The organism is Streptomyces sp. NPDC048352, from assembly GCF_040651895.1.
Classification (GTDB): domain Bacteria; phylum Actinomycetota; class Actinomycetes; order Streptomycetales; family Streptomycetaceae; genus Streptomyces.
Genome location: NZ_JBEZKZ010000048.1, coordinates 1 through 56225, shown reverse-complemented (window position 1 = coordinate 56225; position 56225 = coordinate 1). Strand labels below are relative to the sequence as shown.

The following is a 56225-nucleotide window of genomic DNA, read 5'->3' as shown; positions in this document are numbered from 1 at the left end:
TGGGCGTCCGCGTCCTGGCTGCCACCACGCTCCGCCCGCCCTCCTTCGGCGCGGCCCTGCGCCGCTGGCTGGTGTACGCCTTCCTCGGGCTGCCGGGCGGCCTCGGGTGCCTGGTGGACCGCCCGCGCCGGCGGGCCTGGCACGACCGGGCGGCCGGGACGTACGTGGCGCGCTGAGCGGCGCCGGGCGGCGGCCCGGGGGCCCGTGCCCCGGACGGACGCGGCCGCGTTGCGGGGCGGGCGGACCCGGGTTCGACTCGGGCCATGAGTACCGATCAGCCGCCGCCGGACCCGCCGCCCGAGGACGACCCGTTCCTCAAGAAGCCCCAGGAACCGACGCCTCCGTCGGGCGGTTCGCCGTACGGCTCACCGCCGCCCGGGGGCGGCGGCTACCCCCCGCCCCCGGGCGGCGGCGCCGGGGGCCAGCCCCCGCCGCCCCCGCCTCCGTACGGTGGTGGCGGCCCGGGGGACCCGTACGGCGGCGGAGGCGGCGGCTACGGCATGCCCGACCCGCTCGCCGGGATGCCCCCGCTCGCGGACTTCGGCAAGCGGCTCGCCGCCCGCGTCATCGACGTGCTGATCGTCGGCATCCCGCTGTTCCTCATCCAACTGCCGTTCGGCACCAAGCGGTACGTGGTGGACACGAGCAAGGGGGAGGACGTCACCGAGGTCATCACGAAGTCGTACGGCGGTACGGGCCTGCTGTGGACGCTGGTCACGATCGTCGCGTACATCGGCTACGACTGGTGGTTCACGCACAAGAGCGGCCGGACGCCGGGCAAGAAGGCCATGGGCCTGCGCGTGGCGATGCTCAACGACGGCAGCGTGCCCCCCTCCGGCGCGGCCCTCGGCCGTGCCGTCGTGCTCTGGCTGCCCACGCTGGTGTGCTGCTTCTGCCTGTGGCCGCTCGCGCTGATCGTGTCGATGCTCGTCGACAAGCCGTACCGCCAGGCGCTCCACGACAAGGCCGCCAAGACGGTGGTGGTCAGCTCCGCCTGACGCCCGTACGAGGACCCGCACGGGCGGCCGCCCCGGCCAGGGGCGGCCGCCCGCGCCCGTGTCCGGTCAGTGGTGGACGGGGTGGTCCGCGGAGGCCGTGCGGTGCCCCGGTACGCGGGAGGCGTCCCCACCTGCCGCCGGCTCGCCCTGCGCGGCGCCTCGCACCGCGCCCCGCCCCGCCCCGCGCGCCGCCGCGTGGCGCCCGCGGCGGCGCGGGATCGGCACGGTGAGGGCGACCAGCAGCCCGAGGGCGAGCGCGGCGGCGGCGATGACCGCGACCCCGATGCCCGTGCTCGTCTGCGAGAGCAGCAGCATGGCTATCGTCGACACGACGACGGTGGCGGAACCGTAGGCGAGCTGTGCGGCAGTCGGACGCGGCATGGCGGTTTCCGTCCTCGAGGCGTGGAGGGGGGAGTCGCCTCAACCCATCGCGCGCGTCAAGTGACTCCCGTAGGGCTTGCCCGGACGGAGCGACAGGTAAGCGTGACCTTACCCACGGTGCCGGTGCACGGAGGGGCGCACGGCGTCGCACGGCCGGTCGCAACGGCTGGGGGACGGGCCGACGAAGACCCCGAAATCGGGGCGCCGCCGGAGGGCTTCGCCCCGGATGAGCCCGTATGGCGAGGGAACGTCCGAATAGCGGAACTCGCTGACCGCATAGTGCAGTTGTAAGGAAGAAGTCAAGGTCTGTCTTTTCTTTAGACTCTCCGGTCAAATGTCGTCACTTGAGACGCGCGCCGCGCGGAACCCCCCGCTCCTATGGAGACGTTCCGACCTACGTTGCGGCCGCGGGAGGGGAACGACATCAAGTGACCGCACACTCCACCAGGCGTCGCGCGCTGCGCGCCGCCGCCGTCGGCGTGACCATGGCCGCTACCGCGGCCTCGGGCGCCTTCTTCACCACGGCCCAGGCCACCACCGCCTGGGGCAACGCTCCGGCCGCGGACAAGCAGGACCCGAGCTCCCCCGCGAAGGAGCAGGTCCAGCACAACCTCGAGACGCCGTTCAGCAAGCAGCAGGCGCAGGCCCGCGAGGCGGCCCTCGACCAGGTGCTGGCGGGCAAGAAGAACGTCGAGCAGCGCGGCGCCTCGAAGGTCGTCAAGCTCGACGACAAGAAGTACGTCGAGCTGGGCCGCGAGAAGACCGACAAGATCTTCACGATCCTCGTCGAGTTCGGCGACCAGGTCGACAGCTCGACCATGTTCGATCCGGACGGCCCCGACGGCCCGAAGCCCGCCGAGCCGAAGTACGGCGGCACCCCCGGTCCGCTGCACAACACGATCGAGCAGCCCGACCGTGCGGTGAACAACAGCACCGCCTGGCGCAAGGACTTCAGCCGCGACTACTTCCAGGACCTGTACTTCGGTACGGGCCAGGGCAAGGACTCGCTGAAGACCTACTACGAGAAGACCTCCTCGGGTCGCTACTCGGTCGAAGGCGAGGTCGCCGACTGGGTCAAGGTCCCGTACAACGAGGCCCGTTACGGCTCGAACTACTGCGGCCAGACCAACTGCTCCAACGTGTGGGACACCGTCCGCGACGGCGTCACCGCGTGGACGGAGGCCCAGAAGAAGGCCGGCAAGACCGACGCCCAGATCAAGGCCCAGCTGGCGCAGTACGACCAGTGGGACCGCAACGACTTCGACGGCGACGGCAACTTCAACGAGCCCGACGGTTACATCGACCACTTCCAGATCGTCCACGCGGGCGAGGACGAGTCGGCCGGCGGCGGCGTGCAGGGCAAGACCGCCCTGTGGGCGCACCGTTGGTACGCCTACGGCACCGACGTCGGCAAGACCGGCCCGGCGAACAACAAGGCCGGCGGCACCCAGATCGGCGACACGGGCATCTGGGTCGGCGACTACACCATGCAGCCGGAGAACGGCGGCCTCGGCGTCTTCGCGCACGAGTACGGCCACGACCTCGGCCTGCCGGACCTCTACGACACCTCCGGTGGCGGCGAGAACTCGGTCGGCTTCTGGTCCCTGATGTCGGCGGGTTCCTGGCTCGGCCAGGGCAAGGACTCCATAGGCGACATGCCGGGCGACATGACCGCCTGGGACAAGCTCCAGCTGGGCTGGCTGAACTACGACCAGGCCAAGGCCGCGACGAAGTCCACCCACAAGCTGGGCGTGTCGGAGTACAACACCAAGGACAAGCAGGCGCTGGTCGTCGAGCTGCCGAAGAAGCAGGTCAAGACCGACATCGTCGCTCCCGCCGAGGGTTCCTCGCAGTGGTGGAGCCAGATGGGTGACGACCTCAAGAACACCCTGACCCGCTCCGTCGACCTGACGGGCAAGAAGTCCGCCGCCCTCTCGCTCAAGGGCTGGTGGGACATCGAGGCCGACTACGACTTCCTCTACACCGAGGTGTCCACGGACGGCGGCGCCACCTGGACCGCCCTGGCCGGCACCGCCGACGGTGCGGCGATCCCCGCCGACGCCTCCGGCAGCCCGTCGCTGACCGGTACCTCCGGCGCCTGGAAGTCCCTGAACTTCCCGCTGGACGCCTACGCGGGCAAGAAGGTCGACCTCCGCTTCCGCTACCAGACGGACGGCGGCGCGGGCGGCAAGGGCTTCACGGCCGACGCCGTCACCCTCACCGCGGACGGCACCGCGCTGTTCACCGACGGCGCCGAGAACGGCGACAACGGCTGGACCGGCAAGGGCTTCGAGCGGATCGGCGCGGGCTTCACCAAGGAGTACGCGCAGTACTACATCGCGGAGAACCGCCGCTACGTCTCGTACGACTCCACCCTCAAGGTGGGCCCGTACAACTTCGGCTGGTCCACCACCAAGCCTGGCTGGGTGGAGCACTACCCGTACCAGGACGGCCTGCTGATCTGGCTGTGGGACAAGTCCCAGAAGGACAACAACACCAGCCAGCACCCCGGCCAGGGCCTGATCCTGCCGATCGACGCCAACGCCAAGCCGATGAAGTGGTCGGACGGCAGCCTGCTGCGGAACAAGATCCAGCCGTACGACGCCACCTTCAGCGCGTACTCGACGGACGCGTTCACCCTGCACAACAAGGGCGAGTCGCTCTTCGTCAAGCCGAAGCCCGCGAACCTGGTCTTCGACGACCACAAGGGCAAGTACTACTACGACGAGAACCCGACCGGTTCGGTGAAGGTCGCTGACACCAACACCAAGATCAAGATCGCGAAGGAGACCTACGACGGCCTCCAGATGACGATCGAGGTCGGCCCCGCCGCCAAGTAGTCCGGTAAAACCGCAGGTCAAAGCATGATCGGCCGTCGCCCTCTAGCGGGCGGCGGCCGATCGCGTTTAGATGCACGGGCGACTGTTCTTATTGACGGGGGAGCTGAAGATCATGCCAGGTGGAGGTTTCGTCAGACTGCCGGGCGGCAGCGTGGTGGTCGCGCTGACGCTGCCGCGGCCGCCGTCCGGCGAGGGCGGCACCGACGGAAACGTCCGCGTGCTGGTACACGCCGCGAACCGGGCCCGCGCCCTGACCAGGCTGCGGAACCTCGGCATGCGGGCCGTGTACCTGCGCGGCAACGCGCAGCCCCCCACCCCGGACGAGGTCACCGCTGTCCTCCACCACCCGGACGGCCTGCTGTGGCGCTGCGCCCCGGACCGCGCGGAGGAACTCTGGCACCCGATCCGCGCCCTCCTGGGGCGCTGAAGACCTAACCGCCGACGAGGGTGACGCCGGCCGTCCGGAGCTCCTCCAGCGCCTTCTCGGTGGTGTGGGGGGCCACGGCGGCCGTCAGGTCGAGCAGGACGCGGGTGGTGAAGCCGGCGCGGGCGGCGTCGAGGGCGGTGGCCCGCACGCAGTGGTCGGTGGCGATGCCGACCACGTCCACCTCGCTCACGTGCCGCTCGCGCAGCCACTCGGCCAGGCCGCGGCCGTTCTCGTCGGCGCCCTCGAAGCCGCTGTACGCGGCCTCGTAGGCGCCCTTGTCGAAGACGGCGGCGACGGCCCCGGAGGCGACGGCGGGGGCGAAGTTCGGGTGGAACCCGACGCCCTCGGTCCCGGCGACGCAGTGCACGGGCCAGGACGTCTCGTAGTCCGGCTCGGCCGGGGGCCGCGCGAAGTGGGGCCCGGGGTCGACGTGGTGGTCGCGGGTCGCCACGACGTGCCGGTAGCCGGCCGTGGTCTGCCCGATCAGCTCGGTGATCGCGGCGGCGACGTCGGCCCCGCCGGCGACCGCGAGGCTGCCGCCTTCGCAGAAGTCGTTCTGTACGTCGACGACGATCAGTGCGCGGTGCATGTCGCGTGTCCTTCGGCTTGGTGTGGATGGTCGTGCGCTTCGGCGGGCCCTGCGGGGGCTCTTCCCCCACCCCGCCCCTTCCCGAAACGGCTCCCCGCACCCCCACCCGCCCACCGCCCCGCAAGCGGCCGGCGCGGGCGCCGGGGTCCTCCGGCCTCGCCGGCGTGTGGGGCGCGGGTCCGGGCGGAGCCCGGGGAACGGTGGAAGGGCGGGGAGGGGACAGCCGCGCAACGGCACCCCACCCCCGGACGACGACCGGCCCAGGCCCCGGCCCGGCGGACGGAGTCCGCGTCGGGAAGGCGGCCGCGCGTCAGGAAGGCTCCGGCGCGCCGGGAAGGCGGCCGCGCGTCAGGAAGGGGTCTCCGTCGGGATCACGGCCTCGCCCCGCGACAGCTGCGTCGCCGACAGGGGGAGCCCGGCGCGCGCCGAGCGGTGGCGGTCGCGGGCCGCCTCCAGCGGCTCACGGGCCACCACCTCGCCCGCCTTCACCAGCTGCACCAGCAGCTGCGCGTCCGCCAGCGCCGCCGGCACCGGCCCGGTCCCGACGACCTCCGCCTCCGCGACGCCCTCGGCGTCCACCCGCCGCGCCGCCCACTTGCGCCCGCCGACGGACGTCTTGCCGCCCGAGGACTTCTTCGCCACCGGCACCAGGGGAGCCTTCGGGTCGTCCGAAGCCGCCCGCGCGACCAGCTTGTAGACCATCGAGCACGTCGGGTGCCCGCTGCCGGTCACCAGCTGGGTGCCCACCCCGTACGCGTCCACCGGCGCCGCCGCCAGCGAGGCGATGGCGTACTCGTCCAGGTCGGAGGTGACCACGATCCGCGTGCCCGTCGCGCCCAGCTCGTCCAGCTGCTGCCGCACCCGGTGCGCCACCAGCAGCAGGTCACCGGAGTCGATGCGCACCGCGCCCAGCCCGGTCCCGGCGACCTCCACCGCCGTGCGCACCGCCTCCGCGACGTCGTACGTGTCCACCAGCAGGGTGGTCCCGCTGCCCAGCGAGGCCACCTGCGCGGTGAAGGCGTCCCGTTCGCTGTCGTGGACGAGGGTGAAGGCGTGGGCGCTGGTGCCGACGGTGGGGATCCCGTACCGGAAGCCGGCCGCGAGGTCCGAGGTGGAGGTGAAGCCGCCCACGTACGCGGCCCGCGCGGCCGCGACCGCCGCCAGCTCGTGCGTGCGGCGCGCCCCCATCTCGATCAGCGGCCGGTCGCCCGCGGCCGAGGCCATGCGGGAGGCGGCCGCGGCGATGGCGGAGTCGTGGTTGAGGATCGACAGGATCACCGTCTCCAGCAGCACGCACTCGGCGAAACTGCCCTCGACCCGCAGGATCGGCGAGCCGGGGAAGTAGACCTCCCCCTCCGGGTATCCCCAGATGTCACCCGAGAAGCGGTACGACGCCAGCCAGTCCAGCGTCCGCATGTCGATGACGGCCCGCTCCCGCAGGAACTCCAGGACGGCGCCGTCGAACCGGAAGTTCTCCACGGCGTCCAGGACGCGGCCGGTGCCGGCGACCACGCCGTAGCGCCGTCCTTCGGGCAGCCGCCGGGTGAAGACCTCGAAGACCGAGCGGCGGTCGGCGGTGCCGTTCGCCAGGGCGGCCTGCAGCATCGTGAGCTCGTAGTGATCCGTGAAGAGCGCTGTCGACGGCACGTCCACCGGCAGGCCCAGGTCCGCAGGGTTCATGACACGGATGCTAGCGCACATTTCGTCAAAGTGACGAGATGTAGGGGCCCGTTTGTGCGACCGGCCCGTCACAGTGGCAGCATGGGACAAGTGAGTGTTGCTCCCATTGAGATCGAACGCACCGAATCCGCCGAGGAGACCTACGCGGTCCCCGAACCCGACGTCCCGTGGGTGACCCTGGTGCACAACGACCCGGTCAACCTCATGAGCTACGTGACGTACGTGTTCCAGGCGTACTTCGGCTACCCCAAGGACAAGGCGACCAGGCTGATGCTCGACGTCCACCACAAGGGCAGGGCGGTCGTCTCCAGCGGCACCCGCGAGGAGATGGAGCGCGACGTGCAGGCGATGCACGGCTACGGGCTGTGGGCGACCCTCTCCCAGGACCGCGGCTGATGGGCGGCGTGTTCGAGCCCGTGAAGGGCGGCGGGGCCGCCGTGTCCCTGGACGAGATCGAGATCTCGATCCTGCGCTCGCTGGCCGTGCAGCTGCTGGAGCTGATCGGCCCGGGCGAGCCGGAACCCGCCGCGGACGCCGACCCGCTGGCCGTGCTCTTCGCCTCCGACGGTCCCACCGAGCCGCCGTCCGACCCGGCGCTGGCCCGGCTCTTCCCCGACGCCTACGGCGACCCCGGCGCGGACCCCGCCCAGGGCTCGGGCAAGGACGCCGAGGAGCTGCGGGCGCGCTCGGCGGAGTTCCGCCGCTTCACTGAGAACGACCTGCGCACCCGCAAGCGGGAGGACGCGCTGGCCGTCGTGCGCAGCCTGGACTCCCTCACCCCGGCCGGGGACGGGGCGGCGGTGCTGGAGCTGACCGGGGAGCTGCCGCTGCGCTGGCTCGGCGCGCTCAACGACCTGCGGCTGACGATCGCAGCCCGGCTCGACATCACCGAGGACGACGAGAGCGCCGTGCTCTTCCGGCTTCCGGACGACGACCCGCGCAAGCCGATGGTGATGGCGTACCTGTGGCTGGGCGGTCTCCAGGAGACGCTCATCGAGACCCTCTGAACGGCCGCCGGCCGCCGGTGGCGAACGTCAAGCAAAGGTGTTGTTCGCTCAGCGGACGCTCAAATCCGGATAACGATCAGATCACCGCCATGCGGTGATCTGATCCATTTCTCTCACCTATGTCCTGATATTGGCGCGCGGTGCGCCACATGTGCGCTCTTCTCCCACCCGTAAGCACGTGATAAATCTTCACGACCGCCGACGGGACGCCACCCATGTCCCCCGGCCTGCTTGAACCGGCTGACCGCCGGCGTGCAACTCCATCCGTATCCGGGGGGATCGAGGACCCGATCCGCAGCCGTTCCAGGCGCGGGTCGGCGTGGAGAAAGGCGCACCAAGACATGACCTCTGTGCAGGTCGATCAGCACGGCAGGACGCCCGGCGAGGGCACCCAGGGCGAGGGCGACGGGGAGGGCTACCACCGGGCGCTCGGCGCCCGCCAGATCCAGATGATCGCCATCGGCGGGGCCATCGGCACCGGCCTGTTCCTGGGCGCGGGCAAGGCCATCTCGAAGGCCGGACCGAGTCTCATCCTGGCCTACGCCATCGCCGGACTGGTCATCTTCTTCATCATGCGGGCCCTGGGCGAGCTGCTCATGTACCGCCCCGTCTCCGGTTCCTTCTCGGACTACGCCCGCGAGTTCCTGGGCCCGTTCTGGGGGTACGCGACCGGCTGGACGTACTGGCTGTTCTGGGTGGTCACCGGCATCACCGAGGTCACCGCCGCCGCGAAGTACATGTCGTACTGGACGAACGACAGCTTCCCGCAGTGGGCCTACGCGCTGATCTTCACCGTGATCCTCTACGCCGCCAACCTGATCTCCGTGAAGCTCTTCGGCGAGCTGGAGTTCTGGTTCTCCATGGTCAAGGTCACCGCCATCGTCGGCATGATCCTGATCTGCGCCGGCATCCTCACCATCGGCTTCTCCGACGCCGCCGCCACCGCCTCCGTCTCCAACCTGTGGAGCGACCGCGGCTTCTTCCCCAACGGCATCGGCGAGACGCTGATGACCCTGCAGATCGTGATGTTCGCCTTCCTCGCGGTCGAGCTGGTCGGCGTCACCGCCGGCGAGTCCAAGGACCCCGCGAAGACCCTGCCCAAGGCCATCAACACCGTGCCGTGGCGCATCGCCGTCTTCTACGTCGGCGCGCTCATCATGATCATGTCGGTCATCCCGTGGTCGAACTTCAAGGCCGGCGAGAGCCCCTTCGTGCTCGCCTTCGAGAAGATGGGCCTCGGCATCGGCGCCGCGATCGTCAACTTCGTCGTCCTGACCGCGGCCCTGTCCTCCTGCAACTCGGGCATGTACTCCACCGGCCGCATGCTGCGCGACCTCGCGCTCAACGGCCAGGGCCCCAGGTTCTTCACCAAGCTGACGAAGAACGGCACCCCGCTGGTCGGCACCACGTTCTCCGCCGCGCTGATGCTGGTGGGCGTCTGGATCAACTACGTCGCCCCGGGCAAGGCCTTCGACTACGTCGTCTCCTTCGCCACCATCTCCGGCATGTGGGCCTGGGTCATGATCCTGGTCTGCCAGATCCGCTACCGCGCCAAGGCCGACCGCGGCGAGCTGCCCCAGTCCTCCTTCCGCGCCCCCGGCGCCCCCTGGAGCAGCTGGTTCGCCCTGCTGTTCATCGGCATGGTCATCGTGATGATGGGCGTCGACAAGGACTCCCGCGTCTCGCTGTACTGCGCCCCGCTGTGGGGTCTGATCCTCGGCGTGTCCTACCTGGTCCTCAAGGCCCGCAACCCGAGCGGCGCCGCCTTCAACAAGTCCACCAGCGGCTGACACCCTGGGCCGTGTCCACCATTCGGGCCCTCCCGTACCACTCCTCGGTACGGGAGGGCCCGTCTGCTTATCCTGTCGCTCATGCTGACCCTCACCCAGGCCCTGTACGACCAGATCGTCGAGCACGCCCGCAAGGACCACCCGGACGAGGCGTGCGGCGTCGTGGCCGGCCCGGCGGGCACCGGCCGCCCCGAGCGGTTCATCCCGATGCTCAACGCGGCCCGCTCGCCCACGTTCTACGAGTTCGACTCGAAGGATCTGCTCAAGCTCTACCGCGAGCTCGACGACCGGGACGAGGAGCCCGTGATCGTCTACCACTCGCACACCGCCACCGAGGCCTACCCCTCGCGCACGGACGTCACGTACGCGAACGAGCCCGGCGCGCACTACGTGCTGGTCTCCACGGCCGACGAGGACGGACTGGGCGAGTTCCAGTTCCGCTCGTACCGGATCGTCGACGGTGTGATCACGGAGGAAGAAGTGCAGGTCGTGGCAGCCTACTGACCACCATGTGAGCCGACGGCGTCCACAATGCGGGATCACACTCCAAACGGGGGACCGGGAATCGTTAACATGACCGCATGGTTTCCCACGACGTGAGCATCGAGACGCCCGGCAGGCTGCTGCTCGTGGCGCGGCTGCACGTCGACCTGTGCCGCCTCGCCAGCGCCATCTGTCCTGCCGCCTGAGCACCACAGACCCCCCGGCGCGGGGGCGCCCGACCGCGCGCCCTCCCTCCTCTTCACCCCTTCACGACACTGGAGCCTGCTGCCATGGCCATCGAGGTCCGCATCCCGACCATCCTCCGCACCTACACCGACGGCGAGAAGGCCGTGAACGGCGAGGGCGCGACCCTCTCCGAGCTGTTCGCGGACCTGGAGACCCGCCACAAGGGCATCGAGGAGCGCATCGTCGACGGCGGCCAGCTGCGCCGCTTCGTGAACGTCTACCTCAACGACGAGGACGTCCGCTTCCTCGACGGCATCTCCACCGCCCTCAAGGACGGCGACAGCGTCACCATCCTCCCGGCCGTGGCCGGCGGCTCGAAGTAATGCGCTACGACTCCCCCCTCGCGGCGGTCGGCAACACCCCGCTGGTGCGCCTGCCGCGGCTGTCCCCCTCGGCGGACGTCCGGATCTGGGCCAAGCTGGAGGACCGCAACCCGACCGGCTCGATCAAGGACCGCCCCGCGCTCCACATGGTCGAGCAGGCGGAGAAGGACGGCCGCCTGTACCCCGGCTGCACCATCCTGGAACCGACTTCCGGCAACACGGGCATCTCGCTCGCCATGGCCGCGAAGCTCAAGGGCTACCGGATCGTGTGCGTGATGCCGGAGAACACCTCGCAGGAGCGCCGCGACCTTCTCGCGATGTGGGGAGCCGAGATCATCTCGTCGCCGGCCGCGGGCGGTTCGAACACCGCGGTGCGGGTGGCGAAGGAGCTGGCGGAGCAGAACCCCTCCTGGGTGATGCTCTACCAGTACGGCAACCCGGACAACGCGGGCGCCCACTACGCCACCACGGGCCCCGAGATCCTGGCCGACCTCCCCTCGATCACCCACTTCGTGGCGGGCCTGGGCACGACCGGCACCCTGATGGGCGTCGGCCGCTACCTGCGCGAGCACGTGCCCGGCGTGAAGATCGTGGCCGCGGAGCCCCGGTACGACGACCTCGTCTACGGTCTGCGCAACCTCGACGAGGGCTTCGTCCCCGAGCTGTACGACGCCTCCGTGCTCACCACCCGCTTCTCGGTGGGCTCCGCCGACGCGGTCACCCGCACCCGCGAACTCCTCCAGCAAGAGGGCATCTTCGCGGGCGTCTCCACCGGAGCCGCCCTGCACGCGGCGATCGGCGTGGGCCGCAAGGCGGCCGCCGCGGGCGAGAGCGCCGACATCGTCTTCGTCGTCGCCGACGGCGGCTGGAAGTACCTGTCGACCGGCGTCTACACGGCCGCGACGACGGAAGAGGCCATCGAGGTCCTCCAGGGCCAGCTCTGGGCCTAGCCCTCGAACGCCCACCCGGAACGGCTCCCCGGACGCCGCCGGCACCCGCGGCCACGCGGGGCCGGCGGCGTCCGCCGTACCGGCCGCTCAACGCCCCGGGGTCACCCGTTCGGCCCTTCGGGGTCGCCCGCCCCGCCCTGCGCGCGCAGGCTCGGAACCGACCGGTTCCCCGCAGCAGGAAGGTGGCGACATGACCACCACCCCGGGCAGTACCTCCCCCAGGCCGCCCGCCCACGGGCCTGGCCACTCCAGCGCATGGGCCACCGGAGGTGCGACCTTCGCCGGCGTGCTGATGGCCGTCAACGGCGTCTTCAGCGTCTTCGAGGGCATCGCCGCCCTCGCCAAGGACGACGTCTACCTGCCCGTCGGCGACTACACCTTCAGGTTCGACCTCACGGCATGGGGCTGGATCCACCTGATCCTCGGCGTCATCGTCTTCGTCGTCGGCGTCGGGATCCTCAAGGGCGCCCAGTGGGGCCGCGTCGCCGGCATCGCCCTGGCCGCCCTGTCGGTGCTCTTCCACTTCCTGTGGCTGCCCTACCAACCCCTGTGGGCGCTCATCGCGATCGCCATCGGGGTGTTCGTCATCTGGGCGCTGTGCACCGAAAGGCCCCTCGACCACACCACCTGAGCCGCACCGAGCCGGTCCCCGGCTCCCCGCCGCCCCCGCCGCACCCCGCGGCCGGGGCGGCGCCGCCCGCTCACGGCCCGTCACCGGCCAGCAGCCCGGCCAGCACCGAGGCGTGGCTGCGCTCCGGGTCCTTCACCGCCGTCAGCAGCGTCAGCGGCCCCTGGGCCGCGAGGCCCCGCAGCCGCTCCAGCTCCGCCTCCGCCTGCTCCCCGCCGGCCCCCAGCTCCGCCTCGTACCGCTCCCGGAACTCCTCCCACGACCCGGCCCCGGAGTGGTACCACGAGCGCAGCTCCCCGGACGGGGTCACCGCCTTCGGCCACTCGTCCACGCGCGCCGCCTCCTTCGACAGCCCCCGCGGCCACAGCCGGTCCACGAGGACCCGCACGCCGTCCGCCCCCGGCTCGGGGGGATCGTAGACCCGCCGCAGCCTGATCACCGCGCACCGCCTCCCAACCCCTTGGCCTCGTCCCACCACACCGGGTCCAGTGTCCCCAGCAGCGTGCGGAACTCCCACAGCGACACCTCCTCCGGCCGGTCCGCCTCCAGGAAGGCGCCCCGTCCGTGCGCGGCGACCACCCCCGGCGGCAGCGGGATCACCCCCGCCCGCCGGTCGTCGTACTTCCCGGTGATCCACGCGACCCGCACCCGCTCCCGGTGCGCCCGTACCGCCAGCACCAGGCAGGTCCGGCCGTCCGCCAGGCACCACAGCTCGCCGGGCCGCACCCGCGGGGGCGGCCCCAGCCCGTGCGGCGGGGGCGCCGCGGCCACCGCCGTGCCCCGCCGGGGGAGCAGCACCACCACCGCCACGGCGACCGCCGCCAGCACGGCGGGCCACCACGACGTGTCCATGTATCCGACCGTAGCGGCGGCCGGGCCCCCCGGCGCGGCAGCGGCGCGGCCACGGCGGCGGCAACGCCTGTGCCCCTCGTCGCTCCCCTGGGTGACACCACAGGTGATTCCCCCCACAACGGCCTGCCGCGGAGGAGCGACCGGAGGTTTCGCGCCTTACGCTCGACCCACGCACGGCCCGCATTCCGTCCACGGACCGTCCCCGGAGGTTCACGCCCCATGAAGCTCACCGTCGTCGGCTGTTCGGGGTCCTTCCCGGCCGCGGATTCGGCATGTTCGAGCTATCTCGTCGAGGCCGACGGCTTCCGGCTGCTCCTCGACATGGGCAACGGCTCCCTCGGCGCGCTCCAGCGGCACTGCGGTCTCTACGACCTCGACGCGATCTTCCTGAGCCATCTGCACGCCGACCACTGCATCGACATGTGCGCCTACTTCGTGGCCCGCTACTACCGCCACGAGGGCGGCCGCTGCGGGACCATCCCCGTCTACGGCCCCGAGGGCACCGAGCAGCGTCTGACGACGGCGTACGAGGACGTCCCCGACGAGCGCTCGATGAGCGAGGTCTTCGACTTCCGCACCCTGAAGTCGGGCAGCTTCGAGATCGGCCCGTTCACCGTCCGCACGGAGAAGGTCTGCCACCCCGTCGAGTCGTACGGCATCCGCGTCGAGCACGGCGGGCGGGTGCTGGCGTACTCCGGGGACACCGGGGTCTGCCCCGAGCTGGGCCTCCTGGCGGAGGACGCCGACCTGTTCCTGTGCGAGGCCTCCTTCACGCACGGCAAGGAGGACATCCCGGGCCTGCACCTCAACGGCCGCGAGGCCGGCGAGTACGCGCGCGGCGGCCGGGTCGGGCGGCTCGTGCTGACGCACGTCCCGCCGTGGACGGACGCCGCGCAGAACCTGGCGGACGCCCGCGCGGTGTTCGACGGGCGGGTCGACCTCGCGTACGCGGGCGCGGTGTACGAGGTCTGACGCGGCGCGGCCACGCAGAAGCCCCCGCCCTCCCGGAACGCGCCGGGAGGGCGGGGGCTTTCGTACCGCAGCGGGCCCGGGAGGCCCGGTCGGCCGGGGCTACTTGGCCTCGGCCTTCGCCAGCTCGGCGAGCTCCTCGTCGGACTCGCGGCCCGGCGTCGGGAGGTTCCACTTGGTGATCGCGAAGCGGAAGATCACGTAGTAGAGCACCGCGAAGCAGAGGCCGACCAGCGCCAGGCCGGCCGGGTTGGTGGCCTTGCCGAGGTTCAGCAGGTAGTCGATGGCGCCGGCGGAGAAGCCGAAGCCGTCCTTCATGCCGAGCGCCCACGTCAGGGCCATCGAGACACCGGTCAGGACCGCGTGGACGGCGTAGAGCACCGGCGCGATGAACATGAAGGTGAACTCGATCGGCTCGGTCACACCGGTGACGAACGAGGTGAGCGCGAGGGACAGCATCATGCCGCCGACGACCTTGCGGCGCTCGGGGCGGGCGCAGTGGACGATCGCGAGGCAAGCGGCCGGCAGGGCGAACATCATGATCGGGAAGAAGCCGGTCATGAACTGGCCGGCGCTCGGGTCGCCGGCGAGGAAGCGGGCGATGTCGCCGCTCTTGCCGTCGTACTCGCCCGCCTGGAACCAGGGGAAGGAGTTCAGCAGGTGGTGCATGCCGACCGCGATCAGACCGCGGTTGGCGACGCCGAAGATGCCCGCGCCGACGGCGCCGGAGCCGACCAGCCACTCACCGAGGTTGTGCAGACCGGTGCCGAGGACCGGCCAGATCAGACCGAAGACGATGCCGATCAGCAGGCCGGCGAAGGCCGAGAGGATCGGGACCAGGCGGCGGCCGCCGAAGAAGCCCGCCCACTCGGGCAGCTTGGTGCGGAAGAACTTCTGGTAGATCAGGGCGACCACGAGGCCCATCACGACACCGCCGAGCACCTTGGCGTCCACGGGCGCCTCGAGCATGGCGACCTTGCCGTCGACCACCTTGGCGACCTTCGGCAGGTTCGGGTCGGTGAACGTGGCGAGCACGTTCTTGAAGACCAGGTAGCCGGTGACCGCGGCCAGGGCCGTGGAGCCGTCCGACTTCTTCGCGTAGCCGATCGCGATGCCCACGGCGAACAGCAGCGCCATGTTGTCCAGGATCGCGCCGCCGCCCGCGGCCATGTAACCGGCGATCTTGTTGATGAACTCCGGCAGCGAGGCGGAGCCCAGCATGTCCTTGTCGCCGAGACGGACCAGCAGTGCGGCGGCCGGCAGCACGGCGACCGGGAGCATCAGGCTCCGGCCGATGCGCTGCATGACGGCCATCACGCCAGCGCCCTTCTTCTTCTCCGCAGCGGTCGCTGTGGACATGGGTTCCTCCAGAGGACAAGGCGCTGCCTGGGGACATGGAAAAATGGGGGTGGCGGCGTCTCGGAAAAGGGGGACCACGAGCTGCTCGGCAGGCGCATGGTCTACACCATTCGGTGGTGTAGACCAGTTGTAGCACGGTCGGGGTTAGATAAGGAACCTTCGTTTTCCTGTGGCCTGGACCACATGACGACGGGCCCCCGGATCGAAGGATCCGAAGGCCCGCCGACCCCGGGGCGCAAGGCCCCGGGCCCCCTACGCCTTGGTGTTCTCCGCCTGCATCGCAGCGATCTCCTCGTCCGATTCCCGCCCGGGCGTCGGGATGTCGAACGCCGTGATCGCGAACCGGAAGACCGCGTAGTAGACGACGGCGAAACACAGCCCGATCGGGATGATCAGCCACGGCTTGGTCGCCAGGCCCCAGTTGATGACGTAGTCGATCAGGCCCGCGGAGAAACTGAACCCGTCGTGGACCCCCAGCCCCCAGGTCACCGCCATCGACACCCCCGTCAGCACGGCGTGGACCGCGTACAGCGCCGGCGCCACGAACAGGAAGGAGTACTCCAACGGCTCGGTGATCCCCGTGACGAAGGACGTCAGGCCCACCGACAGCATCAGCCCGCCGACCTCCTTGCGCCGCAGCGGCTTCGCGCAGTGCGTGATCGCCAGCGCCGCCGCCGGCAGGGCGAACATCATGATCGGGAAGAACCCGCTCAGGAACAGCCCCGCCTCCGGGTCACCCGCCAGGAACATGTTGATGTCACCGTGCTTGACCTCCCCCGCGGGCGTGGTGAACGTACCGAACTGGAACCACAGCGGCACGTTCAGGAACTGGTGCAGGCCGATCACCAGCAGCGCGCGGTTCGCCACGCCGAACACACCCGCACCCCACGCGCCCAGCCCCTTCAGCCAGTCGGAGAAGCTCTCCAGCGCGTCACCGACCGGCGGCCACACCCACAGGCACAGCGCGGCGAAGGCGATCGCCACGAACGACATGATGATCGGGACCAGCCGCCGGCCGTTGAAGAAGCCGAGCCAGTCCACCAGCCTCACCCGGTGGTAGCGCTGCCAGAACCAGGCCGTGAGCAGCCCCATGACGATCCCGCCGAAGACCCCCGGGTTCTGGTACGTGTACCCCGCGAAGGTGTCCGCCGGGGTCAGGCAGCCGCCCCCGACGTCCTTCGTCCCCGGCGGACAGGCCTTCGGGAAGGCGTGCATCACCCCCCGGTAGACGAGGAACCCCGCCACCGCCGCCAGCGCGGTCGAACCGTCCGCCTTCTTCGCCATGCCGATCGCGACGCCCACGCAGAAGAGGAGCGGCAGACCGAGGTCGGGGTCCAGCAGGGCCCTGCCCGCGCCGTCCATCACCCGGGCGACCACCGTCCAGTCCAGGCCGTCCTTGCCGAACACGTCCGGCTGCCCGAGCCGGTTCAGGATCCCCGCGGCCGGCAGTACGGCGATCGGGAGCTGGAGGCTGCGCCCCATCTTCTGCAGCGCCTGGAACAGGCCGTTCCACCCCTGCTTGCGCGGTGCTGCCGCAGCACTGCTCGCGCTCATGCGCGTCCTCCCTCGGCCGGCCCGTTTTTGGCAGTCGCAGTACGTGCGGCACACTGGTGTAGACCAGTCGTGGGCAGGGTGCTGCTGATCGTCATCCTTCGGCAGGAGCCCGGCGTGCGCTCGCACAGATAGGCCAACCGTGCGCTACGCCAAGCTCCGTGAGCTACCGTGACAAAGCGGACGCAGTCCGCAGCCGGCCACGCACGGCCGCCGAGACCCCTTCTTCGAAACACTCAGGGAGAAACACATGGCCACCAAGGCTGAGAAGATCGTCGCCGGGCTCGGCGGCATCGACAACATCGAAGAGGTCGAAGGCTGCATCACCCGCCTGCGCACCGAGGTCGCCGACCCCAAGCTCGTCGACGAAGCCGCCCTCAAGGCCGCCGGTGCCCACGGCGTCGTCAAGATGGGCACCGCCATCCAGGTCGTCATCGGCACCGACGCCGACCCCATCGCCGGCGAGATCGAAGACATGATGTGAGCTGAGCCCACCGGCTCCCCCACCACGCCCCCCGCCGGGGCAGTACGCGGCCCCGTCCCGGGCACACCGGACGGGGCCCACGCGTACCCGCACACCGACTAGGCTCACAGCCATGTCTCGCATCGACGGCCGCACGCCCGAACAGCTCCGCCCGGTCACCATCGAACGCGGATGGAGCAAGCACGCCGAGGGCTCCGTCCTCATCTCCTTCGGAGACACCAAGGTCTTCTGCACCGCCTCCTTCACCGAAGGCGTCCCGCGCTGGCGCAAGGGCAGCGGCGAAGGCTGGGTCACCTCCGAATACTCGATGCTGCCCCGCTCCACCAACACCCGCGGCGACCGCGAATCCGTCCGCGGCAAGATCGGCGGCCGCACCCACGAGATCTCCCGCCTCATCGGCCGCTCCCTGCGCGCCGTCATCGACTACAAGGCCCTCGGCGAGAACACCATCGTCCTGGACTGCGACGTCCTCCAGGCCGACGGAGGCACCCGCACCGCCGCCATCACCGGCGCCTACGTCGCCCTCGCCGACGCCGTCGCCTGGGGCCAGAAGAAGAAGCTCATCAAGGCCGGCCGCAAGCCGCTCACCGGCACCGTCGCCGCCGTCAGCGTCGGCATCGTCGACGGCGTCCCGCTCCTCGACCTCTGCTACGAGGAGGACGTGCGCGCCGAGACCGACATGAACGTCGTCTGCACCGGCGACGGCCGCTTCGTCGAAGTCCAGGGCACCGCCGAGGGCGAACCCTTCGACCGCAAGGAACTCAACGCCCTCCTCGACCTCGCGGCCGGCGGCTGCGCCGACCTGGAAGCCCTCCAGCTCGGCGCCCTGGACCTCCAGGTCCCGTAGGTCGTGCCGTAGCCGCGGCAACCGCAGGACGCGGGCCCGCGTCCCACCAGGTACGGGCGCACGGTGTCACCACCGCGCGCCCGTCCACGCATCCGAGCCCTCGGGGGGACCCATGAAGCCGAACACGCCGAACACGCCGCGGAAGCCGAAACTGCGCATCGCCGCCGTCGCCCTGGCCGCAGCCCTCGCCGTCCCGGCCCTCACCTCCTGCGACACGATCGCCACCGCCATGGACTGCGCCAACACGGCCGTCGCGATAGCGGACAGCGTGGGCGACCTCCAGCAGGCCGTCTCCAACGCCGGCAACAGCATCCAGGACACCCAGAACGCGCTCGACCAGATCGACGCCAACATGCAGAAGATCAAGGACACGACGGGCAACGCCGACCTCGGCAAGGCCGTCGACTCCCTGAGCACGGCGGTCAAGAACGTCCGCACCGCCGTCGACAACGGCGACGCCACCCCCGACGTCAAGCCCGTCGCGGACGCCGCCGCCGAGATCTCCAAGGTCTGCACCCCGGGATAATGGACGCATGACCCGCCTGATCCTCGCGACCCGCAACGCGGGCAAAGTCACCGAGCTCCGCGCCATCCTGTCCGACGCCGGCCTGCCCCACGAGCTGGTCGGCGCGGACGCGTACCCCGAGATCCCCGACGTCCGGGAAACCGGCGTCACCTTCGCCGAGAACGCCCTCCTCAAGGCCCACGCCCTGGCCCGGGCCACCGGCCTGCCGGCCGTCGCGGACGACTCGGGCCTCTGCGTCGACGTCCTGAACGGCGCCCCCGGCATCTTCTCCGCCCGCTGGGCCGGCGCCCACGGCGACGACAAGGCCAACCTCGACCTCCTGCTGGCCCAGCTGGGCGACATCCCCTCCGAACACCGCGGCGCCCACTTCTTCTGCGCGGCCGCCCTGGCCCTGCCGGACGGCACCGAACGCGTCGTCGAGGGCCGCCTCCCCGGCAGCCTGCGCCACGCCCCGGCGGGCGGCGGCGGCTTCGGCTACGACCCGATCCTCCAGCCCCTCGGCGAAACCCGCACCTGCGCGGAACTGACGGCGGACGAGAAGAACGCGATCTCCCACCGCGGCCAGGCCTTCCGCGCCCTGGTCCCGGTCATCCGCGAGCTCCTGGGCTGAGACCCGGATACGCCGAAGGCCCCGTACGCGGTGCGCGTACGGGGCCTTCGTACCAGTGCGGTTGGGGGGACTCGAACCCCCACGGGTTTTACCCCACTGGGACCTAAACCCAGCGTGACTGCCAATTCCACCACAACCGCGACAGTTCGGCCAATTCGGACATTGGGTCCTGGTGGCCTCGCTCAGTCTACGACCGGGGAGGCCCCGAGGGCCACGAGGCCGTGTCGCCGCCTGCCGCACCAGGTGTCGGTGAGGGCATGGCAAGTGGGGCACGGGTAACGGAGGTTGTCGAGTCAGTCAGCGTTCACCCGGCGACGGTTGACCTCGGGCCGGGTCAGATGCCCAGGTCCTTGATGATCTTGGCGACGTGGCCGGTGGCCTTGACGTTGTAGAAGGCGTGTTCGACCTTGCCCTCCTCGTCCACGACCACCGTGGAGCGGATGACCCCGGTGACCGTCTTGCCGTACAGCTTCTTCTCGCCGAACGCGCCGTACGCCGTCAGGGTCTCCTTCTCCGGGTCCCCGACCAGGGTGACCTTCAGGTGCTCCTGCTCGCGGAACTTCGCGAGCTTCTCCGGCTTGTCCGGGGACACGCCGATGACGTCGTAGCCGGCCGTGGCCAGCGCGTCCAGGTTGTCCGTGAAGTCGCAGGCCTGCTTGGTGCAGCCCGGCGTCAGGGCCGCCGGGTAGAAGTACACGATCACCTTGCGCCCCTTGTGGTCGGCCAGCGAGACCTCGTTGCCGTCCGCGTCGGGCAGGGTGAAGGCGGGGGCGATGTCGCCCGGCTGGAGTCGCTCGCTCATGTCAGTGCTCTCCTCGGGAGGGGATCCGTACGGCATGAGCCTAAGCTGACTGAGCTGACAGACTGTCCATGACGGATCAAGCCCACACACGACGACGGAGGCAGCGCGGTGCCGGAAGCCAGGACCCCCGCACAGATCGAGGCGGACATCGTCCGCCGCCGTGAGCAGCTCGCCGAGACGCTCGACGAGATCGGCGTGCGCATGCACCCCAAGACGATCGTCGGGGACGCGAAGGCCAAGGTCGCCTCGACGGTGGACCACACGGCCGGACGGGCCGTCGTCGCGGTGAACCGGCTCGTCACCGACGTGAAGGACGGCCTGCGCCACGAGGACGGGGCGCCGCGCTTCGAGCGGATCGTGCCGGTCGCGCTGCTCGCGGCCGGGCTGGTCGGGCTGCTCGTGGTCTCCGCCCGCCGCAAGCGGTGAGCACCCTCCGGCTCACGGGGCGGGCCGGGGCAGGTAGGTTCGGGGCGTGAGCGAGAACACCACCCACGACAAGCTGCCCATCCGCATGCTCCACGACCGCGTGCTCGTGAAGTCCGACACGCCCGAGGGCGAGCGGCGCTCGGGCGGCGGCATCCTGATCCCGGCGACGGCCGCGGTGGGCAAGCGGCTCGCCTGGGCCGAGGTCGTCGCGGTCGGGCAGAACGTACGGAGCGTGGAGCCGGGCGACCGCGTGCTGTACGACCCCGAGGACCGTGCGGAGGTCGAGGTGGGCGGGGCGATGTACGTGCTGATGCGCGAGCGGGACCTGCACGCCGTGGCCGCGGAGCGGCTGGAGGGGTCGAAGGACTCCACCGGGCTGTACCTCTGAGACGTCCTGCGGAGACGGGCCGGTGACCGGGGTCACCGGCCCTTTTGCATGCCCCTTGCTACGGTGGAGGAGAACCCCCGACGAGACGCGCCGTACCGGGTAGCAGGACGCAAAGACGACGCACCCCGTTCCGCTCTCGTTCCGGAGGTGCCGTCATGGCCTGGGTTCTGCTCGTCTTCGCCGGTCTGCTGGAGGTCGGCTGGTCCGTCGGCATGAAGTTCACCGAAGGCTTCACCCGGCTGTGGCCGTCCCTGTTCACCGGCGCCGGAATCGTCGCCAGCATGGTGCTGCTGTCGTACGCGGCCAAGTCGCTGCCCATCGGTACGGCGTACGGCGTCTGGGTGGGCATCGGCGCCGCCGGGGCGGCCGTGCTCGGGATGGCGGTGCTGGGGGAGCCCGTCACCGCCGCCCGGATCTTCTTCATCTGCCTGCTGCTGGTCGCGGTGGTGGGGCTGAAGGCCACGTCCGGGCACTGACCCCGCTGCTCGACCCCGCTCATTCGAGGAAGCGGGCGGGCGGGCGGCGCCCCTGGGTGGTGCCGCCCTGGGTCTGGGCGCCGGTGGTCTGGCCGCCCGTGGGCCGGCCGCCGGTGGTTTCGCCGCCGGTGGTCTGGCCGCCGTTCGTCTGCCCGCCCTGGGTCTGGCCGCCGTCGGTCTGGCCCCCGTCGGTCTGGCCCGCGTTCGTGTCGCCGCCGTTGGTCCGGCCGCCGTTGTCCTGGCCGCCCTGCGTCTGGCCGCCGTTGTCCTGCCCGCCCTGCGTCTGGCCGCCGTTCGGCGGGGCCGGCGGGGTGGGCGGGCCCGGCGGGGTCGGCCGGTCGGGGCGCTGCCAGGGCGGGCGGCTGCCCTCGGGCTGCTCGGGGGTGCTGGGCTGGACGGGCGGTGGCGGTGGCGGCGGGGGCTGGGCCGCGCCCGGCTGGAGTTCCAGGTCGAAGTCCTCGGGGTCGGTGGCCTCCAGGGCGGTCTTCGTGTAGGCGGCCCAGATCCGGGCCGGGTAGCCGCCGCCGCCGATGCGGGCCTCGCCCAGCGCTCCGTACAGGGACTGGAGCGTGCCGGTGTCGGGGTCCTGGCCCATGACCGAGACGACCGTGACCAGGTCCGGGGTGTACGCCGCGAACCAGGCCGCGCGGTCCAGCTCGGCGGTGCCCGTCTTGCCGGCCGCGGGGTGGCCGGCCGCGAGGGCCTGCGTGCCGGTGCCGTTGTCCACGACGCTGACCAGCATGGACGTGGTGGTGTCGGCGGCCTCCCGGCTGATGGCCTGGCGCGGGTCGCGGTGCGGGAGGGGGATGGTTTCGTCGTCCTTGGAGATCTTCTCCAGGAAGGTGTAGGGGGTGTACCGGCCGTGGTCGGCCAGTGTGGCGTAGGCCTGGGTCATGTCGAGGACGCTGGCCTGCAGGGTGCCGAGGGCCATGGCGGGGCCGACGACGAAGTTCGGGGTGTTCTCGGGGATGCCGAGGTCGATGGCGGTCCGCTTGACCTTCTCGGTGCCGACGTCGACGACCATCTGGGCGAAGACGGCGTTGACGGAGAGGTCGGTGGCGGTGGTGACGGTGATGTCCCCGTACGACTGCTGCCCCTCGTTCTCGGGGGCGTAGGGGATCCGGGTGCCGGTGACGCGGCGCTTGTTGTCGCCGTTGTAGACCGTGTTCGGGGTGATCCGGCGGCCGTCCTGGGTGCGGGAGTCGTTCTGGACGGCCGAGGCGAAGACGAACGGCTTGAAGGTGGAGGCGACCTGGTAGTCGTGCCGGGTCGCGTTGTTGACGTACTGCTTGGTGTAGTCGATGCCGCCGTAGAGGGCGACGACCTTGCCGGTGGCCGGGTCGATGGAGGCGCCGCCGGCGCGCACCAGGCGGTCCGCGGGGCGTGCGGCCGGGTCGAGGTCGTCGACCAGCTGCTTCTGGACGGCGTCGGTGAAGGCGTTCTGGCGGCGTTTGTCGATGGTGGTGGTGATTCGGTAGCCGCCTTCGGCGAGGGTCCTGTCGTCGAGGATCTTGTGTTCGCTGATGTAGTCCTTGACGGCTTCGACCAGGTAGCCGCGCTGCCCGGAGAGGCCGGCGGCCGGGCGGACCTTGCCCGGTTCGGGGAAGCGCACGGCGGCGCGTTCGCCGGCCGTCATCCACTTCTTCTTGACCATGCCGTCGAGGACGTAGTTCCAGCGGGCGAGGGCCCGGTCGCGGCTGCGGGGGTGGGAGACGACGTCGAAGGCGCTGGGGGAGTTGAGGAGGGTGGCGAGGTAGGCGCCTTCGGCGGTGGTGAGGTTGCTGACGTCCTTGCCGTAGTAGGCCTGGGCGGCGGCCTGGATGCCGTAGGCGTTGCGGCCGAAGTAGCTGGTGTTCAGGTATCCCTCGAGGATGTAGTCCTTCGACTTCTCGCGGCCGAGTTTGATCGCGATGAAGAACTCCTTGACCTTCCGGTTGATCGTCTGTTCCTGGCCCAGGTAGTAGTTCTTGACGTACTGCTGGGTGATGGTCGACCCGGACTGGGTGCCCTTGCCGGTCGCCGTGTTCCAGGCGGCGCGGACCATCGCCTTGGGGTCGACCGCCCGTTCGGAGTAGAAGTCCCGGTCCTCCGCGGCCAGTACGGCTTCCTGGACGCTCCGGGGGATCTGCGACAGGGGGACGTTGACGCGGTTGACCTCGCCGTCGCGGGCGAGCGGGGAGCCGTCGGCGTAGAGGTAGACGTTGGACTGGGCGGTGGCGGCCGCGTTGGCCGGGGGGATGTCGACCAGCAGGTAGCCGGCGACGAGCGCGCCGCCGACCAGCAGTGCGAGCAGCAACAGGGTGCCCAGGACCGTGCGCCAGGGGGGCAGGAAGCGGCGCCATCCGGTGCGGCGGGGCCTGGTGGGCGATCCGGGGCGGGGCGTGTGCGCGCCCGGGGGGTGGTGGCGCGGGGTGTCCGGGTCACGAGGGGTCCAGCCCGGTGGTGGTGACTGGTCGCTCATCGCCGGGGCTCCTCGTGGGCGTGCGAAATATCCACATCCGTACCTCATGGTGTCTACCCGACGGCCGGTGATTCCGCTCCGGACGGGCATAAAACGGTCGCGTGGCTCGCCCCTCCGCACTAAGCTCGCGCGCTTTGGCCGACGTAGGAACGACGTGGGGTTCGGAGGGATACGGTGCGTCAGAGAGGCGACCCGGGGGCGGTATCGGGGGAGGGGCCGGGCGGGGTCCTGGGGGAGGCGTCGCGCGGGGGTCCGGCGTCCGGCAGGTGCCCGCACCGGCACGGCGGCGGCGGACCGCGGCTCTACCTGGCGGTCGCGGCCGGCGGGTTCCGCCGCTACGCCACCTACGGGACGGCGACCGCGGCCGGGGTGTTCACCAACACCGTCTTCGGCTTCATCGTCGCGTACACCTACATCGCGCTCTGGGACGAGCGGCCGGGCCTCGGCGGCTACGACCAGGCCCAGGCAGTCACCTTCGTGTGGGTCAGCCAGTCCCTCCTCGCGGCCGGCGCCCTCCTCGGCGGCGGCTTCCAGGACGAGCTCCAGGAACGCGTCCGTACGGGTGACATCGCGGTCGACCTGTACCGCCCGGCGGACCTCCAGCTGTGGTGGCTCGCGGCCGACCTGGGCCGGTCGGGATTCCAGCTCCTCGGGCGCGGAGTGGTGCCGCTGGCCGCCGGGGCGCTGGCGTTCCGGCTGGCGCTGCCGGCGGATCCGCTGCGCTGGCTGCTGTTCCTGGCGTCGGTGGTGCTCGGGCTGGTGGTCAGCTTCGCGATGCGCTACCTGCTGGGGCTGGCGGCCTTCTGGCTGATGGACGGGGCCGGGATCAACATGGTGGCCCACGTCGTCACCATCTTCTTCTCGGGGATGCTGCTGCCGCTGACGGTGTTCCCCGGCGGCTTCGGCGACACGGTGCGGGTGCTGCCGTGGGCGGCGATGCTCCAGGTGCCGATGGACGTCCTGCTCGGCACGCACGCGGGGGCCGGGAACGCCGCCCGGGCGCTGGGGTTCCAGGTCTGCTGGGCGCTGGTCCTGCTGGGGGCCGGCCGGCTGGTGCAGTCGGCGGCGACGCGGAAGGTGGTGGTCCAGGGTGGCTGAGGCGGCTGTCACGCGGCCGGAGGCGGGGAAGCCGGAGGCGGGGAAGCCGGAGGCGGGGAATGCGGGGGCGGGCAATCCGGGAGCGGGGAGTGCCGCTGCCCGGCGGGCGGACGCGGCGGACGCGGCGGAGGTGCGGCGGGGCGGCCGGGTCCGGGAGGGGCTGCGCGGGTACGGGCTGATCGTGATGATGTGGGTCCGGTCGACGATGACCTACCGGACCTCGTTCCTGCTGGCCACCGTCGCGAACGCGGCCATCGCGCTGCTCGACTTCGTCGCCGTCGCCATCATGTTCTCGCACGTGGACGCCCTGGGCGGGTTCACCCTGCCCGAGATCGCCCTGCTGTACGGATCCTGCTCGGCGTCCCTGGCACTGGCCGATCTGTTCCTCGGCAACACCGACCGGATCGGCGCGCGGATCCGCGACGGCTCGCTCGACACCATGCTGGTGCGCCCCGTCCCGGTGCTCGCCCAGGTCGCGGCGGACCGGTTCGCGCTGCGCCGGCTGGGCCGGATCGTGCAGGCGCTGGGGGTGCTGTGCTGGGCGCTCTCGGTGCTGGACGTGGACTGGACGGCCGGGAAGGTGCTGCTGGTGCCGGTGATGGTCCTGGCCGGGGCGGGGATCTTCGGGGCGGTGCTGGTGGCCGGCGCGGCCTTCCAGTTCGTGGCCGGGGACGCGGCGGAGGTGCAGAACTCCTTCACGTACGGGGGCTGCGCCATGCTCCAGTACCCGCCGACGGTGTTCGCGCGGGACCTGCTGCGCGGGGTGACCTTCGTTGTCCCGCTGGCCTTCGTCAACTGGCTGCCCGCGCTGTACGTGCTGGGGCGGCCCGATCCGCTGGGGCTGCCGGGGTGGGCCGCGTTCCTGAGCCCGCTGGTGGCCTTCGCGGTGTTCCTGCCCGCGTCGCTGGCGTGGCGCGCGGGAGTCCGTTCGTACCGAAGCACGGGGAGCTAGTCGTGGCCGATGCACTCATCTCTTTGGACGGGGTCGAGAAGGTCTTCGCCGTACGCCGCCGGGTGGGGCTGATGCGCAGGGAGAAACGCGAGGTCAGGGCGGTGGACGGGATCAGCTTCGAGGTCGCGCGGGGTGAGGTGGTCGGCTACATCGGGCCCAACGGGGCGGGCAAGTCCACCACCATCAAGATGCTGACCGGGATCCTCACCCCGAGCGGCGGCCGGCTGCGCGTCGCGGGCATCGACCCGTCGCGGGAGCGGATGCGGCTCGCGCACCGGATCGGCGTGGTGTTCGGGCAGCGCACGACGCTGTGGTGGGACCTGCCGCTGAAGGACTCGTACGGGCTGATGCGCCGGATGTACCGGATCCCGGCGGCGCGCTTCGCGGAGAACCTGGAGCGCTGCGTGGACCGCCTCGACCTGGCCGAGCTGCTCGACGTACCGGTACGGCAGTTGTCGCTGGGGCAGCGGATGCGCGGGGACATCGCGGCGGCGCTGCTGCACGATCCGGAGGTGCTGTACCTGGACGAGCCGACGATCGGGCTGGACGTGGTCAGCAAGGCGAAGGTGCGGGGTTTCCTGCGGCAGTTGAACGAGGAGCTCGGCACCACGGTGCTGCTGACCACCCACGACCTCCAGGACATCGAGCAGTTGTGCGAGCGGGTGATGGTGATCGACCACGGGCGGCTGGTGTACGACGGGGCGCTGGGCGGGCTGCACTCCCTGGGCGAGGGGGAGCGGACGCTGGTGGTGGACTTGGAACGCGAGCTCGCGCCGCTCGAGGTGGAGGGGGCGCGGGTGGTGAAGGTGGAGGGGCCGCGGCAGTGGCTGGCGTTCCCGGCGGGGGAGTCGGCGGCACCGCTGGTGGCGGCGGTGGCGGCCCGGTACCCGCTGCTGGACCTGTCGGTGCGGGATCCGGACATCGAGGACGTGATCGCCCGGATGTACGCGGGGCGGGGGTGAGGGCCGGGAGGGTAGGGGGAAATCAGGGTCGGGGCCGGGGTGGCGGATGCCGTCTCTGCATAGGGTGGTCCGCATGAGTGACGAGCGGCCGGAGATGCCGTTGCCGGGGAAGTCGTTGCCGGAGGATTCGTTGCCGGAGGAGAAGGCGCTGTCGGGGGAGGTGGCGTCGCAGGAGGTGGCTTCGGAGGAGCCCCCGCGGGCGCCCGCGTTGAGGGCGTCGGACGCCGACCGCGAGGCGGTGGTGGACCGGCTGCGGGACGCCGTGGCCGAGGGCCGGCTCGACATGGAGGAGTTCGAGGAGCGGCTGGAGGCGGTGTACGCGTCCCGTACGTACGCGGAGCTGGAACCGCTGACCCGCGACCTGCCGGCGCCGCCCCGTTCCGCCTCCCCGGTTCCTGCTTCGTCCGCTTCTTCCTCCGGTTCTTCCGCGTCGGCCGCCGCCTCGGCCTGGCGCGGCAGGATCGGCGGTACGGGGACCTCGGCGACGGGCGTCGCCGTCATGTCGCGCTTCCAGCGCAAGGGCCGCTGGACGGTACCCGCCCGCTTCAACGCGGTGGCCGTCTGGGGAGGGGGCGAGCTGGACCTGCGGGAGGCGGACGTCGCGGAGGGCGAGGTCGTCATCACCTGCGTGGCCGTCATGGGCGGCATCGAGATCACGGTCCCGCCGGGCGTGGAGGTCGACGTACGGGGCATCGGCGTCATGGGCGCCTTCGACCCGGGCGACTCCCCGGGGAGCCGGCCGGAGCCGGGGGCCCCGCGGGTCGTCGTGAACGGCCTCGCACTGTGGGGCGGGGTCGCGGTGAAGGTGAAGCCGCCGAAGGGGTCGGCGGGGCCGGAGGGGACGAAGGGGCTGAAGGCGCCGGAGGGGCCGGAGCGGCTGGACGGAGGGACGGCCCGCAAGGAGCTGTAAGAGAGCTGTGGCGGGACCGGCGGCGCGCCGGGAACTCCTCGGACCTCCCGGGAGTCGGATGCTATGCAGACAAAACCGGCCATCGGGGGAAGGGCAGGAGCAGCACGTGAACAGCCAAGACGGGGTGCGGGTCGCCCCACCACCCGCCCGGGGCGCGTTCGTCTTCAGCGCGGCGGACGAGGAGCGCCGTCGCGGGGTCCGCCGGATGAAGACCACTGCGACGGGGTTGCTGATCCTGGTCGCGCTGGTCTACGTACTGGCCACGATCGCGCAGAAGGCGTGGGGGGCCGGTGCATGGGCGGGCTACGTCGCCGCCGCGGCCGAGGCCGGCATGGTCGGCGCGCTCGCGGACTGGTTCGCCGTCACCGCTCTCTTCCGGCGGCCGCTGGGCCTGCCCATTCCGCACACGGCGATCATCCCGACCAAGAAGGACCAGCTCGGCGTCTCCCTCGGGGAGTTCGTCGGGGAGAACTTCCTCTCCGCGGACGTGGTGCGCGCCCGGCTGCACGCGCTCGGCATCGGCGGGCGGCTCGGCGCCTGGCTGGCCGAGCCCGCACACGCCGACCGGGTCACGGCGGAGCTGGCCACGGCGCTGCGCGGGGCCCTGACCGTGCTGCGCGACGCCGATGTGCAGGCCGTGGTGGGCGAGGCGATCACGCGGCGGGCGGAGGCGGTGGAGATCGCCCCGGGCATCGGCAAGACCCTGGAACGGGTCGTCGCCGACGGGGGCCACCACCGCGCCGTCGACCTCGTCTGCGCGAAGGCCCACGACTGGCTGGTCACCCACGGGGACTCGGTGATGGACGCGGTCCAGGGCGGCGCGCCCGGCTGGACGCCGCGCTTCGTGGACCGCAAGGTCGGCGAGCGGGTGTACAAGGAGCTGCTGCGCTTCGTCACGGAGATGCGGGACATGCCCGGTCACCCGGCGCGCTCGGCGGTGGACCGCTTCCTGCGCGACTTCGCGGCCGACCTCCAGTCGGACACGGAGACGCGGGCGCGGGTGGAGCGGCTGAAGTCGGAGATACTGGCGCGCGACGAGATCCAGGACGTGATCGCCTCGGCGTGGTCCGCGATCCGTACGATGATCATCGCGACGGCGGAGGACGAGCAGAGCGAGCTGCGGCTGCGCGTACGGGCTTCTCTGATCTCCCTGGGCTCGCGGCTGGCGACGGACGGCCGGCTCCAGGCGAAGGTGGAGGGCTGGATCGAGGGGGCCGTGGTGTACGTGGTCACCACCTACCGGACGGAGATCACCTCGCTGATCACGGACACGGTGGCGGCCTGGGACGCGGAGCACACCTCGCGCAAGATCGAGGCCCACATCGGCCGCGACCTCCAGTTCATCCGCATCAACGGCACGGTGGTGGGCGCGCTGGCGGGCCTGCTGATCTACTCGGTCTCGCGGGTGCTGGGGGGGTAGGGGGCGCCATGCGCTCCACGGCGCGGGCGCGCTGCCTCCCCGCGAGGTGCGGGGCCGGGGCGGTGGTTGACCGGCTGCCTTGCCTGGTGTGGGTGGGTGGTCGTTGGCGGCCCGCGCCTGGGCCCGCGCCCCCGGCGGGGCCCGGGTGGTGCCCGGGGCAACGGGAGGCTCTGGGAGCGGCCCGCGCTCCCGGGGCGGGATGCCGGGTGGGCGGAGTACCGGCGGGCCCGCCTCACAGCCGGTTTGGGGGTTTCCCGGCAGTCCCATCGTCATTCCGTGTCGGGCCGGCCCGTCAAGGGCGCTCACTGCGTTCGCGTCGCTTCGCGATGGCCTTCGGCCACCCTTGACCGGCCGCCCCGCCCCGGAAAGCCGAAAGACTGCCGGGAAGCCCCCAAAAGAACGGTCACGGGGGAGGAGAGGCAGGAGCGGGTCTCTCAGGGACGAGGCGAGGGGCCAGGGGTCATGACCCCCTCCCGGTTCCCGGGGCCATGTCCGGCGCCCAGGACCGGGGGCCGGGCCCAACCCGCACCGAACAGCGACCACAGCAGCCCAGCAAGCACCCAAGCGCGACAGATCGCCACGCGCTCCTCGCATCTCAGCGACTGACGGCCGCCTGGGGCCGCGACCTGCACCAAATGACGACATGGAGCCCGTCCGGCAGCAACAGACGCGGCAGATCGCTACGCGCTTCTCCCCGAGGGCGTCGGCGGCCGGCTGGGGCTGGTACCTGCACCAAACGGTGATCAGGGGCCCATCCGGGATCGACAGGCGCATGAGATCGCTACCCGCTCCTCATGTCGCGGCGTCCGACGCCAGTCTGGGGCCGGTCTGGGGGTTCAGGCCGCTGGCGGAGACGCATTCCGGGCTGCGCCCGAGGGACCTCCGGCCCCGCGGCCTGCCGCGCGGTTCTGGCTGAGGGCCGGGTCTGCGTGCAGCCGGCTTCAGCGGAACCGGCGTTTGACGGGGGGATCCGGGGGCGGGCCTCCGGGTACGGCCCGCAGGCGCACGACCGCGCCGCCACTTCCAGCCTCGTCGGCGTTTGAGGCGCGGGGTCTGGGGCGGAGCCCCAGGGCTCTTCAGCCCCGCTGGCGTTTGCGGGGCGTCGGGTCGCGTTTTGAGCCTCGCCGGCGTTTGAGGCGCGGGTCCGGGAAGAGCCCGGGGAACGGTGGAAGGGCGGGTAGGGGACCAGCCCCGCGCAGCGTCACACCCGCAGCCCCCGGGACCGCTCCCGGCGAACCCGCAGCCGACCTCGGCACCGCCCCGCGCAGCGGCCCGGTGCCGACGCGACCCGGTCACGGGAGGGGTGGAAGGGCCGGGCCCCGGGCAGCGGGACGCCCGCAGGCACCCCCGGGCGGCGGAGCCGGACGGCAGCCGGCTCCCGCACCCCCCGGAGGGAAGGGTCAGCCGCGGTCGGCCACCGCCCAGGACGCCGCGGCCACGACCGCCGCCGCTCCCACGACGGCCGGCCAGGCGCCGACCTTCTTCGCCAGCGGGTGCGCACCGGCGAAGCCGGCGAGGTACAGCGACCCCAGCCCGGCCGCCGCGGGCACCCCGCCCCGCTTGTGCCACTCCCGCCCGGCCACCAGCCCGGCGGCGCCGAGCACGACACCGCCCAGCGGCCGCTTCTTGGTCCAGCGGGCGACGGCGTAACCGCCGACCAGCCCTGCCGCCGCCACCGCGGAACTCGGTACCCGAGCCATCTCGAACTCCCTCGTACGTCGTGTCTTCCGATGATCCGACCCCCACAAACCTAACGCGGGCCCCTCGATGCCCGCCGGACCCCCACCGCCCCGAGCACGAGCACCGCGCCGCCGACCACGGCGTCCGGCACCGCCTCCCGCACCGCCCGCGGCAACAGGGCGACGACCCCGAGGACGAGGAGGAAGGCGAGCACGCACCGTCCCGTGGCCCGCAGCAATATGTCCGTGTTCACGGGTTGCTCAACGCCCCACTGCGGCCCACGACACGGACAATGCGGAGGCGATTTGTCGCACACTCTCCGTTTCTGTGCACCGCCGCTCCGTGGAACCCCGTGGGCGTAGATTCGGTCTTCCAGGGGGAAACCCGCCCAACTCACCGCCACCGGGAGCCGACGCCGTGATCTCCTACGGACGAACCGTCCTGGACCTTGCGCACGAACTGGTCGACGCCTACGCCGACGTCTTCTCCGCCCCGCCGTGGAGCGAAGGTGAAGAAACCATTCGCCAGTTCTCGACGCGGCTGCAGACGGACGTCCGGCGCCCGGGGTTCCGTATGGCCTTCGCCCAGTCCGCGACCGGCGTCGACGGCTTCGCCACCGCCTGGCTGACCCCGTCCCCCTTCCCGCAGCACCGCGCGTACCCCCAGGTCGCCGCCCAGCTCGGCTCCGACCGGGTACGGGAGCTGCTCGTCGGGGCGCTGGAGATCGACGAGCTCGCCGTACGGGCCTACGCGCGCGGCCGCGGCACCGGCCGGGCCCTGCTCGCGGAGATCACCGAGGACGCTCCGCAGGGGCGCGCCTGGCTGCTGACCTCGCGGCTGGCCCGGGACACGGTGGCCACGTACCGCCGCCTGGGCTGGCACGAGGTACCGGCGCTCCCCGGCACCCAGACGGGCGTTGTCGTCTTCCTGTCCCCGGACCACCCGGGCCGCCCCAGCTAGACGGGACGCGGAACGGGCATACCCGGGCCATGATCACGCCCGGAACCGCCAAAGTGGCCCGCCGCCAGCTCGGCCTCGCCACCCGCCACCAGCTCATCACCGCCGCCGGTGTCCCCGACGCCACCGTCACCTCCCGCACCCGCCCCGGCGGGCCGTGGCAGCGCCTGCTGCCACGGGTCTACCTCCTGCAGACCGGCCCGCCGGACCAGCGCCAGCGGGCCCTGGCCGCAGTCCTCTACGCCGCCGAACCCTCCGCCGACCCGCTCTCCGGCGAGACCGCCGCCCTCACCGGCGCCGCCGCCCTCTCCCTCCTCGGCATCCGCGACACCCCGCCCACCCCGGCCGACGTGCTGGTCCGCGCCCCGCGCCGGCTCACCGGCACCCCGGAGGTGCGGCCCCTGACGACCTCCCGCTGGCCGCGCACCATCACCGTCGCGGGCGTCCCCAGCGCCCGCCCGGTCCGGGCCGCCGCCGACTTCGCCGCCCGCCCGGGGGCCGACGCGCACCCCGACCGGATCCGCTCCGTGCTGGCCCAGGTGGTGCAGGCCGGCTGGTGCCACCCGCACGACCTCCACGCCGAACTCCGCGCCTCCCGCCTGCTGGCCCGCCCCGCCGTCCGCGCCGCGGCGGCGGAACTCCTGGCCGGGGTCCGCTCGGTGGCCGAGGCCCGGGCCCGCGACGCCCTCACCGGCACCGGCCTGCCGACCCCGCTGTGGAACGCCCGCCTCTACACCCCGGACGGCACCTTCCTGGCCAGCCCGGACGCCTACTGGCCCGACGAGGGCGTGGCCCTGGAGATCGACTCGGCGGAGTACCACTACACCCGGGACGCCTGGCACGCCACCCTCCGCCGCCGGCTCCGCCTGGAGGCCCACGGCATCCTGGTGGTCAGCGCGACCCCGTCGATGATCCGCGACACCCCGACCGAAGTCATCGCAGCCCTCCGCACCCTCCTGACCCTCACCACCCCCCGCCCCACCCCACCCACAGCCCAAGCCCGCGGCCACCAACAGCTCTCGCTTCCGTTCCGGGTGGACAGGTGATCGTACGGTTCACAATGGCTGCGTGGAGAAATTGCCGACGACAGCGACCGTGCGTACGCGAATGAGCCGCCAGAAGAGCCGTGACACGGGCGTCGAGGTGGCCCTGCGCAAGGCGCTGCATGCCGAGGGGGCTCGGTTCCGGATCCATCGGAAGCCGGTGAAGGGCGTGCGGCGCGAAGCCGACATCGTGTTCGGACCCGCACGCGTCGCGGTATTCGTCGACGGCTGCTTCTGGCACGGATGCCCCGTGCACGCCACGTGGCCGAAGAACAACGCCGAATTCTGGCGCGCCAAGATCGAGGGCAACCGCGCACGTGACCGGGACACCGACCGGAGGCTGGCCGAGTCCGGCTGGTTGGCGGTCAGGGTCTGGGAGCACGAGGCGGCAGTAAGTGCCGCGTCCCGGGTCCGCGCGATCGTGGATGCCCGGCGCGCCGAGCTCGGCGTCCGCGGTCGGAAGCGGCGGGCCGGGACGGCCGAGGAAGCCGACCCGCCCGCCGTGCTGCGTGGAGTCTAGAGAGACCGGGGGAAGAAACCCGGGACGGTCCCGTCGGCCGTGCCGACGAGCAGAGCCCGGTCCAGGAAGCCGTTGCCCGCCTCACAACTCGTCTCGGGCAGCAGCACGCACGCATGGCACGCCGCAAGGTTGAGGGCTCCGGCACCGCTCCCCTCGGACTCGAGGCACAGCGGGTCGTTGGAGCACCAGGAGGCGCGCGCCAGCGCCGAGTCCAGGGTCCGTGTCAGCCTGTCGGGTTCTCCCTGGGCGACGAGGCCTCCGAGGCTGCCCGCCGAGTCACTGGTGGCCGTGTAGACGAGCAGTCCGGCCATGTCGCCCCCGACGTACAGCCTTTCACGCAGGGCGGGCGTGCCGTAGCCGCCGTCGAGGCTCCATTCGTTGATCAGTACGTGGGCCAGCGTGTGCAGAAGGACGTAGCGAGGCGAGATCGCGGACACCAGGTCGCCGTCCGAGCGGGCGGTTCCCGCGGCCCGTTCGCGCAGCAGGACGAGGTGGTTCCGGCGGACGAGCTCGACGCGCTCGACCACGGCCTGGTGCGACTCCCAGTCCCGCAGGCGCTTGGTGTCCAGGCGGAGGAACACCCCCTCCCCGCTGACCTCGATGGCGGGTAGCCAGTCGATTGCCGCCGAGGCCTTCAGGGCGGCGTGGCGCTTCGGTGAGTCCCCTTCCGCGGGTACAGCGCCCCGCGTGAACGCCGACAGCGCCCGCACCTCGCGAAGGCGCTTGGCCAGCATGACGCGGTCGAAACCTCGCTCACGCAGAGCACCTAGCTCTTGCTCCGGAGGTTCGCAGACGAAGGGCTGCCAATCCGAGGCGAACTTTTCGGGGTTGCCTTGGACGAGCCGCTCGTATTCCTCCTTGCGAAGCGAGCTGTGCATCGTCGCCACGGGCACTTCGACGTCGGTGCCGTCCGTGTCCTGTTCCTCGATGGCCCGGACGAGGTCGATCACCTGCTCGACCGTTGCGCCGATGGGGCTCAGCAGGCCTTGGCGGCCACGGAAGTAGAACCGGATGTTGTCCTCGCTCGCCCCGATCAGCCTGTGCTTCTCGACCAGCGCGTGCAGGCCCTCACCCCATGGCGGGATGGACAGGGCACTGCCCGTGATCGGATGCCAGGTCGTGGAGGAGCCTCGCTGCATGGCGCGGGGGAGTTGGCTGCAGAGCACGGGAGTCGAGCCCTTGAGCCAAGGACTGCGGCCGGAACAGCCGATCCCGAGGTCCTTCAGGGCCCTTGCGCGGAAGGCACCCTCCATGGAGACGTCCGGTACACCGCAGCTGCAGCTCAGTACGACGGACCGCAGCGAAGCCGCACTGCCGGTGCTTCGCAGGGAGAGCTTCCCGTCGCAGCGTTCGCGTGGGCGCTCCTGCCCCCGGTGCACCCACTTCCAGTACGGGAAGTCGTCGATGTGGCCGTGGTCGCACGCGATGACGAAACGCGAGGGGACGAGGTCCTCCTCACAGTCACCGCACCTCGCCCGGCCCGCCGGGGAGTTGAACTTCGAGAACGGTTGCAGCACGGCGCAGGTCGGGCAGTGCTGGTACTCGGGGAACCGGCGTACGCGCACACCGTCCTTCGCCCGCTCGGGTGCCGGCGAAGGGGGCAGTCGGAACGACTCGACGTTCAGGATGCGTGCGAGCCGGCGTTCGAAGATCTCCCGGGCCTCCCCGGCGTCCCAGGAGTCCAGGCCCGAGACCATGAACGACTCGTTGTCCACTGCGATCATCGCGCCGACGCCGTACGTCGTGACGAGCTGGGACCGGCGTACGGTGCCCAGCTTGCGGGCCGAGGGTGTGGCTGCTCCGGGGTGGCGGCGCCGCGGGGGCGGGGGAGGGGTCATGTCAGCGCTCCGTCCGGGGGTTCTCGAGGAAGAGGGTCGATTCTGCGTCCACGTCGCGCAGGCTCCAGAGGGTGGGCCAAGAGCCGATCCCCGGGTTCTCCTCGGCGGAATCGTCGAAGCCGCCGAGGAGGGCCGTCTGGCCGGAGCCGTGCCGGGCTTCGTACACCAGCTCAGGACATTCGGCCGCAGTCGTGCACCACCACTCGGTGAACTCGTCGAAGCCACGAGCGGTCGCCTCGACCTGGGTGGGGTCGACGGCCGCCACCCGCGCGAGGACGAGCGGGCGCACCACCGAGTCGATCCGATCGACGAAGCCCTCGATCTGGGAGGCGGCGATGTTCGGCTGGGCCACCGGGATCAGGATCCGGGTGAGCGCCACGACCACGGCGTGGAGGCCCCGGTCGCGGGCCGGGGCCGAGAACGGCGTCACGCTGGTCGACTCGACTTCCCGGTAGAGGGCCGAGTGGAACCGGGGGAACTCCTCGTAGTGCGAGCGGTCCCGGGAGCGGGCCGAGTTGAACATGACGGTGACCAGGCCGGGGTGGCTGCGCCCCACGCGGCTGGTCGCCTGGATGTACTCGGCGGTGGTCTGCGGCTGGCCCATCACCGCCATCAGCCCGAGCCGGTCGATGTCCACGCCGACGGAGATCATGTTGGTGGCCAGCAGCACGTCGAGGGCGTCGGGGTGCCCCAGGGGGCGGTCCAGCAGTTTCAGCCGTACCGGGATGTCGCTCGCATCGGCCCGGCTACTCAGCTCGATGATCGCGGGCGTCGCTCGCGAGTCGGGCAGGCCGTCGAGCGTGGCCAGCAGTTCGAGACGGTCCTGGACGTCGTCGCGCACCTGGAGATCGGCCGCCGAGAGCAGTCGGAGACTGTTGAAGTAGCCGACGAGGGTCCAGTAGGGGTCCCGTACATCGTCCTGACTGGCCGCTCGGTGCACGGCGTGGAACAGGGCTGCGTAGGTGCGGACGAGGAGGGTGGCCTGGCTGGTGCCGGGAGTGAGCAGTCCGAGGTAGCGTCGTGAGGCCTTCTTCGACCGCGGGGCCTCCACGGCGAACCAGGAATCCCGGGAGTCGAGCCCCGCCGGGGGGAACTGGGTCACCCGGCGGTCGAACAGGGCGCCGACCTGCTCGCCGGCGCGACGGATCGTGGCGGTGGAGGCCACGACCTTGGGTCGGTCGGCGAGGATGTCCACCGCCGTCTCGTACAGACCGGTCAGGGTCCCCAGGGGGCCGGAGATCAGGTGCAGCTCGTCCTGGATGATCAGCTCGGGCGGCTTGACGTGCTCGTCCTCGTTGCGGTTGAAGAGCGCGGCGGTCTCCGGTCGCCACGGCATCGAGGCGAACTTGTCGACCGTGGCGATCACCAGGGTCGGACGGGCGTCGTAGACGGCCTCGTCCACCAGGTGCACCGGCAGGCCGGAGCCGAACGAGAAGCTGCACTCCACGTTGGAGCACAGCACGAGCATGCGCTTGACCTCCGTCCGCACTTCGTAGTTCTCCGGGCCCAGAGGATCGCCGCACCACGGGCAGGTGTGCAGCTGGACCGGGTTCTCCTTCTGCAGGGGCCGACCGGGGCTCTTCGCGAGGTCGTCGAGCCGCTCTTGTGCGTTCTCCAGACGGTTGGGGGTGGCCGACGCCCCCACCCACATGCCGATCGACACGGGGACCGATCCGAGCGAGTCGACGCGCCGACCTCTGATCTGCTCCATGGCGCAGATCAGCGACGTCGCCCGCTCGAACTGCTGGAGCGTCAGCAGTCGCAGCGTGTAGCGCATCAGGACCGTCACGCCGGCGCCACCCTCGCTGTCGCGCAGACGACGGAGGAAGACGGTGAAGGCGATCAGACCGAGGTACGCCTCCGTCTTGCCGCCACCCGTCGGGAACCACAGCAAGTCGGCCAGGCCGCGGTCTTCGTGGTCCGGGGTGGCGATGCCCTCCAGGCAGAGCAGGAGGAACGCGATCTGGAAGGGTCGCCAGCGGCCCTCCCCGGCCTCGGGCCGACCCTTTCTGCCGCCTTTGATCCACGAGGTCCGGGCCCTCTGTTCGGCCATGGCGAGGTTCGCCAGTCGGAAGGCCTCGAGGACCTCCGGCTGCTCGGTGTCCGCCAGGAGGGCGAGTCCGCGGCGCATCCGTCCGAGCGCCTCCTCGCACAGGACGACCTGTCGCTCGGCTGCGGGGTGGTGGTCCGTGCCCGTCAGCTCGGCGGTCTCCTTGATCCGTGCCGTGATCCACTCCTCGTAGCCGTCCAGGAGGCGTCCCAGGGCGCGTACGACCTCTTCCCGGCCGCCGTTCCCGAGGCCGAGCATGCCCAGAGCCGCGTCGTCGATGGCTGGATTGGAGTCCGTCAGCAGGACTTCGTGCGTGGGTACGAACTCCGTGCGCACGGATGCCACGCATGCCCGCGCGGCGGGCCTTTCCCCGATGGCGTGGGGCGTCCAGTCCCAGGCCACGGAACACCCGTGCCCGGTCGCAAAGTGGGGGGCGTGGCGGTGCAGCAGGCGGCTGAGGGAGAGCTCCCCGTCCACCGCACGCCCGGTGCCCTGTCGTTCCACGAAGGGTCTGGACCCGGTGGGCCCGTGGACTTCCAGTTCGGGTTGGAAAAAGCAGTACGCGTCCTGGAGGTCGTACTCGCCGGTGCGGTGGGTGTTCACCAGGGTGACTGTGACCGTGACCGTGCCGTCCGGGGCCTGCGGTCGGACCAGAACGCGTAGTTCCAGCCCGGGGTACAGATCGACCGGCGGGCGGCTGCCCGGGAGTGTCAGGTCGATGGGGGTCGGCGGGCAGGTCACGGGGTTGCGGCGCCACCGCTCATGCTGCTGCTCCGTGGTGCGGGCGTCGCCGCGGCGCGGCTCCACGGGCGCGCCGTTCTCGTCCTCGGGCACGTACGTTGCGATGCGGACAGCCGCGTTGAGCGAGGAGGCGAGCTGCGGATCCGCAGCGAAGGTCATTCCCATGGAGGACGGCTTGCGCCGGCCTGCCAGCGCCACACCGGTGTCGGCGTTGTCGCGGTCCTCGTCGTCGCCTCGGACGACGTCGGGCGTGACCCCCTCGGCCTCCTCGGAGGAGCCGGCCTCACCGTGCTGCTGCGGGAAGAGCACGCCGATCGGGTAGGCCGTGACGGGGGCGTCGTAGGAAAGGACCTCGGTATCGCCCTGCCGCGGCCCCAGGAGGTCCGCGCGGAGTGCCGTGCGGAGGTCCTGTCGCAGGGAGTAGTGCGCGTCGCGGAGTGTGGAGCTCACGGGGTCGGGCTTCCTTCCGGGAGGGTTTCGCAGTGGGTCCAGTCGAAGCGGCCCAGGCCGTTGAGCCGGGGGGCCAGCCATGCGCCTCGGTCTCCCAGTCCGTGGCGGGCGGTCGTGGAGGGGGAGCCGACCACGGTCTCCACGAGTTCGATGCGCATCCCCTCGATCAGGGAGGGCCAGCGTTCCACGCGGTACCGCTCGCCCCGCCGGAGCAGCCGCCACAGGTCTTGGCGGAAGCGTCGGGACATCTCGCCGATGGGCCGGTCCCGGTGAAAGAGCCCGAACGGCGGGGTCTCGTCCACGGCGGAGGGCAACGAGTGCAGCCTCCGCAGGGTCACCGGGTCACCGGGGCGGACCTCGTCGACGAGGATGCGCTGCACGCCGACCGGGTCGGCGAAGGGCTCGCGTACCCCGCCGGGCACCTCCGTGTCCACGTCGAGTTCGCCGGCCTCGACCCCGGCACGCACGTAGGACTGATGCCCTCCGGCGTACCAGCGGCCGGTGGCCGCGTGCCGGCGCAACGGCCAGGTTTCCGGGCGGGCGATCCGGAAGACATCGTCGCGGGGACGGGTCATGGCCACGTACAGCAGTCGGGCTTCGGACACCGGGTCGTCCTCCCGTCCGCCCTGGGGGCCGATCGGTTCGGGCTCGGTGATCAGGACCCGATCGAATTCGAGGCCTTTGGCACGGTGAATCGTGGAGATCACCAGTGGATGTGACGCGGGAGCCGTGAGTTCGTCGGGCAGCCGCCCATCGGCGACGGCGCTGCGGAGGGCGGAGAGGTCGAGGGTATTGCGGGGACCGGCCGCGGCGCGGCGCAGGGAGCGCCACGCCCGGTCGGGTTCCACGGCCGCGGTGGCGAGTGCCGGCAGCTCGCGGAAGCGCTGTTCGGTGAGGGATGCCGCGCCGGTGCCGGTGAGGAGCCCGACGACCCAGGCGGGGGCCGGCCGGGCGCGGGACGAGGCCTGGATGCGGTGGGGGATCGCATGCCGGTTCAGATCCTCGGAGAGCCGCAGGACCTGGGCGTTGTTCCGGCACAGGACGGCAGTGGTTCCGTCGAATTCGATCAAGGAGTCGCGTACGAAGGCCTCTTCCAGCGATCCGAAGGCCGGGGCGGCGGCGAGCTCCGCGCGGAGCTCGCTGTGGATGCGGGTGGCCGCCACGGCGGACCGGCGGATGTCACGCGGCAAATCCGCGAGCCGCTGTCCGTGCTCGAGCGCAATGCGCGCCTCCGGAGTGCGGGTGCGGAAGTTGCAGTCGAGGACGAACTCCTGCACGTCGTCGACGTACGACACACGCAACCAGTCGAAGAACCGGTTGGTCTCCTCCGCTCGTTCGACGGGGTCCGACACCTGGAACCCGTAGATCGACTGGGCGGGATCGCCGACGACCGTGAAGCCGCAACTGTCACCCAGTCTGTCGAAAAGGGCTTCGATCATGTCCCGGCGGACCCCGACGAGGTCCTGGACCTCGTCGAGGACGATGTGCGCCGGGGCACCGTGCTCGGAGGACTCGACGGCCCCCCGTTCGATCGCCTGGGTCGCCAGCTCGATGCGCCGGTCGTAGGAGGTCTCCGCCAGGTCGGTGCGCGTGGGGTCCTCCTCCTTGAGCACGGTCAAAGCCCAGCCGTCGAAGGTCTGGGCTCGCACCCGGCGAGCGGAGCCGGTGCGGGTGTCGACCCGCTCTCGCAGCGCCCGGACGGCGCTGCGGGAGAAGGTCAGGGCAAGGATCTCGGAGGCTTCGAGGCCCTCGGTTCCGGTCAGGTGCTCGATGCGATAAGTCAGCGTGGTGGTCTTCCCCGAACCGGCCCTGGCGGTGACCAGCGCGCGCGCCTCCCAGGGGAGAGTGATCACGGCCCGCTGGTCAGGGGTCGGGGTGATGTCCGTGGAGACGGTCACCGGACGTCCTTTCGCCACAGGTACTCGAAGTCCGTGAACGCCAGGTCCTTGCGGAAGTTCGCGATGTTGTCGCGCACGTCCAGGATCAGACAGGTGTTCTTGCCGCCGTTGCTCTCGCCGCGGAGGCCTCGTCCGATCATCTGCTGGTAGGCGTTGGCACTGAACACGGGCCGGGCGATGACCACCGCGCGCGTGGCAGGAGCGTCGAACCCCTGTGACAGCACTCCGTAGTTGGTGATCACCCGCAGCTTGCCGGAGCGGAAATCCTCCACCTGCTTGCGCCGGACGGCCGAGGGCGTGGACGAGTCCACCGAGGCGGCCGAGATCCCCATGTCGTTGAGCTTCGCCGCCAAGAGGCCCGCGTGGGCCACGGAAGTGGCGAAGACCAGCACCGGCCAGTCCGCGGGCATGGCGGCGATCTCGTCGAGCAGCATGCGGTTGCGGCCTGCGTCCTCGGCGAGTCTCTGCTCCGCCTTCTTGGGCAGGAAGCCACCGAACTGCTCGATGGCGTCGACCTCGTGGTCCTCGAGACGGATCGCCGCGCCCGCCAGCTCGCGGTGCTCGACCTCGGCCAGCACGCCGATGGACTGGAGGTACGGGATGGGCTCGCCCAGGAAGATCCCCTCGTCGAGCCGGCGGTTGCCGAAGCGCTGTACGAGCCGGCGGGTCAGGTCGGTGTCGTTGCGGAACGGCGTGGCCGTGAGGCCGACGAGGTGTCGCGGGGTCTCGCGGTGCGTGAGCCCCAGCCCCTCCAGGAGTCGCGTGTACTCCGGAGAGATGGCGACGTGCGCCTCGTCGATCAGGACCAGCGAGGCCTCGCGCAGCCATGCGTACTCGTCGGTGTGGAGACAGTGCGCGAGCTTCGCGTCGGTGGCGACCACCAGATGAGGGCGTCCGGTCACGGGTGTCGCGGCATTGCTCTTCCACAGCCGGTCGATGACGAGGGGCTGGTCGGCGCCGACCTGCGTCCACACGAACTTCCAGGACTGCACGGCCTGCTCGCACAGTTCGTCGGTCTGTGCGATCCACAGGATCGGGCCGGTGGGCGTCCCGGAGGAGCGGATCCAGCGGATCACGGCCTCGGCGGTGACGCGCGTCTTGCCCGCCCCTGTGGGCAGCGTGAGCATCGCCCGCTGGGGGGTGGCGAAGGACAGCAGCTCGGTGAATTTGGATGCCAGGCGCTCCTGGTAAGTGTGCAGCGGTGGGAAGGGGCGGGGCCCGTGGATCTCCTCGCGGGCGGGGGGCGAGGGCAGCCGGGCACCCGCGAAGGCATCGGGGAAGCCCAGGTCCGCGACGAATCGCAGGGCGGGGCCCAGCCCGTCGAAGGTGGGGGGAGCGTCCTCGTGGCGGGCGGAGATGTCCTTGGCATGGACGCGCAGGATGCTGTACCCGTGGGCGTGGTAGGCCAGTTCGGCGATACGGCGGGCGTCGGGCTGCGTACCCTCCGGCTCGCCTTCGATCAACCCGGCGGGCAGCCCGAGCCGCAGCTTCTCCTCGCCGACCAGCAGGCCGATCTTGTCGATCGGGTCCTCGGCGGCGCGGATGCGCGCCAGCGCCTCCTGACGCTCCTCGTTCTCCTGCTGACGACGCTGCGATTCGAGCAGGTCGCGGCGACCGGTGGTGCCGAGACCGAAGCCGAACGCGGCGTCGGCCGCCAGGAGCACCTCCTCCTGGCCGGCGTCGAACAGGACCAGCAGAGTTCTGTCCTGGCGGTGGCGCCGCAGCGTGGCGAGGCGAGTGCCGTTCGGCGTGCGCACGACCTCTTCGAGTTCCGTGCAGCGCTGGACCTGCAGTCCCTCCACGCGGTTCCTGCCGAACCTCTGGCGGAGCACCGGGAACAGGGCGGTCAGCACCTCGGCGTCACCGGCGGGGACGGCGCGCACCTGCTTCTCGATCACCTCGGAGACCCGCCGCAGCCCCAGTTTCGCGATCAGGAGCTCGGCCCGGGTGTGGTCCTCGGGGGAGTCGACGAGCAGGGCGGGGTGCTTCTCGAGGATCAGCTCCTCGTAGTCCTCCCGGGAGGTGGCGAGCGCCGCCTCGGAGGCGGGCCGCAGCTCCCAGTCGGTGCCGACACGGCACCGGACCGTCCCGCGCCCGGTCAGCAGGGCGGGGGCGACCTCGACGAGCAGGGCGTATGTGCTCCCGACCAGCTCGTCGTCCTCGCTGTCGTCCGCCTTCTGCAGGAGTTCCGCCCACAGCTCCGATCGCACCGACTCGACGGAGGACGGCAACCCGAGGCGGCTCGCCTTGTCGGGTTCGAGATCGGTGACGGGAAGGACGCGTGCGTACGGGGCGAGCTCGGGGCCCACCGCCTCGGCCACGGGAACCACGCCGAGAGAAGTCCGCACGGTGCCGCGGTCCCGCAGGAGCCAGAGGATCGGGGACACGACCTTGGTGCGGGTCCGCACCGACCCGCCGATCTGCCGGGTCCAGTGAGGTACGAGGGCCTCCGTGGGCAGGGCGTCGAGGAAGGCGGCCCTGCCCAGGGGGGAGAGCCGGTCGAAGAGGTGGAGAGGGCCGGCGACCTCGCGCCCGGTCAGGACGACGGTCTGGAGCTGGACACGCCGAGCCTTCGCCTCGAGGCCTTCGCAGTAGGCGGTGTGGATGGCCGCGTGGTATCCGTCGAACCATTCGTCCCCGCGCGGGTCGTGGCCGCCTCCGGGCGCGGTCCGCATGCCCAGCTCACGCAGGACGTCGCGGTCGTGGAACCCGAGGTCGACGGCCACGGCGGCGTCGCGGGAGCCGTCACCCGGCACCACCTCGCCCGGCAGCAGGCAGTCGATCATCAGACGGAAGCCCCCGTCCATCGTCCTGACCTTCAGCGTCTGCTCCACGTGCGGGATCCTCTCCAGGAGGACCGAGGCCCGGGCCGCGCCGTGCGCCTCGGCCTGGAGTTCCCAGAACCGGGTCCAGGCGTCGTCGTCGTAGCCGGCGAACCCCTTGTCGAGGACGTTGTGGAAGCGACCCTCGGCGTCGGCCTGGTGAATTCCGACAGCCTCCAGGTACGGCGTCATGTCGGGGTCGGAGGCGATCGCCTCGTGCACGTACATGTGGTCGTCGGCCAGGCCGTCCGCGCCCGTGCGACGGAAGACCCGGCCGCTGCCGGGTGCGGCGAATCCGTGGTCGGAGGTCAGCACGATGCGGGCCGAGCGGGCATTCGCGACCACGGCGATGCGTTCGCCGGGCGGAAGCGACGAGGCGTTTTCGATCACGGTGGCGAGCACGCGGACGGCGGCCGCCGAGGACTTCGGGGTTCCGTCCTCGACGAGGGCCTCCAACCACTCTCGGACTTCGGCGCGTTGCCTGCCGGCCGCACCGAGGATGTGGTTCATCTTGCCGCGGCGGTCGCGGTCGACCTCCACGGACCGGTGGACCCAGTCCGCGGGACGTCCGGGGTGCGCCGCCCACAGTTCCAGGACCTCCGGGCCGAGCTTCTCGCCGATCGGCTCGGGGTGGATGCGGAGGTCGGCGGGGGAGCGCAGGACGCCGTCCTGGTCGGGAAGGGAGGGGCGCACGGCAGCCAGCTCCCACACCTGCTCGGTCAGCATGGCGCACGCCCAGTTCGGGGACTCCTTGGACCGGCCGGGCAGCAGCGGGAGGTAGGCCGCCGGGTCTGCGGGCTCCACCAGTTGGGGCAGGGAGTCGACGACCAGGCCGGCGGCGACGCCGATCAGTTCCTCGTTGAGGTCGCTGCCGTCGAGCAGGTTCTGGCGGTCCTCGTTCGTCTTCCACGCCGCGTTGAGCGCGCCGCGCAGGGTGGTGGGGTACTTGGTCGGGAAGAACGACCAGAAGGCCCCGCGGCTGTGCGGCACCTGGAGGTGTCCCTTGGCGTCTTCCGTGTACTCGGGAACGGCCCAGGACACGTCGATGGTGGCGTGACGGTGGAGTTCCCCCGCGCCCTCTCGTGCGGTCGCGCTCACCTCGTGGGGGACGGTGAAGACCCGGTAGTGCTCGGTGTGTCCCTGGGCCCCACCGCGGGACTCGTGGACGGTGTGCTTCGCGCCCTCGTGCTGCACGGTGATCTCACGCGTCACGAAGGGCACCGACCGGCGGTCCTCCAGACGCACGACGCCCACGTGGTTGGAGAAGAGCGGGAAGAGACGGGGGAACTCCTTCTCGGCGGCCCGGCGCTCCTCGGGCGACTGGTGCAGGTCGGGCCGCAGCCGCTCGTCCATGTCCTTGTCGACGGGCAGTGGAAGTCGGACCACCGTCGCCGCCCATGTGAGGAGCTCGTCGAGGACCGGGTCGGCGAGGCGCTCCCGCGCGGTGTTCAGAGGTCGGGCGAGACGCAGAACGGGAGTGTCTCCGAGGGCGAAGTCGGGCAGTCCCGCCGCCGCCCGTGCGGTGTCGATGGCCTGGCGGATCATGGCGCGGGACCAGTTGGCGTCGAAGCCGAACGATCCGTGTTCTCGGGTGAAGAACTCGGGACAGTCGGTGACGGACAGCACGGACTTCACCCCCACGCCGAAGCGCCCGACCTCCCCGCTGCGCTTCTTTGAAACGCCCATGCGCAGGATGGTGTCCGCACCCTCCGGTGTCAGTGGTTCGCCCTCGTTCGCGCAGTACAGGTGGTCCTTGGTCAGGACGACGTGGATCCTCCCGCCGGGATGGCCGCGCAGGGCGTCCGAGGCGTTCTGCACCAGCTCGAACACCTGCCGGTCCCCGTATCCACCCTGATGGATGCGGCGCTCGCCGTTCGCGTCCTCCTCCGCCCGCGCGGGGTTGACGGCGTAGGTCTGCAAGGAGAGATCGGTGAGTTCGGAGACCGTGCGCAGCAGGCGACTCTCCGGGGGCGCGTTCACGAAGGGGTTCGCTCCTCAAGCTCGTTGGCGCGTACAAGGGCACCACAAACAGCGGTAGTTGGGATAGACGCCCGTCCCAGTCCACGGTGATCACAACCGTAACCGGACGGTGAGGATCACGTCCATGAAATGAACATCTCTGACCGGGGAGTGCCGACCTTCGTGGATGTTCAATGGTTTTTGACACTGAGGTAGATGTCAAATGCCCTGGTAGGGTGCCCTGGTGGCGATCGGCGACGACGGTCGCAGGTACACGGGAGACGCCGAGGAGGGCATGTGACCGAGCGCGGAGCCGAGGACTTCGGGCCTTGGCTGGCACGGCAGTTGCGCCGGGCCGGGATGTCCCAGGCGCGCCTCGCGCAAGAGCTCCAGCTCACGCGGGCGGCCGTCTCCGCCTGGATCACCGGTCGCGCGGAGCCGCGTGAAGAGACCAAGCGTGAGATCGCCAGGGTCCTTGGCACGGACACGGCATCCGTCTACAACCGCACCACCGACGTCGTGGTCCGCATGCCCATTGTCTGGCGACACCGTCTGGGACACCCCGACGGCGGGCGAGAGTACGGAAATCCGGCGATCTTCGCCTTCGACGCGGACCTCTCCGTGCTCGCCCGCGAGGCCACGCAGAACTCTCTCGACGAGCGCCTCGACTCGACCGCCCCGGTGCGGGTCCACTACACACTGGAGGAGCTCGTCGGTGAACACCTCGACGCCTTCCTGCCGGCCCTGCGCTGGTCCGAGCTCCGCGAACACTTCGAGGAGGCCGCCTCCTCCGACCAGAAGGTCGCCCGCGGCCTCCGCTCGGCGTTGGACGACCTGGCGAGTACCCGGAGCATGCTGCTGCTGCGCATCGACGACTTCAACGCCTCCGGACTGACCGGGGACGAGTACGGCGACGGGCGCTACGCGGCGGTCGTGCGCCGGCAACTGGACAGCCACAAGCGGACCGCGGGCCGAGCCGGCGGATCGTACGGGCTCGGCAAGGCCACACTTTGGGCGACCAGCCGCTTCGGCCTCGTACTGGCCAACTCCACCCTCTCCGAACCCCACGAGGGTCGGGTGCAGCGGCGTGTGGTGGGCCGGCTGGAACTTCCCTGGCGCGAGGTTGCAGGCGTGGCCTACGCGGGGCCCGGCTGGCTCGGCGAGGAGGACACGTCACCGGCGCGCAAGGACATCGCACGCTCCTGGTGGGCGGACGAGCAGACGGTCCGAGACCTGCGCCTGGAGCGTCCGGGGAACGAGCCGGGTACGTCCTTCCTGATCGTCGGTGCGCACGACGCGTCGGGTGACGCGGAGTCCCTGAGGGACATGCACGACAAGCTCGTCAAGTCCCTGGCCGATGGCTTCTGGGCCGCGATGGTCGGGGGCCGGGGACACGGCCCGCTGCTCGACGTGCGGGTCACGACCCTGCGCAACGGACAGGTGCTCATCCCGGAACAGCGTGTGGACCCGCACGTTCACCATCCCGCCCTCTCCCGGGCGCTGCAGGCCTACTACGACGGCGATACGGTGTCTGAGCTCACTGCCGGCGACCAGGTCGCCCAGGCGGCGGTACCGCTCCGTGTACCTGCCCTGCGCCAAGCGGAGGGAGGCGGCCGTTCAGGGGAGCATCCGCATGACGCCGTCCTCCTGGTCACCCCCGCCGCCGAAGGTGACGAGCTTGCCAATCGCGTCGTGTGCATGCGCGGCAACCGCATGACGGTCATGGAGCGGCGCCCCCGCGAAATACCGCTGGGGGCACCCGCCTTTCAGGCGGTCCTGCTGGCCGGGTACGCCACGGGACGGCAGACCCCGGACGTCGCTGCAGCGGAAGCGTTCCTGCGCGCCTCGGAGCCCCCGGAACACGACCGTTGGGACCGCACGGCGGAGTTGCGCACCCTCTACCAGCGCGGGGCACTGACCCGCCTCGCCGAGTTCCGCACCGACACGGACCAGGCGGTCCGCGCACTCGTCGGCCGGCGGGAGGTCCGGGGCGGGGAGGGCCCGGCCGTACTGCGTGAACTCCTGCAGCTGGATGCCGGCCGAGTGACGTCCGGACGCGGTGCGCAGTCGTTCCCGTCGGTCCGCACCGCCCAGGCGGAAGTCGACGCCACCGGCGCATGGCACGTCACCGTGGCACTCCGGGTGCCGCACGCCCCGGATCCCTGGGTGCTCACGCCCGTCGCCAAGTTCGACGTGCGCTCAGGCGGGCGTCCCTCCGTCGATTGGGCCACGCTCGTAGGGCAGGAGAACTGCGAGGTGCGCGGAGGCGACCTGGTCATCCCGCCGGGGGTGCGCACCGCCGTGTTCGGCGGCGTGACCGATCCCGCAACCCATCCCGTCCACGGCGGCCTTGCCCGGCTGGTCGTCGACGTCGTGCAGAGCCGCGGAGGTGCGATGTGAGGCCGCTCGCCCCTTACCCGATGCTCCTCGGAGACGTGGAGCTGGACGTCCTGTCCGTCCGCGTCGACGGTATGGATCTGCCGTACGCTCACGTCTCCCGCACGGAGCGGACCGTCGGCCTGGACCGCTCCGGTCGCGCCGACTGGGAGCTCGCCGAGCTGCGCCTGGAGGCCCGGCTGCCAGCTGCGGAGATCGTGGAAGGGCCCTGGTCGGACGTGGTCTGCCTCGCCGTCCTCACGGAGAAGGCGACGAACTCCCGGATCGCTGTCCGCCTCAACGGCACGCATGGCGTGCTGCGGGGAACACTGGAGCTGCCCCGGGGCATGTACCGGGAACGGGCCGCTCTGGCCCTGGCCGTCGTCGCAACCGTCGGTGAGGTACCCGGGCGCCTCGTCGGATCCACGCAGCAGGACTGGTACGTGGACCTGTGCAGCGCCGTGCCGAAGCGCCGGCGCGAGGTCGAGATCGTGGAGGCGGACTTCCGAGAAGGCCCGTACGAGTGGCTCCGCCCGTTCAAGGACGCGCCGTGGGTGATCGAGACCGCCGCGGAGCTGCCCACCGTGTACCTCAATTCGGCCGGAGTCGAAGGGCTGCCGGCCGTCCTCGGCGGCAAGGGCGGCTCGCCCGCGGAGCGCATGCTGCGCGACGTGGTCGCGGGCCAGATCGCCCAGGACGCGTGGACGGCCATGTTCCACGCGGCGAGCACGGACCCGGAGACGGACGAGGACGGCACGCCGCTGATCCCACAGGGGTGGCGGGGCACGGTACTGCGCGCGATGCTGCCGGACGTACTTCCCGGGCTACGCACTCAGGACGCCCTGCGCGAGGTCGAGGAGCGTCGGCGCCGCGGCGCGGGATGGGCGGAACTGCAGACGGGCGTCCTCTACGCCGCGGGCCGGCGTGGCCGGACGGCGAAGAAGCTGACGGACGCCGTGCGCTCCGTCGATCAGGGCGAAAGGTGATGGGCATGTCTGTTCGGTTCGCCCCGGGGGCAGTCCCCGAGTACGTGGGCCTGCTCGCGGAAGTCGCCCTCGCCCCCCATCTCGGCGGCGACGTGCTGTCCGGGCGGGCGGTCCCCCCGCCCGCGGCTCTTGGCAAGGCATCCGCGTACCCGAATCATGAGCGGCGTCGGCGGACCGGGCCAGTCCGCGTGCTCGTGGAGGAGGCCATGCGGCGTTTTCCCGAGAGTCCGCCGGAGGCCGACGGATGGCTGGCGCCCAGGCTCCACGCGACTCTCCGGATGACCCGGGCCGAGGCCGCGGATCCGAGGCTGTGGAACTTCCTGGCCGCGCTGGTCGCCCCCGACTACGTCGTCTGGCGCCACGGGGGCACGGGGACGACTGCTGCGGCCCGCTTCGTCGGCCCGCACTACACCCAGGTCTTCGCACGGTTGTGGTGGGCCGCGGAGCTGTTCCGCAACGGCCAGGACTACCACCCGGTGGAGGTCGCCTGCCGAGTACAGGACGTACTGAACACGACCATGCGGTTGGACGTGATCGACCACCGACCCACCGCCCGGGCAATGATCCTCCTGCTGGAACGGCGTCTCGCGGAACAGCCAGGCGGGGTCGGCGATTGGGTCAACGCCTTCTCGGCCGCGGTCAACTCGGCGGGCAGCACGCTCGTGTACGACGTCCTTGCGCCGGCTCCCCCTCACGACGGCGTGGGGCTGTCCGACTGGATCGCGGAGGCGGAGGACGAACCCGTCGTGCCGTGGGACCGGCTGCCCTCAGGCCCTGACGACGGCGAGGTGCCGGACGAGACGGTCCAGGCGTTGCTTCCGCTGTTCGAGAGGCTGGCGAAGGAAGCGCCTCCGCGCAAGCGGGGGCGCAAGGAAGCCTGAGGCTCAGGAGTCCAGGGGGAGCGGATCAGCCTGGGGAACGGCGCCTTCCGCGGAGTCCTTCGGGCCCTCCGCCAGGGGCGTCGTAACCAGGTTGCCCCGCTTGCTCGTCTCCCAGTCCAGCCTGACGAACGCGTCGAGGGAATCGGGGTCGACCGTCCTGCCCAGAGCCGCGGCGAGCACGTGGGCGGCGAGCCGGGGCGGGATGGCGTTGCCGATCTGCTGGGGCACGTCCTTCGGTTGCCACGGGTAGTCCCGGGGGAAGGTCTGGAGCCGACCTGCCGCGGCGTGGTCGAACCGGGACTCCCCGCTGGAGGTGACGACGCGGTTGCGGGAGATCTTGCCGGTGACCGTGGCCGAGGGCTCGTTCCACGAGCGCCGGCCGCGCGCCTTGGGGTCGCCGCCCGTTCCGTAATTGGAGACGACCTCGAATGCTTCCTTGCGGTCGAGGGCGTCCGCCATGGTCACCCAGGGTTTCACGCCCTCGCCGGCCTGGGGCTTGCGCGGCACGCCCTTGCGGTAGCGCTGGTGGGTCGGCTCGGGAAGGGCTGCCTGGCCGAATTCCTCGCGTCGTGCGATCAGGATGGCTCGGCGGCGGGTCTGCGGAACGCCGAATTCCTCCGTATGGAGAATGCCGACGGCCGTCGTGTAGCCGCGGGCGTTCAATACGAGCGCCATTTCCTTCCAGACGGGCAGCACCGCCGGAACCTGCTCCAGGACGATCGCCTCGTACGGGTGGCCGGCAGCCTCGGCGCCGAGTGCCCAGCGCAGGGGCTCGAGGACGAGGGCGGTGCGCTCGTCCTCGAGCTGCACGAGGTCTTCCTTGATCAGGTGGAAGGGTTCATCTGCGGCCATCCGCGCCACGAAGGCGAGCACCTGGTCCAGTGCCCGACGCCCGGCCCCCCCTCCCGCGACCGTGTAGGTCTGGCAGGGCGGACCGCCCGCCAGGTATTTGGCGTTGGGGAACTTCTCCGGACCGTAATTCCGAACGTCGCCCGACTCCGTGGCGAGTCCGGCCTTGGTGCGTGTGGCACACGCGTTGGAGTCCCACTCGATCCCGAGGGTGGGAATCCCGAGCCAGTGGGCGGCCACGTCCAGCCCGCCAGGTCCCGCGAAGAGATCGACCAGGACGATCGATGCCGGGTCGGCGGATGCAGGCTGGGGCGGCACGGAACTCATGGGGAGGCAGTTTAGTCGGCCGCCGGCGCTCGCCGGCACCGAGTGCCCGGAAACGGCCGGCGAGGAGAGGCGGTCAGGCCCGGAGGGCCGCGGCGATGGCGTCCCCCAGGACCCTGCCGACCTGCGGCGGCGAGGCGTGCCCCACCTGCCGGTATCGAGCGGTCTTCTTGCCGGCGAACTGCCACTCCGGCGGGAAGCCCTGCAGCTTCGCGGCCTGCTCGACGGTCAGGGCCATCATTCCGGACCGTCCGAGCTCGGGGTCCCAGTGAAAGTCCGCACCGGGAACCTGGTCCGCGACCGTCCCGCCGTCGACGCCCATCTTCGCCCAGGCCTTCTTGGAGCCGGTCGGCCCGAGGTCTGCCCCGCCACGCTCCCACGAACCGCCGACGAGGGTGGGCGCGATGCGGTCGGCCTGGGCGGCCCATTCCTCGGCACGGTCCCAGCCTCGGGAAGCCATCGACTCGAGAAGGGCCTCACCCACCGTGACCATGTCTTCCAGGTCGGGCTCCGGCTTTTCGAAACGACTGGTCACATTGCTCGCGAATGCGACGAGGAAACCCTGCTTTCGATCCTGTGGAACCCCGTGGTCCGCGGCATTCAGCACGAACCACTCGTACCGGTATCCGAGGTGGTCGAGCTCCTTTTCCATTTCTTCCCGAATGGGGGCGTAGGTGTCCTTCGTGACCAGGTCCGGGACGTTCTCCACGAGCAGTGCCCGCGGCTGGACCCCGTGCATCAGCATGATCGTGGCACGGAGGATCTCCAGTTCCAGGTCACTGCCACGACTGCGGTTGATCGCAGCGGTGGCCTTCACCCGCGGCAGCCCTGCGGACAGCAGGTCCACGCCGTAGGTCTGCTGGTGATCGACCGGGTCGAAGTCCAGCAGGTCGGTTTCCAGGACGTTCCACTCGGGGCGGTTGAGGCGCAGCGTCTCGCAGGCGACGGGGCGGTTGTCGAGGGCGATCACGGGCGTGAAGCCGGCCCCCTCCAGCCCGAGGGCGAGGCCACCTGCACCCGCGCAGACCTCCAGTGATGTCAGCCCTGCACCCGCTCCGGTCACCGCCATGCCCAACCGCCGTCTCTCGCCGTGCTCTGCCTGATTGCCCCACAGCGTAGGCGGTCGACCGAAGGCCTTTTCGATCAGGCGTCCGGGGCAGAAGCCCCGTGGCACTCCGCGTACGGCTTGTCCGAGGTGCACCAGCAGGGGGAGGTGGGGGTGGGGGGCCAGGGGGTGGCTTTGCCTCGGGCCGCCAGGGTGGTGGCGTATTCCGGGAGGAGGGCCGGGGAGGCCGGGGAGGTCTTCTCCGAGGCCGCGAAGGCCTCGTACGAGGGGACGCTGCCCGTGACGATGCCGAGGTTGGTGGTGCCCGAGGCGGCCAGGGCGCGGAGGGAGGATTCCACGCGGGCGAGGTGGGCCTCGTGGGAGGGGTACTCCGCCGCCAGGGTGGGGTAGCTCGTCAGGAGCTCGGCCAGTTCGCGCTGGGGCCAGTGGAGGATCGCCACCGGGAAGGGGCGGGAGAGCGCGGCTCGGCGGTCGCCCAGTTCGGCGCGCAGGCGGGCGATCTCGGCGCGGAGCTCGGCCGGGTCGTCGGAGCCCAGGGCCCAGATGCGCTTGGGGTCGTGGAGCTCGTCCAGCGGGATCGGGCCGATGTGGCGGGTGTCGGCGACCATGTCCCAGTCGTCGTGGGGGAGGGCGAGGAGCCGGCGTACCCGGTGGCGGCCCGTCAGGAGGGCGGTGGTGGCCCGGGTGAGGGGGGCGGACTCCGGGATCAGGAGGGTGGCCGCCTCCGTGAAGCACTCGTGCGCGGCCTCCAGCTCGTCGTGTGCCTCCAGGGCCTCGGCGATGACCTCCCAGGGCGCCGGGTCCTCGGGAGCGGCCGCGCGGATGCCGGAGATCAGGGCGCGGGCCTCGGCCTCGTGGCCGTACTCCCACAGGTTCGCGGCCTGGAGGGCCTTGATCAGGTGGGGGTTGGCGGGGGCGGAGGCCAGGAGCCGGTCGTACAGGGCGCTCGCGCGGTCCCGGGCGTCGGCCAGTTCGAGGTGGGCCGCGGCCTGGAGGAGCAGGGGCTCCTGGTCCTCGGGGTAGCGGGACGCCGTGCGGATGAGGCGCTCGGCTTCGGCGATGTGCTCGGCAGGCGTGTCGGGGCGCATGGTTCACACCGTACTGCTGCTGGTCAGTTGAGGGGGGAGGTCTTAGGGTGCGGCCCGTGCGGGAGCGCGTGCGGGTGGTGGTGCAGGGAGGCGGCCGGCGGGGGCGTCGGGCCGGTCTCGCGGGGCTGCTGTGGGTGGGTGCCGAGGCGATCACCACGCTGGGGGTGGTGGTGGCGTTGCTGGTGGTGCACCAGGTGTGGTGGACGAACCGGCAGGCCGTGGCAGCCGCGCAGGAGCGGGTCCGGGCGCTGGAGGAGGGGTGGGGCGGGCCGGCGGGTGGGGCTCCGGTCGTCGTCGAGGGGGATTCGAGCGGGAGCCATCCCTCCAGTGATCCGGTGCCGGGGGACTCGCGGGCCGCTCCGCCGGGCGGGCCTTCCGCGGGCGCCTCGGGCGGGCCTTCCGCCCTGCCTCCGGCCGGGGCCCCGGCGAGGTCCGCGCCGCCGAGGTCCCCGGCACGGGCGGCTCCGGCGCGCGACGAGGCGTACGCGGTGCTGCGCATTCCGCGGCTCGGGCTCGCCGTGCCCGTCGCGGAGGGGGTCGACAAGCGGGCGGTGCTGGACAAGGGGTACGCCGGCCACTACCCCGGCACCGCCCAGCCCGGCACGCAGGGGAACTTCGCGCTGGCCGGGCACCGCAACACCCACGGGGAGCCGTTCCGGTACCTGAACCGGCTGCGGGAGGGGGACGAGCTGTACGTCGACGTACGGGGACGGCGGTACGTGTACGCGGTGGGGAAGGTGCTGGGGGAGACGAGCGCGGGGGACGTGGGGGTCATCGCGCCGGTGCCGCGCAGTGCGGTCAAGCCCGGGTACGGGTACGGCGCGGCCGGCTCGTACATCACGCTGACGACGTGCACGCCCGAGTACACCTCCCGGTACCGGCTGGTGGTGTGGGGGACCCTCAAGACCGTTGTCGGTGGCGACCGTTAGTATCGATCGTGAGTTCCCGTACGGGTGAGGAAGGGGGTGGGGCGGATGTCGGCTCGGCGCGTCGGTGCCGGTGTGCGGTCCTCCTCCGTGCGGTCCTCCTCCGTGCTGTCCTTCCTCGGTTCCTCGCGGGCCGCCCGGCTGCTCGTCGCGCTGCTGCTGCTCGGCGGGTTGCTCGGGATGGTGTCGGGGGAGGCGGGGCTGGCCGCCGGTGTGGTCGTCCTGGCCGCTGCCGTCGCCATGGGGGCCGCCGCGCTGGCCGCGTGCCTCGTACGGCCCGTGCCGCCCCACCGAATACGCACCGCGATCCGTGATCGCGAGCAGCGCACGGCGTTCCTGCCGCAGCGCGATCCCGACGCCTCGGGCCGGTCTCGGCCCAGGGCGCCCGGCCGTCTCGTCCTGACGGCCGCGTAGGGGCGCGCAGTACCTGCTGCCTTCTGCTGAACGATCACTGTTGTCGCCCCTCGCGGGTCGTCACGCCGAAACGCACCTTTTTCGACGTGTGACGAGACCCTTCGGAGGGCCCGCGTGTCCGTTTTCACTGATCTTGTCGTCGAGCTGGGCCGGCTCCTGGAGCCGGTGCTGGCCGAGTCCGCGACCGCTGCCGCGATCGTGCTGTTCACCGTCCTCGTACGGCTCGCCCTGTACCCGCTGGGCCGGGCCGCGTTCCGGGCGGCGACGCCGACGGCCGGCTGCCTGCCCATGCTGTTGCAGCTGCCGGTGTTCTTCCTGATGTACCGGTCCTTCTCCTCGGGCGGCGAGCTGATGGAGCACCGGCTCCTCGCCGCGCCGCTCGGTGCCCATTGGACGGGCGCGCTGGAGGAGGGCGGCCCGTTCGGGGCGCAGGGCCTGGTGTTCCTCGGCCTGTTCGCGGCGATCGCGGCGGTGGCCGCTTGGAGCGCGGTACGGGGGCGGCGCGCCGCCGCGGCCGCACCGGCCGTGCCCGTCGGCCTGCCCGCGAGCGCGCAGCGCGGCGGCGGGGGAGGGGCCGCTCCGGCCGCGCCGAGCCCCGAGCAGCTGGCGGCGATGCGCAAGCTGGGCGGCGTACTGCCCCTGCTGTCGTTCGGGACGCTGATCACGGCGGCCGTGGTCCCGCTGGCCGCGGGGCTGTATCTGCTGACCACCACCGCCTGGTCGGTCGCCGAGCGCGCCTGGCTCCAGCACCGCAGGGACAGGGGCGCAGCAGGGAGCGGAGCGGGGGACGGAGCCGAGCGTTCCAGTCTGTGAACAGGGTCTTGCGGATTGGTCGGACTTCTTGGAGGATCAGCCAATCCTCCGATGGCCGCAACCCATCGGCCGGCTCGTGCCGCCATGCCCGCCCCTTCGGCATGCCCACGGGCCGACCACCCACGACCACGGGAGAATGCCCATGAAGCTGCTGCGTGTCGGACCCGTCGGGTCGGAGCGCCCCGCGCTCCTCGGCCAGGACGGAACCCTGCGGGACCTGTCCGGCCTGATCACGGATGTGGACGGCGCCCTGCTGTCCGACGCGTCCGTGCTGTCCCGGGTGCGGGAGGCCGCGGCGGGCGGCGAGCTGCCGGTCCTGGACGCGGAAGGGCTGCGGATCGGGTCCCCGGTCGGCCGCATCGGCAAGGTCGTGGGCATCGGGCTGAACTACTTCGGGCACGCGGCCGAGATCGGCGCGGAGCCGCCGGCCGAACCGATCCTCTTCCTGAAGGCCGCGGACACCGTGGTCGGCCCCGACGACACCGTGCTCATCCCGCGCGGCAGCGTGAAGACCGACTGGGAGGCCGAGCTCGGCGTCGTCATCGGCAGCACCGCCCGCTACCTGTCCTCCGCCGAGGAGGGCCTCGCGCACGTCGCCGGCTACACGCTGGTCAACGACGTCTCGGAGCGCGAGTTCCAGATCGAGCGCGGCGGCACCTGGGACAAGGGCAAGAACTGCGAGACCTTCACCCCGCTCGGCCCCTGGCTGGTCACGGCCGACGAGGTCCCGGACCCGCAGGTCCTGGACGTGAAACTGTGGGTCAACGGCGAGCTGAAGCAGGACGGCAACACCTCGGACCAGATCTTCCCGGTGGGTGAGGTCGTCCGGTACCTGAGCCGGTTCATGACCCTGTACCCGGGCGACGTCATCGTCACCGGCACCCCGGCGGGCGTGGCCATGGGCCAGCCGGAGCCGAAGCCGTACCTGCGGGCGGGCGACGTCGTGGAGCTGGAGATCGAGAAGCTCGGCCGGCAGCGCCAGGAGTTCAAGAGCGCGTAGTCGTAGAGCGAGAGGAGGGGGGGAGGGGGCCCCGGGCCGCCGCACCCCCACACTTCCGGAGTGGGTGGGGATTCGCGGGCCGCGGCCGCGTGGCGGAGCCAGCGGGTGG

At 71.4% G+C, this 56225-nt stretch carries 52 protein-coding genes, 1 tRNA gene, 1 pseudogene and 1 riboswitch (1 of these 55 running past the window's edge); of the genes and pseudogenes, 35 read left to right on the top strand and 19 right to left on the bottom strand.

From position 1 onward, the window contains the following. Together AB0D45_RS23360 and AB0D45_RS23355 are read left to right on the top strand one after the other, a co-directional pair. Positions 1 to 176, top strand: the end of a protein-coding gene (locus AB0D45_RS23360) for an RDD family protein (protein ID WP_362462114.1). It extends 319 nt beyond the left edge of the window; only the last 176 of its 495 coding nucleotides appear in the window; its start codon lies beyond the left edge, outside the window; it ends in the stop codon at positions 174 to 176. Between the two features lie 87 nt (positions 177 to 263). Further along, on the top strand, positions 264 to 998 hold the full coding sequence (locus AB0D45_RS23355; RefSeq protein WP_362462111.1) for an RDD family protein: 735 nt from the start codon (positions 264 to 266) through the stop codon (positions 996 to 998). 66 nt (positions 999 to 1064) lie between these two features. Here the strand turns inward: AB0D45_RS23355 and AB0D45_RS23350 are convergent, their stop codons facing one another. Beyond that, entirely contained in the window at positions 1065 to 1379 is a 315-nt protein-coding gene (locus AB0D45_RS23350; protein WP_362462108.1) for a hypothetical protein, read from the bottom strand. A gap of 485 nt (positions 1380 to 1864) precedes the next feature. Here AB0D45_RS23350 and AB0D45_RS23345 point away from each other — a divergent pair, with 485 nt between their 5' ends. Further along, positions 1865 to 4219: an immune inhibitor A domain-containing protein gene (locus AB0D45_RS23345; protein WP_362462122.1), complete on the top strand. Its 2355-nt coding sequence runs from the start codon at positions 1865 to 1867 to the stop codon at positions 4217 to 4219. A gap of 112 nt (positions 4220 to 4331) precedes the next feature. Then, positions 4332 to 4646, top strand: a complete 315-nt coding sequence (locus tag AB0D45_RS23340) for a hypothetical protein (RefSeq protein ID WP_361597687.1) — start codon at positions 4332 to 4334, stop codon at positions 4644 to 4646. Positions 4647 to 4650: 4 nt separating this feature from the next. Here AB0D45_RS23340 and AB0D45_RS23335 read toward each other — a convergent pair whose 3' ends face one another. Next, a complete protein-coding gene (locus tag AB0D45_RS23335; RefSeq protein ID WP_362462105.1) occupies positions 4651 to 5235 on the bottom strand; it encodes an isochorismatase family protein in 585 nt (194 codons plus the stop codon). A gap of 348 nt (positions 5236 to 5583) precedes the next feature. Then, on the bottom strand, positions 5584 to 6915 hold the full coding sequence (locus AB0D45_RS23330) for a nicotinate phosphoribosyltransferase (protein ID WP_361597663.1): 1332 nt from the start codon (positions 6913 to 6915) through the stop codon (positions 5584 to 5586). Between the two features lie 81 nt (positions 6916 to 6996). Here AB0D45_RS23330 and clpS point away from each other — a divergent pair, with 81 nt between their 5' ends. From clpS to AB0D45_RS23290, 8 genes are all read left to right on the top strand, one after another. Further along, positions 6997 to 7311 carry an ATP-dependent Clp protease adapter ClpS gene (gene clpS / locus AB0D45_RS23325; protein WP_361597660.1) on the top strand — a complete coding sequence of 105 codons (315 nt, stop codon included), beginning with the start codon at positions 6997 to 6999 and terminating at the stop codon, positions 7309 to 7311. Further along, positions 7311 to 7922 carry a DUF2017 domain-containing protein gene (locus AB0D45_RS23320; protein ID WP_362462101.1) on the top strand — a complete coding sequence of 204 codons (612 nt, stop codon included), beginning with the start codon at positions 7311 to 7313 and terminating at the stop codon, positions 7920 to 7922. The genes clpS and AB0D45_RS23320 overlap by 1 nt, the downstream gene beginning before the upstream one ends. Before the next feature lie 341 nt (positions 7923 to 8263). Continuing rightward, positions 8264 to 9712 (top strand): amino acid permease, encoded by a 1449-nt coding sequence (locus AB0D45_RS23315; protein WP_362462098.1) that lies wholly within the window; start codon positions 8264 to 8266, stop codon positions 9710 to 9712. Positions 9713 to 9793: 81 nt separating this feature from the next. Then, entirely contained in the window at positions 9794 to 10216 is a 423-nt protein-coding gene (locus AB0D45_RS23310; protein WP_361597651.1) for a M67 family metallopeptidase, read from the top strand. 77 nt (positions 10217 to 10293) lie between these two features. After that, the gene (locus tag AB0D45_RS23305) at positions 10294 to 10401 is read left to right on the top strand and encodes a putative leader peptide (protein ID WP_311736929.1); all 108 of its coding nucleotides are present in this window, start codon (positions 10294 to 10296) and stop codon (positions 10399 to 10401) included. Positions 10402 to 10485: 84 nt separating this feature from the next. Next, the gene (locus AB0D45_RS23300) at positions 10486 to 10764 is read left to right on the top strand and encodes a MoaD/ThiS family protein (RefSeq protein WP_361597648.1); all 279 of its coding nucleotides are present in this window, start codon (positions 10486 to 10488) and stop codon (positions 10762 to 10764) included. Next, entirely contained in the window at positions 10764 to 11714 is a 951-nt protein-coding gene (locus AB0D45_RS23295) for a cysteine synthase (protein WP_361597645.1), read from the top strand. The genes AB0D45_RS23300 and AB0D45_RS23295 overlap by 1 nt, the downstream gene beginning before the upstream one ends. A gap of 190 nt (positions 11715 to 11904) precedes the next feature. Continuing rightward, positions 11905 to 12345, top strand: coding sequence for a hypothetical protein (locus tag AB0D45_RS23290; protein ID WP_361597642.1), 441 nt, complete (start codon positions 11905 to 11907; stop codon positions 12343 to 12345). Positions 12346 to 12415: 70 nt separating this feature from the next. Here the strand turns inward: AB0D45_RS23290 and AB0D45_RS23285 are convergent, their stop codons facing one another. Together AB0D45_RS23285 and AB0D45_RS23280 are read right to left on the bottom strand one after the other, a co-directional pair. After that, on the bottom strand, positions 12416 to 12781 hold the full coding sequence (locus AB0D45_RS23285) for a DUF488 family protein (protein WP_362462095.1): 366 nt from the start codon (positions 12779 to 12781) through the stop codon (positions 12416 to 12418). Then, a complete protein-coding gene (locus AB0D45_RS23280; protein ID WP_362462092.1) occupies positions 12778 to 13194 on the bottom strand; it encodes a hypothetical protein in 417 nt (138 codons plus the stop codon). Before AB0D45_RS23280 ends, AB0D45_RS23285 begins: the two co-directional genes overlap by 4 nt. Before the next feature lie 219 nt (positions 13195 to 13413). Here AB0D45_RS23280 and AB0D45_RS23275 point away from each other — a divergent pair, with 219 nt between their 5' ends. Then, entirely contained in the window at positions 13414 to 14166 is a 753-nt protein-coding gene (locus tag AB0D45_RS23275; protein WP_361597633.1) for an MBL fold metallo-hydrolase, read from the top strand. 99 nt (positions 14167 to 14265) lie between these two features. On the opposite strand, the gene AB0D45_RS23270 is transcribed toward AB0D45_RS23275, so the two are convergent. Together AB0D45_RS23270 and AB0D45_RS23265 are read right to left on the bottom strand one after the other, a co-directional pair. After that, on the bottom strand, positions 14266 to 15522 hold the full coding sequence (locus AB0D45_RS23270) for a PTS transporter subunit EIIC (RefSeq protein WP_361597630.1): 1257 nt from the start codon (positions 15520 to 15522) through the stop codon (positions 14266 to 14268). A 252-nt stretch (positions 15523 to 15774) separates the two neighbouring features. Next, the gene (locus AB0D45_RS23265; RefSeq protein WP_362462089.1) at positions 15775 to 17076 is read right to left on the bottom strand and encodes a PTS transporter subunit EIIC; all 1302 of its coding nucleotides are present in this window, start codon (positions 17074 to 17076) and stop codon (positions 15775 to 15777) included. 238 nt (positions 17077 to 17314) lie between these two features. Between AB0D45_RS23265 and AB0D45_RS23260 the strand changes: the two are divergent. The 4 genes and pseudogenes from AB0D45_RS23260 to rdgB form a co-directional block, all read left to right on the top strand. Continuing rightward, positions 17315 to 17557, top strand: a pseudogene (locus AB0D45_RS23260) (PTS glucose/sucrose transporter subunit IIB); the annotation flags it as partial. Positions 17558 to 17669: 112 nt separating this feature from the next. Beyond that, positions 17670 to 18404: a ribonuclease PH gene (gene rph, locus AB0D45_RS23255; RefSeq protein ID WP_361597624.1), complete on the top strand. Its 735-nt coding sequence runs from the start codon at positions 17670 to 17672 to the stop codon at positions 18402 to 18404. A 112-nt stretch (positions 18405 to 18516) separates the two neighbouring features. Beyond that, on the top strand, positions 18517 to 18930 hold the full coding sequence (locus AB0D45_RS23250) for a hypothetical protein (protein ID WP_362462086.1): 414 nt from the start codon (positions 18517 to 18519) through the stop codon (positions 18928 to 18930). A gap of 7 nt (positions 18931 to 18937) precedes the next feature. Beyond that, on the top strand, positions 18938 to 19540 hold the full coding sequence (gene rdgB / locus AB0D45_RS23245) for an RdgB/HAM1 family non-canonical purine NTP pyrophosphatase (protein WP_361597618.1): 603 nt from the start codon (positions 18938 to 18940) through the stop codon (positions 19538 to 19540). A 56-nt stretch (positions 19541 to 19596) separates the two neighbouring features. On the opposite strand, the gene AB0D45_RS23240 is transcribed toward rdgB, so the two are convergent. Together AB0D45_RS23240 and bcp are read right to left on the bottom strand one after the other, a co-directional pair. Next, positions 19597 to 19680: transfer RNA gene (locus AB0D45_RS23240), tRNA-Leu, on the bottom strand. A gap of 194 nt (positions 19681 to 19874) precedes the next feature. Beyond that, the gene (bcp, locus tag AB0D45_RS23235; protein WP_361597615.1) at positions 19875 to 20342 is read right to left on the bottom strand and encodes a thioredoxin-dependent thiol peroxidase; all 468 of its coding nucleotides are present in this window, start codon (positions 20340 to 20342) and stop codon (positions 19875 to 19877) included. 108 nt (positions 20343 to 20450) lie between these two features. On the opposite strand from bcp, the gene AB0D45_RS23230 reads away from it, so the two are divergent. From AB0D45_RS23230 to AB0D45_RS23220, 3 genes are all read left to right on the top strand, one after another. Next, positions 20451 to 20768: a DUF3618 domain-containing protein gene (locus tag AB0D45_RS23230; protein ID WP_361597612.1), complete on the top strand. Its 318-nt coding sequence runs from the start codon at positions 20451 to 20453 to the stop codon at positions 20766 to 20768. Positions 20769 to 20814: 46 nt separating this feature from the next. Beyond that, positions 20815 to 21156: a co-chaperone GroES gene (locus AB0D45_RS23225; protein ID WP_361597609.1), complete on the top strand. Its 342-nt coding sequence runs from the start codon at positions 20815 to 20817 to the stop codon at positions 21154 to 21156. 46 nt (positions 21157 to 21202) lie between these two features. Next, positions 21203 to 21281: riboswitch (guanidine-III (ykkC-III) riboswitch) on the top strand. Positions 21282 to 21311: 30 nt separating this feature from the next. Continuing rightward, positions 21312 to 21632, top strand: a complete 321-nt coding sequence (locus AB0D45_RS23220; protein WP_361597606.1) for a multidrug efflux SMR transporter — start codon at positions 21312 to 21314, stop codon at positions 21630 to 21632. A 19-nt stretch (positions 21633 to 21651) separates the two neighbouring features. On the opposite strand, the gene AB0D45_RS23215 is transcribed toward AB0D45_RS23220, so the two are convergent. Continuing rightward, positions 21652 to 24093: a transglycosylase domain-containing protein gene (locus AB0D45_RS23215; protein ID WP_362462081.1), complete on the bottom strand. Its 2442-nt coding sequence runs from the start codon at positions 24091 to 24093 to the stop codon at positions 21652 to 21654. 306 nt (positions 24094 to 24399) lie between these two features. Here AB0D45_RS23215 and AB0D45_RS23210 point away from each other — a divergent pair, with 306 nt between their 5' ends. The 5 genes from AB0D45_RS23210 to AB0D45_RS23190 all read left to right on the top strand — a co-directional run bounded on the left by AB0D45_RS23210 (position 24400) and on the right by AB0D45_RS23190 (position 29435). Further along, positions 24400 to 25191 (top strand): ABC-2 family transporter protein, encoded by a 792-nt coding sequence (locus AB0D45_RS23210; protein WP_362462119.1) that lies wholly within the window; start codon positions 24400 to 24402, stop codon positions 25189 to 25191. Between the two features lie 130 nt (positions 25192 to 25321). Then, on the top strand, positions 25322 to 26143 hold the full coding sequence (locus AB0D45_RS23205) for an ABC transporter permease (RefSeq protein WP_361597681.1): 822 nt from the start codon (positions 25322 to 25324) through the stop codon (positions 26141 to 26143). Between the two features lie 2 nt (positions 26144 to 26145). Continuing rightward, the gene (locus tag AB0D45_RS23200) at positions 26146 to 27105 is read left to right on the top strand and encodes an ATP-binding cassette domain-containing protein (protein WP_361597600.1); all 960 of its coding nucleotides are present in this window, start codon (positions 26146 to 26148) and stop codon (positions 27103 to 27105) included. Positions 27106 to 27178: 73 nt separating this feature from the next. Then, a complete protein-coding gene (locus AB0D45_RS23195) occupies positions 27179 to 28015 on the top strand; it encodes a DUF1707 domain-containing protein (RefSeq protein ID WP_362462078.1) in 837 nt (278 codons plus the stop codon). Positions 28016 to 28220: 205 nt separating this feature from the next. Further along, positions 28221 to 29435 (top strand): DUF445 domain-containing protein, encoded by a 1215-nt coding sequence (locus AB0D45_RS23190; RefSeq protein WP_362462116.1) that lies wholly within the window; start codon positions 28221 to 28223, stop codon positions 29433 to 29435. A gap of 1400 nt (positions 29436 to 30835) precedes the next feature. Here the strand turns inward: AB0D45_RS23190 and AB0D45_RS23185 are convergent. Both AB0D45_RS23185 and AB0D45_RS23180 read right to left on the bottom strand, forming a co-directional pair. After that, complete coding sequence (locus AB0D45_RS23185) at positions 30836 to 31135, bottom strand: hypothetical protein (RefSeq protein ID WP_362462075.1); 300 nt, start codon at positions 31133 to 31135, stop codon at positions 30836 to 30838. A 50-nt stretch (positions 31136 to 31185) separates the two neighbouring features. Then, complete coding sequence (locus AB0D45_RS23180; protein WP_362462072.1) at positions 31186 to 31368, bottom strand: hypothetical protein; 183 nt, start codon at positions 31366 to 31368, stop codon at positions 31186 to 31188. A gap of 164 nt (positions 31369 to 31532) precedes the next feature. Here AB0D45_RS23180 and AB0D45_RS23175 point away from each other — a divergent pair, with 164 nt between their 5' ends. The 3 genes from AB0D45_RS23175 to AB0D45_RS23165 are packed head-to-tail and all read left to right on the top strand — an operon-like array spanning position 31533 to position 33635. Continuing rightward, complete coding sequence (locus tag AB0D45_RS23175; protein ID WP_362462069.1) at positions 31533 to 32075, top strand: acetyl-CoA sensor PanZ family protein; 543 nt, start codon at positions 31533 to 31535, stop codon at positions 32073 to 32075. Between the two features lie 29 nt (positions 32076 to 32104). Continuing rightward, positions 32105 to 33118 (top strand): hypothetical protein, encoded by a 1014-nt coding sequence (locus AB0D45_RS23170; protein ID WP_362462066.1) that lies wholly within the window; start codon positions 32105 to 32107, stop codon positions 33116 to 33118. A 22-nt stretch (positions 33119 to 33140) separates the two neighbouring features. Next, positions 33141 to 33635, top strand: coding sequence for a very short patch repair endonuclease (locus tag AB0D45_RS23165; RefSeq protein ID WP_362462063.1), 495 nt, complete (start codon positions 33141 to 33143; stop codon positions 33633 to 33635). On the opposite strand, the gene AB0D45_RS23160 is transcribed toward AB0D45_RS23165, so the two are convergent. Genes AB0D45_RS23160 through AB0D45_RS23145 form a run of 4 tightly spaced genes read right to left on the bottom strand, consistent with a single transcriptional unit; the run spans position 33632 to position 45414 of the window. After that, positions 33632 to 35473 carry a DUF1998 domain-containing protein gene (locus AB0D45_RS23160; RefSeq protein ID WP_362462060.1) on the bottom strand — a complete coding sequence of 614 codons (1842 nt, stop codon included), beginning with the start codon at positions 35471 to 35473 and terminating at the stop codon, positions 33632 to 33634. The genes AB0D45_RS23165 and AB0D45_RS23160 overlap by 4 nt on opposite strands. 1 nt (position 35474) lies before the next feature. Then, a complete protein-coding gene (locus tag AB0D45_RS23155) occupies positions 35475 to 38714 on the bottom strand; it encodes a helicase-related protein (RefSeq protein ID WP_362462057.1) in 3240 nt (1079 codons plus the stop codon). Further along, on the bottom strand, positions 38711 to 40612 hold the full coding sequence (locus AB0D45_RS23150) for a UvrD-helicase domain-containing protein (protein WP_362462054.1): 1902 nt from the start codon (positions 40610 to 40612) through the stop codon (positions 38711 to 38713). The genes AB0D45_RS23155 and AB0D45_RS23150 overlap by 4 nt, the downstream gene beginning before the upstream one ends. Next, complete coding sequence (locus tag AB0D45_RS23145; protein WP_362462051.1) at positions 40609 to 45414, bottom strand: DEAD/DEAH box helicase family protein; 4806 nt, start codon at positions 45412 to 45414, stop codon at positions 40609 to 40611. Before AB0D45_RS23145 ends, AB0D45_RS23150 begins: the two co-directional genes overlap by 4 nt. A 276-nt stretch (positions 45415 to 45690) precedes the next feature. Between AB0D45_RS23145 and AB0D45_RS23140 the strand changes: the two genes are divergently transcribed. Genes AB0D45_RS23140 through AB0D45_RS23130 form a run of 3 tightly spaced genes read left to right on the top strand, consistent with a single transcriptional unit; the run spans position 45691 to position 49636 of the window. Then, a complete protein-coding gene (locus tag AB0D45_RS23140; RefSeq protein WP_362462049.1) occupies positions 45691 to 47793 on the top strand; it encodes a helix-turn-helix transcriptional regulator in 2103 nt (700 codons plus the stop codon). Positions 47794 to 47813: 20 nt separating this feature from the next. Next, positions 47814 to 48755, top strand: a complete 942-nt coding sequence (locus tag AB0D45_RS23135) for a hypothetical protein (protein WP_362462047.1) — start codon at positions 47814 to 47816, stop codon at positions 48753 to 48755. Positions 48756 to 48760: 5 nt separating this feature from the next. Beyond that, entirely contained in the window at positions 48761 to 49636 is an 876-nt protein-coding gene (locus AB0D45_RS23130; RefSeq protein ID WP_362462044.1) for a DUF6339 family protein, read from the top strand. Positions 49637 to 49639: 3 nt separating this feature from the next. On the opposite strand, the gene AB0D45_RS23125 is transcribed toward AB0D45_RS23130, so the two are convergent. From AB0D45_RS23125 to AB0D45_RS23115, 3 genes are all read right to left on the bottom strand, one after another. Next, a complete protein-coding gene (locus AB0D45_RS23125) occupies positions 49640 to 50812 on the bottom strand; it encodes a DNA cytosine methyltransferase (protein ID WP_362462041.1) in 1173 nt (390 codons plus the stop codon). Between the two features lie 73 nt (positions 50813 to 50885). After that, positions 50886 to 51878 (bottom strand): DNA cytosine methyltransferase, encoded by a 993-nt coding sequence (locus AB0D45_RS23120; RefSeq protein WP_362462038.1) that lies wholly within the window; start codon positions 51876 to 51878, stop codon positions 50886 to 50888. A 74-nt stretch (positions 51879 to 51952) separates the two neighbouring features. Then, positions 51953 to 52963 carry an SEC-C metal-binding domain-containing protein gene (locus AB0D45_RS23115; protein ID WP_362462035.1) on the bottom strand — a complete coding sequence of 337 codons (1011 nt, stop codon included), beginning with the start codon at positions 52961 to 52963 and terminating at the stop codon, positions 51953 to 51955. Positions 52964 to 53019: 56 nt separating this feature from the next. On the opposite strand from AB0D45_RS23115, the gene AB0D45_RS23110 reads away from it, so the two are divergent. From AB0D45_RS23110 to AB0D45_RS23095, 4 genes are all read left to right on the top strand, one after another. Further along, positions 53020 to 53892 carry a class E sortase gene (locus tag AB0D45_RS23110; RefSeq protein WP_362462032.1) on the top strand — a complete coding sequence of 291 codons (873 nt, stop codon included), beginning with the start codon at positions 53020 to 53022 and terminating at the stop codon, positions 53890 to 53892. A gap of 45 nt (positions 53893 to 53937) precedes the next feature. After that, complete coding sequence (locus tag AB0D45_RS23105; protein ID WP_362462029.1) at positions 53938 to 54303, top strand: DUF6412 domain-containing protein; 366 nt, start codon at positions 53938 to 53940, stop codon at positions 54301 to 54303. A 114-nt stretch (positions 54304 to 54417) separates the two neighbouring features. Continuing rightward, a complete protein-coding gene (locus tag AB0D45_RS23100; protein WP_362462027.1) occupies positions 54418 to 55116 on the top strand; it encodes a YidC/Oxa1 family membrane protein insertase in 699 nt (232 codons plus the stop codon). A gap of 142 nt (positions 55117 to 55258) precedes the next feature. After that, complete coding sequence (locus AB0D45_RS23095) at positions 55259 to 56116, top strand: fumarylacetoacetate hydrolase family protein (RefSeq protein WP_362462024.1); 858 nt, start codon at positions 55259 to 55261, stop codon at positions 56114 to 56116. Positions 56117 to 56225 lie beyond the last annotated feature (109 nt).

Coding starts and splice junctions, on each gene's coding strand:
- AB0D45_RS23300 (WP_361597648.1), top strand. CDS start 10,486: ATGGCCATCGAGGTCCGCATCCCGACCATCCTCCGCACCTACACCGAC.
- AB0D45_RS23120 (WP_362462038.1), bottom strand. CDS start 51,878: ATGGCGGTGACCGGAGCGGGTGCAGGGCTGACATCACTGGAGGTCTGC.
- rdgB (WP_361597618.1), top strand. CDS start 18,938: ATGACCCGCCTGATCCTCGCGACCCGCAACGCGGGCAAAGTCACCGAG.
- AB0D45_RS23270 (WP_361597630.1), bottom strand. CDS start 15,522: ATGTCCACAGCGACCGCTGCGGAGAAGAAGAAGGGCGCTGGCGTGATG.
- AB0D45_RS23185 (WP_362462075.1), bottom strand. CDS start 31,135: ATGGCTCGGGTACCGAGTTCCGCGGTGGCGGCGGCAGGGCTGGTCGGC.
- AB0D45_RS23130 (WP_362462044.1), top strand. CDS start 48,761: ATGTCTGTTCGGTTCGCCCCGGGGGCAGTCCCCGAGTACGTGGGCCTG.
- AB0D45_RS23220 (WP_361597606.1), top strand. CDS start 21,312: ATGGCCTGGGTTCTGCTCGTCTTCGCCGGTCTGCTGGAGGTCGGCTGG.
- AB0D45_RS23350 (WP_362462108.1), bottom strand. CDS start 1,379: ATGCCGCGTCCGACTGCCGCACAGCTCGCCTACGGTTCCGCCACCGTC.
- AB0D45_RS23115 (WP_362462035.1), bottom strand. CDS start 52,963: ATGCGCCCCGACACGCCTGCCGAGCACATCGCCGAAGCCGAGCGCCTC.
- clpS (WP_361597660.1), top strand. CDS start 6,997: ATGGGACAAGTGAGTGTTGCTCCCATTGAGATCGAACGCACCGAATCC.
- AB0D45_RS23125 (WP_362462041.1), bottom strand. CDS start 50,812: ATGAGTTCCGTGCCGCCCCAGCCTGCATCCGCCGACCCGGCATCGATC.
- AB0D45_RS23190 (WP_362462116.1), top strand. CDS start 28,221: ATGAAGACCACTGCGACGGGGTTGCTGATCCTGGTCGCGCTGGTCTAC.
- AB0D45_RS23340 (WP_361597687.1), top strand. CDS start 4,332: ATGCCAGGTGGAGGTTTCGTCAGACTGCCGGGCGGCAGCGTGGTGGTC.
- AB0D45_RS23305 (WP_311736929.1), top strand. CDS start 10,294: ATGGTTTCCCACGACGTGAGCATCGAGACGCCCGGCAGGCTGCTGCTC.
- AB0D45_RS23170 (WP_362462066.1), top strand. CDS start 32,105: ATGATCACGCCCGGAACCGCCAAAGTGGCCCGCCGCCAGCTCGGCCTC.
- AB0D45_RS23335 (WP_362462105.1), bottom strand. CDS start 5,235: ATGCACCGCGCACTGATCGTCGTCGACGTACAGAACGACTTCTGCGAA.
- AB0D45_RS23295 (WP_361597645.1), top strand. CDS start 10,764: ATGCGCTACGACTCCCCCCTCGCGGCGGTCGGCAACACCCCGCTGGTG.
- rph (WP_361597624.1), top strand. CDS start 17,670: ATGTCTCGCATCGACGGCCGCACGCCCGAACAGCTCCGCCCGGTCACC.
- AB0D45_RS23310 (WP_361597651.1), top strand. CDS start 9,794: ATGCTGACCCTCACCCAGGCCCTGTACGACCAGATCGTCGAGCACGCC.
- AB0D45_RS23265 (WP_362462089.1), bottom strand. CDS start 17,076: ATGAGCGCGAGCAGTGCTGCGGCAGCACCGCGCAAGCAGGGGTGGAAC.
- AB0D45_RS23330 (WP_361597663.1), bottom strand. CDS start 6,915: ATGAACCCTGCGGACCTGGGCCTGCCGGTGGACGTGCCGTCGACAGCG.
- AB0D45_RS23095 (WP_362462024.1), top strand. CDS start 55,259: ATGAAGCTGCTGCGTGTCGGACCCGTCGGGTCGGAGCGCCCCGCGCTC.
- AB0D45_RS23195 (WP_362462078.1), top strand. CDS start 27,179: ATGAGTGACGAGCGGCCGGAGATGCCGTTGCCGGGGAAGTCGTTGCCG.
- AB0D45_RS23320 (WP_362462101.1), top strand. CDS start 7,311: ATGGGCGGCGTGTTCGAGCCCGTGAAGGGCGGCGGGGCCGCCGTGTCC.
- AB0D45_RS23215 (WP_362462081.1), bottom strand. CDS start 24,093: ATGAGCGACCAGTCACCACCACCGGGCTGGACCCCTCGTGACCCGGAC.
- AB0D45_RS23290 (WP_361597642.1), top strand. CDS start 11,905: ATGACCACCACCCCGGGCAGTACCTCCCCCAGGCCGCCCGCCCACGGG.
- AB0D45_RS23345 (WP_362462122.1), top strand. CDS start 1,865: ATGGCCGCTACCGCGGCCTCGGGCGCCTTCTTCACCACGGCCCAGGCC.
- AB0D45_RS23250 (WP_362462086.1), top strand. CDS start 18,517: ATGAAGCCGAACACGCCGAACACGCCGCGGAAGCCGAAACTGCGCATC.
- AB0D45_RS23160 (WP_362462060.1), bottom strand. CDS start 35,473: ATGACCCCTCCCCCGCCCCCGCGGCGCCGCCACCCCGGAGCAGCCACA.
- AB0D45_RS23355 (WP_362462111.1), top strand. CDS start 264: ATGAGTACCGATCAGCCGCCGCCGGACCCGCCGCCCGAGGACGACCCG.
- AB0D45_RS23280 (WP_362462092.1), bottom strand. CDS start 13,194: ATGGACACGTCGTGGTGGCCCGCCGTGCTGGCGGCGGTCGCCGTGGCG.
- AB0D45_RS23315 (WP_362462098.1), top strand. CDS start 8,264: ATGACCTCTGTGCAGGTCGATCAGCACGGCAGGACGCCCGGCGAGGGC.
- AB0D45_RS23105 (WP_362462029.1), top strand. CDS start 53,938: ATGTCGGCTCGGCGCGTCGGTGCCGGTGTGCGGTCCTCCTCCGTGCGG.
- AB0D45_RS23135 (WP_362462047.1), top strand. CDS start 47,814: ATGCTCCTCGGAGACGTGGAGCTGGACGTCCTGTCCGTCCGCGTCGAC.
- bcp (WP_361597615.1), bottom strand. CDS start 20,342: ATGAGCGAGCGACTCCAGCCGGGCGACATCGCCCCCGCCTTCACCCTG.
- AB0D45_RS23275 (WP_361597633.1), top strand. CDS start 13,414: ATGAAGCTCACCGTCGTCGGCTGTTCGGGGTCCTTCCCGGCCGCGGAT.